The following is a 57,671-nucleotide window of genomic DNA, read 5'->3' on the forward strand; positions in this document are numbered from 1 at the left end:
GGCGGTGGGTCAGGCGACATCGCTGTTGCCTGTGCCGCCGCTTTCGCAGGCAAGCCAGCTCCCACAGTGGATCTTCGCCGCTGCACAAACCCCTGTGGGAGTTGTCGAGCTATAGCGAGGCTGCGAAGGCGGTGGGTCAGGCGACATCTCTATTGCCTGTGCCGCCGCTTTCGCAGGCAAGCCAGCTCCCACAGTGGATCTTCGTTGCGACACAGATCCCCTGTGGGAGTTGTCGAGCTTTAGCGAGGCTACGAAGGCGGTGGGTCACCCTTTATACTGCCGCCCTCACCTCCCCCTCAAGGAAGAACCATGCGCGTCATTGTCATTGGAGGCCTGGGCAATTTCGGGCTGCGGATCTGTCGACGCCTGGCGTCTGAATCGGGTATCGAGGTGGTCGCCGCCAGTCGCAGTTCGCGTGGAGGCCTGCATGCCTTGGATGACGGGCAGAGCGTGGCCACGCTGCCCCTGGATATCAGCGCCGCCGATTTTGAGCAGCGCCTGATTGAAGCCAAACCCGGCCTGGTCATTCATTGCGCGGGGCCCTTTCAAGGTCAGGATTACCGAGTAGCGAAGGCGGCATGTGCAGCCGGGGCGCATTACCTGGACCTGGCAGACGGCCGCGACTTTGTCGCGCAGTTCGCCGCGAACGTGGATGAGCAGGCAAAAGCGGCGGGTGTGCTGGCGATTTCCGGCGCCAGCAGCGTACCCGGCTTGTCCTCTGCCGTGGTCGATCACCTGGCCCACTCTTTCAGCCGCATTGACAGCCTCCAGACCGTCATCGCCCCCGGCCAGCAAGCCAGCCGTGGCGTCGCAACCATCCAGGCCGTGTTCGGTTATGCGGGCCTGGAATTCGAGCGCTGGAACGACGGTGCCTGGACCCGTCAGTTCGGCTGGCAGGACTTGCGCCGCTTCAGCTTTGCGAAGATCGGCCAGCGCTGGGGCGCCGCCTGCGATGTGCCAGACCTGGCGCTCTTTCCACAGCGCTACCCGGGCGTGCGCGATGTGGCCTTTCATGCCGCCCTTGAACTACCCATCCAACATGTGGCCCTGTGGCTCGCCGCCGCCTTGCGCCGACTCGGTCTGCCCCTGCCAATCAGCCGCTATGCCGCCAGGCTGGACGCTTTCTCCAGCCGTGTGCTCGACCGCTTCGGCAGCGAGACCGGCGCGATGCAAGTCAAGGTGCAAGGCTTGCGCAGCGATGGCCAACCTGGCTCGCTCACCTGGCACCTCACCGCACCGGGTGGCGACGGCCCGGAGATCCCCTGCATGGCTGCCTTGCTGCTCGCGCTGAAACTTGCAAAAAACCAGCTCCCACAAACCGGCGCGTTCCCTTGCCTGGGTTTTCTGCAGTTGGATGAATTCACCGCGGAGTTCCAGCGTTGGGGCTTTACCACAGCACTTGTCGACGACCACGCGTCAAACAGTCACGAGAATTCGCCAGACTTGTAGGCGGTTTCAAAAGTGATGCGGGCAAAATCCGCCGGCTAACCTTTCGATTCGATCCAAGTGCGGGCACAATGCGTGTCCTTTTTTGGCAGGCACCGCCGCAGGCTCTCAAAAATGATCAAAACGCCGTACTACCTCATCGATAAACAGAAGCTTCTGGTCAACATGCAGAAGATCGCTTACGTGCGCGAGCAGTCCGGCGCCAAGGCGTTGCTGGCGCTCAAGTGCTTTGCCACCTGGTCGGTGTTCGACCTGATGCAGCAGTACATGGACGGCACCACGTCGTCGTCGCTGTACGAGCTCAAGCTCGGTCGCCAGAAGTTCGAAGGCGAGGCGCACGCCTACAGCGTGGCCTGGGCCGACGATGAAATCGAAGAGATGCTGGATAACTGCGACAAGATCATCTTCAACTCCATCAGCCAGCTGCAGCGCTTTGCCGAACGTAGCGAAGGCAAGACCCGAGGCCTGCGTGTGAACCCGCAGGTGAGCAGCTCCGACTACCTGCTGGCCGACCCGGCGCGCCCGTTCAGCCGCCTGGGCGAATGGGACCCGGAAAAGATCGAAGGCGTGATCGACCAGATCTCCGGTTTCATGTTCCACAACAACTGCGAGAACGGCGACTTCAGCCTGTTCGACAAGATGCTCGGTGTGATCGAAGAACGCTTTGGCGCGCTGCTGCACAAGGTCGAGTGGGTCAGCCTCGGCGGCGGCATCCACTTCACCGGTGAAGACTATGCCGTGGACGCGTTCTGCGCCCGCCTCAAGGCGTTCTCCGAAAAGTACGGCGTGCAGGTCTACCTGGAACCCGGCGAAGCGGCGATCACCAACAGCGCTTCCCTGGAAGTCACCGTGCTCGACACCCTCTACAACGGCAAGAACCTGGCCGTGGTAGACAGCTCCATCGAAGCCCACCTGCTGGACCTGCTGATCTATCGCCTCAACGCCAAGCTGGCGCCAAGCGAAGGCGAACATACCTATATGGTGTGCGGCAAATCCTGCCTGGCCGGGGACATCTTCGGCGAGTATCAATTTGATCGTCCGCTGGCCATCGGCGATCGGCTGTCGTTCATCGACACCGCAGGCTACACCATGGTCAAGAAAAACTGGTTCAACGGCCTGAAAATGCCGTCCATCGTAGTGAAACAACTCGACGGTACTGTCGAGGTGGTTCGTGAATTTGGTTACGACGACTACCTGTTCAGCCTTTCGTAAGCTGGCGGATAAAGGAGAGATAAAGCAATTGAAAAAGAACGTTCTTATCATTGGTGCAGGAGGTGTCGCCAAGGTGGTGGCCCACAAGTGCGCGCAGCACAACGACGAACTCGGTCGTATTGCTATCGCGTCGCGCAACATCTCCAAATGCCAGGCCATCATCGACAGCGTCAAGGCCAAGGGTAGCCTCAAGGTTCCCGCCGACATCCAAGCCTTCGCGCTGAACGCCCTGGACGTGGAAGCGACCAAGGCCCTGATCCGCGAGACCGACTCGCAGATCATCATCAACGTGGGTTCCGCGTTCCTCAACATGTCGGTACTGCGTGCCTGCATCGACACGGGCGTTGCGTACCTCGACACCGCCATCCACGAAGAGCCGGGCAAGGTCTGCGAGACCCCGCCGTGGTACGGCAACTACGAATGGAACCACCTGGAAGAGTGCAAACAGAAGAACATCACGGCCATCCTTGGCGTGGGCTTCGACCCGGGTGTCGTCAACGCGTATGCCGCGCTGGCGCAGCAACAGCATTTCGACCGCATTGATTCGATCGACATCCTCGACGTCAATGCCGGCTCCCATGGCAAATACTTCGCCACCAACTTCGACCCGGAAATCAACTTCCGCGAGTTCACCGGACAGGTGTGGAGCTGGCAGAACAGCCAGTGGACCAGCAACACCATGTTCGAAGTCAAACGCACTGATGACCTGCCGGTTGTCGGTTCGCAGAACCTCTACCTCACCGGCCACGATGAAGTGCACTCGCTGTCGAAAAACCTCGACGTGCCCAACGTGCGTTTCTGGATGAGCTTCGGCGAACACTACATCAACGTGTTCACCGTGCTGAAGAACCTCGGCCTGCTCTCCGAAAAGCCGGTCACTACCGCCGAAGGCCTGGAAGTGGTGCCGCTGAAACTGGTCAAGGCCGTGCTGCCCGACCCGTCTTCGCTCGCCCCTGGCTACACCGGCAAGACCTGCATCGGCGACCTGGTCAAGGGCACCAAGGACGGCCAGCCGCATGAGATGTTCATCTACAACGTGGCATGTCACGAAGAAGCTTTCGCTGAAACTGACAGCCAGGGCATCTCCTACACCGCAGGCGTGCCACCGGTGGCCGCTGCGCTGCTGGTTGCCCGTGGCGAGTGGGATGTGAAACACATGGCCAACGTCGAGGAACTGCCGGCCGAGCCGTTCCTGAAGGCGCTGGACGTGATGGGGTTGCCGACCCGCATCAAGGACGAGCACGGTGATCGTGCGTGGGATGCGATTGCCTGATAGGCGATAGCTGACCAAAAAAATGCGCCCCACGGGGCGCATTTTTTGTTTGGGCTGCTGTAGGAGCCGGCTTGCCGGCGATGGTGGTGTGTCAGTTGATACCCTCAAGCCCAATGAGATCAACTGTGGGAGCTGGCTTGCCTGCGATAGCGGTCTTCCAGTGCCCTATGTGCTGACTGACACACCGCCATCGCCGGCAAGCCGGCTCCTACAGTGGATTGGCAGCGGATGTGAGGGTGGAGTTATTCCAGGTTACGGGCTGAGTTGCTCAGCGCTCGCGAACACTGCAACAACGCCGGCGCCAGCTGCTGCTCTGCATCCGCCCGAGTCCAGCGGCTGGTGGGTGCCACCACGTGCACCGCCGCCACCGGGCGGCCATTGGCGCCGAGCACGGGCGCGCCGATGGTCATGTCACCCAGGAACAGTTCCTGGCCATTCACTGCGTAGCCCTGCTCGCGCACCTGTTGCAACGATTGCAGAATCTGCTCGACGTCCGTCAGCGTCTGGCTGGTGTGGGCAATACGCTGGCTGTTCTCGATCAACACCAGCGCTTCTTCCTGCGGCAGCGCGCTCAAATAGGCGCGCCCCGACGCCGTGCAGTACATCGGCACCCGCGAGCCGATCGGCATGTGCACCGGCACAAACCCCGAGCTGACGAATCGTGCGATGTAGGTCATGTCGTAGCCCGCAGGCTCGGTCAGGCACGAGGTTTCGCCGGTCAGCCGGGTCAGTTCCGACAGAAACGGGTTGGCCACTTCGATCAACGAATGCGCATCCAGGTAGCTGAAGCCCAGCTCCAGCACCCGAGGTGTGAGTTGGTAATGGCGTGTGCGCGAGTGTTTCCGAAGGTAACCCAGGCTTTCGAGGGTAAACACCATGCGCTGGGCCGAACTTTTGGTCATGCCGGCCGCCTCGGCCACCTCTGCAAGGCTCATGCTGCGGCGCTGGGCGCTGAATGCCTTGAGCACCGACAGGCCTTTTTCCAGGGATTGGTTGTGCAAACTGTTGCGTTCTTCAGACATGGCGGACTCGCGGCGTAGGTGGCTCAGGCGTGGCGATATTTCTACCGTAAAACACAAAAATAGACCACTAAATATCGCATATCGATACGAATGGTTCATTTTGTCGATTTTCTATAGCGAAATACGATTTTTATCAATCGAAATGGCATAGAGCTTGCGTTTTCATCGGCAGCCGCTTGCGGTACTGACTTTCCGTTTTCCTTCTGGAGTAACCCGATGAACAGTCTTTCGCCCTTGTTTCGCCGCCTTGCCTTCGCCCTGTGCGCCACGCTCTGCGCCAGCGCCGTGCACGCAGAAAGTGCGTCCTCGTACAAAGTCGGTGCAACGGCCAGTGGTTCGCCGTTCACCTTCCTCGACATCAAGAGCAACAGCATTCAGGGGGTGATGGTCGACGTGGCCGAGGCCGTGGGCAAGGCTGGCGGCTTCACCAGCCAGATCGAACAGACCAACTTCGCCGCGCTGATTCCCTCCCTCACCTCCGGCAAGCTGGACTTCATCTCTGCCGGCATGCTCAAGACCGAGGAACGCACCAAGGTCGTCGACTTCAGCGCCCCGGTGTACGCCTACGGTGAAGGCCTGATCATCAACGCCGATGACAACGCCAGCTACCCCGACCTGACCCCCCTCAAAGACCAGGTGGTCGGCGTGCAGGCCGGCACCATCTTTTATGACCAACTGAACAAGCTCGGCATCTTCAAGGAAATCCGCACCTACGACTCCATCGGCGAGATGGTCCGCGACCTGTCCCTGGGCCGCATCAAGGCCGCCGTGGGCGACCAGCCGGTGGTGGCCTACCAGATCCGCCAGAAGCTGTTCAAAGGCGTGAAACTGGCCGCCGACTACAAACCCACCAACGTCGGCGAAGTGTGCCTGGTGGTGCGCAAGGGCGACACCCAGACCCTGGGACGCCTGAACAGCGCCATCGCCAGCATCAAGGCCGACGGCACCCTGGACAGCATCCTCAAGAAGTGGGGGCTTGATACCCAGGTGCGCCCATGAACCCGACCGAGTTCCTGCAAAACGCCCAGGATTTCCTGCCGATCCTGCTGCAAGGCGCCTGGGTGACGATCCAGATCACCGTGCTGTCGTTCCTGCTCAGCAGTGCCATCGGCCTGGTGCTGGCGCTGCTCAAGCTGTCGCCGATCCGTGCGCTGTCGTGGACCGCGAGCACCATCATCAACGTGATCCGTGGCCTGCCGATCATCGTGCAGCTGTTCTACATCTACTTCGTGCTGCCGGACATGGGCGTGCACCTCACCGCGTTCTATGCCGGTGTGATCGGCATGGGCATCGCCTACTCGGCGTACCAGGCCGAGAACTTCCGCACCGGCATCATCGCCGTGGAACAGGGCCAGCGTGAAGCCGCCGAAGCCTTGGGGATGCGCTCGGTGCTGATGATGCGCCGGGTGATCCTGCCCCAAGCGTTTCGCATCGCGCTGCCGCCCTATGGCAACACGCTGGTGATGATGCTCAAGGACTCGTCCCTGGTGTCCACCATCACCGTGGCGGAGATGACGCGCCAGGGTCAATTGATCGCCTCGTCGACCTTCCAGAACATGACCGTCTACACCCTGGTCGCCCTGCTCTACCTGCTGATGAGCCTGCCGCTGGTGTATGGCCTGCGCCGCATGGAACAGCACCTGGGCCGGAGGAAAAAAGCATGATCGAGATTCGCCAACTGCAAAAACACTACGGCAGCCACCGCGTGCTGCACGGCGTCGACCTGGACGTGGCCAAGGGCGAAGTGGTGTGCCTGATCGGGCCGTCGGGCTCGGGCAAGTCCACCCTGTTGCGCTGCATCAATGCGCTGGAAGCCTACGACGGCGGGCACATCAACGTGTTCGGCGAAACCGTGCAGCGCGGCAGCAAGACCGTGCACGCCCTGCGCAGCCGCATGGGCATGGTGTTCCAGCGCTTCAACCTGTTCCCCCACCGCACCGTGCTGGAGAACGTCATGGAAGGCCCGGTGTACGTCAAGGGTGAACCCGTACAGCAGGCCCGCGAAGAAGCCCTGGTGTTGCTGGAAAAAGTCGGCCTGAGCGCCAAGGCAGATGCCTACCCGGAACAACTCTCCGGCGGCCAGCAACAACGCGTGGCCATCGCCCGCGCACTGGCGATGAAACCCGAAGCCATGCTGTTCGATGAACCCACCTCAGCCCTCGACCCTGAGCTGGTGGGCGACGTGCTGGCGGTGATGCGCACCCTCGCCGACGAAGGCATGACCATGATCGTGGTCACCCACGAAATGGGCTTCGCCCGGGAAGTGGCCGACCGCGTGTGCTTCCTGCACGGCGGCTACATCGTTGAAAGCGGGCCAGCCGAGCAAGTGTTGGGCAACCCGCAGCAACCGCGCACCCAGGACTTCCTGCGCCGCGTGCTGCACCCCACCGGCGATACGCGGAGCCTGTCATGAAGTCATTGTGGTCAGCGACCGCACCGGCGGCCGTGCCAACCCCGGCGTTGGATGAGTCGGTGAAGGTGGATGTGGCAATTGTCGGCGCCGGCTATACCGGCCTGTCCACCGCCCTGCACTTGGCCGAACGTGGCGTGAGTGTGTGCGTGCTGGAAGCCAACGAGCCGGGCTGGGGCGCTTCCGGGCGCAATGGTGGGCAGGTCAACCCGACGCTTAAATACGACCCGGAACAGCTGGTGCAGATGTACGGGCCAGAGCGTGCCGAGCCGTTGATTTCCACCGTGTCGAATTCGGCCGACCTGGTGTTCAGGTTGATCGAAAAACACCGCATCGATTGCGCCCCGGTGCGCAAGGGCTGGATGCAGGTGTCATACACCGAAAAAGGCGTGGCCGGGTTGCACGCACGGGCCGAGCAATGGGCGCGACGCGCCGTGCCAGTGCAGGCGTTGGATGCGACAGCGGTAGCTTCGCGCATGGGCAGCGAGGCCTTTGCCGGTGGCTGGCTGGATGGTCGTGCCGGGGCGATCCAACCCTTGGCCTATGCGCGTGGTTTGGTGGGCGCGGCGTTGGCAGCGGGTGTACGGATTCATGGGCAAAGTGCGGTAACGGGTTTGCAACGCCAGGGTTCCGGCTGGCAGTTGCAGACGGCTGGCGGTGCCCAGGTCACGGCGGATCGTGTGGTGCTGGCCACCAATGGCTACAGCGGTAACCTGTGGCCGGGCATGGCCCAGAGCATCCTGGCGGCCAACAGTTTTATCGTCGCCACCAAGCCGTTGAGTGGGCGCGCGGCCGAGAGCATTTTGCCGGGGCAGGAAACGGTGTCCACTGCGCAGCGGCTCTTGCTGTACTTCCGCAAAGACAGCCATGGGCGCTTGCTGATGGGCGGACGCGGGTTGTTCAACGACCCCACTGACCCCACGGATTTCGCTCACCTTGAGCGCTCACTGGCGCTGCTGTTTCCGCAACTGGGCCCACTGGAATTCGAGTACCGCTGGGCGGGGCGGATCGCGATCACGCGGGACTTCATGCCCCACGTTCACGAACCGACACCGGGGCTCACGTTGGCGTTGGGCTGCAATGGCCGAGGCATCGCGTTGTGTACCAGTTTGGGTCAGCAATTGGCCGGGCGTTTGTGTGACAGCCAGGCGGAGTTTGCTTACCCGGTGACACCGTTGCAGCGCCTGCCAATGCATGGGTTGCAGCGGTTCTACATCGGCGCTGGAGTGGCGTGGTACAGCCTGCTGGATCGGCTCAATGTGAGCTGATCCTGCGCTCATCATTTCGTCACAAACCTGGCGTAGGCTCGCGGCCTTCAGATCTCAAGGATGAGACCCCCTTTTGTTGTGAGCGGACTGCGGCGTTGCCACCGCAGGTCAAGCAACTGATTTTTATCGTCGGGGTTGCCGTGGTGGAGGCCTGGGCGCTGTGGTGGTCGCTGTCTAACTGGAGCCAACCGCTGCGTAAAGTCCTGCCGCTGTACGCCATCGCCCTGGGCGGTATCGCCAACCTGATCGACCGCGTGTTCCGCGACGGTCATGTGGTCGACTACATGGTGTTGAAGGTTGGCCCGACGCATACCGGCGTGTTCAATCTTGCCGATATCGCCATCACCGCCGGGGCGTTGTGGCTGATGCTGGATTTGTTTGTTAAGCCGCGCAAAACCCGAGTCTGACCGGGCAGCACCGCCTAGTTATTAAACGCCCAGGGGCATCAACGCCGCTAATGCATCTGTGATCAACGCCTTAAGAATAGGCGTTGATTTAGCCTTCATGCGATCACTTACCTCTTGCTGCTTGGCAGTCACTTTGCTGGCGTATTTCGAGGCCTGCCCCTCGGCGGCGAGGGACGCCATCTCCTCATCGGTAAACGATTGCTGGTAAGCCTCAGCCAGGTTCAAATCCCACTGTGGCTGGTACTTGGGCAGCAATTGCGTGATTTGCTGATCGAGCGCCTTGTTGGCCTCGGCCGGCCCGATCTTTTCGGCAACCATCGCGTAGGTCACCGTCGTCTTCGCTGCTAATTGTGCAAACTGCTGCAGGTTCTTGCCCATGTGCTGTTTGGCGACGAAAGCACGGGCAGCGGGTGACGCCGGTATATCGGCAGATGCGATGCTGGCGAGCGCCAGCAGCAATAGAAAGGCGAAGGCAGTGAAAGTCCGTTTCATGGTGCATATCCTTGGGGGTAGCCATCAGCGTAGCGGTGCAAAGTGGCAGTTTGATGTCATGCGCAAAATAGCGCGTTCCCACGCTCTGCATGGGAACAGCCTCATCTCAAAACACCGACCACCCAATCCGCTCACTCAACAACTCCAACGCCTTCATCCCCGCCAGCGAGTTCCCCGCCGTGTTCAGCTCCGGCGACCACACGCACACCGTAAACTGCCCCGGTACCACCGCGACGATCCCGCCGCCTACCCCACTCTTGCCCGGCAACCCCACGCGATAGGCAAAGTTGCCCGCTTCGTCGTACAGCCCGCTGGTGGCCATGATCGAGTTGACTTGCTTGGTCTGGCGCGCGGTGAGGATCTGTTCACCGCTGTGGGCGCTCACGCCTTCGTTGGCCAGGAAGCTGAAGGCGCGGGCCAGGTCCAGGCAGCTCATCTGCAGGGCGCAGTAGTTGAAGTAACTGTGCAGCACGGCGTCCACGTCGTTGTGGAAGTTGCCGAAGGATTTCATCAGGTAGGCCATGGCGGCGTTGCGTGCGCCGTGTTGGGCTTCAGAGTCGGCGACCACGCTGTTGACCAGGATCTGCGGGTTGCCTGAAAGGCGTCGCACGAAATCGCGCATCGACAAGATCGGCACGGCAAAGCGTGATTGGTTGATGTCGCAGATCACCAACGCACCGGCGTTGATGAAGGGGTTGCGCGGCCGGCCGCGTTCGAACTCCAGCTGCACCAGGGAGTTGAACGGCTGCCCGGAAGGCTCATGGCCCAGGCGTTCCCAGATGGTTTCGCCGCCGTGGTCGATGGCCTGCACCAGGCTGAATACCTTGGAAATGCTCTGCACCGAGAACAAGGTGTCGGCATCGCCGGCGCAATAGGCCGAGCCGTCATTGCCGTACACGGCGATACCGAGCTGGTTGGCGGGCACGTCGGCGAGTGCGGGGATGTAGTCGGCGACTTTACCGAGGCCGATCAGGGGGCGCACTTCGTCGAGGATCGACGAAAGCATCGCCTGCATGTCTTGTCCTGTCATCTGTCTTTGAATCGGTGATATGCGGGGCGCGGAGGATACCTGAAGCGGGGGATTTGCGTGGACTGAACAACACCTCGGTAAAACGGTAGGAGCCGGCTTGCCGGCGATGGCGTCCCTGAGTGCGATGCAAAACCCGAGACCCTATCGCCGGCAAGCCGGCTCCTACAGGGCGGAGATAGCCGTTAGAAATGCGCCACATCCGACACCTGCTCATCCAGCACATCCCGCGCCAGCGCCCAGGCGCGGTCCTGGGACTCGACCACCAGCAGCGGATAGCCCCAGGCCTTGCCGAAGGTCACGGCAAACGGCTTGAGGGCCAGGCGCTTGGCCGCGCTGGGTTCAACCTGGATCATGCCTCTGACGTAGGCCCGCAGCGCCTGCTTGTTTTTCTTCATCCAGATCGACGCGTGCTTGCGCTCTTCGTGGGAGTGTTCGTGATTGCTTTCATCCACGGCTTTTTCATGCAGCAGCACAAAGGCTTGCCGCCGGGCCAGGAGGCCTTCGAAGACCAGGAAAGCGTCAGCCGGGCCGCCTTCGTTGGGAGCGTCGAAAACGATTTTCACCACCGGGAATGTTGTGCTGTCGAGTCGCATGGCAGAGCTCCTTGTTGAGAATGGATCTCACTGTATCGATCGGCCCGCTGGACGGCATTGCACAGAATAGCCAGACTGTTTCGCAATTCAGCCAACCTGTGAACCCCGCCATGAAACACCACCGCCTTGAAATGCATGACCGCTCGATGGTCAAGGATGCAGATCAATTCCCCCGCGCCGTGGTGGCCGTGGGCGCCACCAGCACGTCGGACACCTGGGAGCATGCGCAGCACGCCCACCGCAAGGGCCAGTTGCTGTACACCCTGCGCGGGGTCATCCATTGCGAGATCGAAGCGGGTATCTGGATCGTGCCGCCGCAGTGCGCGCTGTGGATCCCCGGCGGCGTCTCCCATGCGGCCCGCGGTTCTGGCGAAGCGGAAGTCTATTGCCTGCTGATCGACCCCAACGCCGCCTGCGCCCTGCCCCCGCAATGCTGCACCCTGGCGGTGTCAGCGTTGTTACATGAGTTGATCAGCAAGGCCGTGAGTTTTCCGCTGCTGTATGACGAGGGCGGTGCCCAGGGCCGTTTGATCAACACGCTGCTGGATGAATTGGCGGCCGCGCCCATCGAGGCCCTGCACCTGCCCATGCCCCAGGACCCGCGCTTGCGCCGCCTGGCCGACAGCCTGCTGGCCGAGCCCGCCGACAAAGCCACGCTCAGCCAGTGGGCGGTGCGCATCGGCATGAGCGAACGCAGCATGACGCGCCTGTTGCTGGAGGAACTGGGCCTGAGTTTTGGCCGCTGGCGCCGGCAGTTGCACGTGATCCTCTCGTTGCAACGCCTGGCCAAGGGCCAGAGCGTACAGACGGTGGCGCTGGACCTGGGCTATGAGAACGCCAGCGGCTTTATCACTATGTTCCGCAAAGCAGTCGGCCAACCGCCAGCGCGTTACCTGGCAGACCGTGCCGGGGCCCTGAACGCACCGTCTCCCGCGGCCATTGCGCTAAAGGAGGCAAAAGGCTAGCTACGTTGCACTGCAATCGGGTGATTTAAGACCCGAATCGGGTAGTGCGGAAAATGAGAACCCGTATCATTTGCGCCATTCTCCTTCAGGCGTGGACACCATGGAACGCACTTCCCTCTCCCAAGCCGTACGCTGTGCCTTATTTTTGTCTTGCACCCTGCCGCTGATACAATCGGCGATGGCCGCCGATGTGACCGTCGATGAGCTGGATGCCACCGTCATCACGGCCACCAAGCAGGACACGCCGCAGTTCAAGACCACCAACAGCGTCAGCGTGGTCAAGGGCGAAAAAATCGAGGACAGCCACCTCGACACCCTTGGCGAAGTCGCCCAGCGCCAACCCAACCTGTACTTCAGCACCTTCACCCAGCACACGCCATCGCTGACCATTCGTGGCCTGGGTTTTTCCGATGATGAAGGCGATAGCATCAGCAACAGCGTGTACATCGACGGCGTGCCCATGAACGGCCTGGTGCTCGGCCAGTTGTACGATATCGACCAAGTGGAAATCCTGCGCGGCCCGCAAAACACCCTGTACGGGCAAAACAGCATGGGCGGCCTGGTGGCCCTGCGCACCCGAGACCCGGAGTTCACGGCGGGTGGCAAGGTCAAGCTCGAATACGGCACCCACAACCAGCAGCGCGCCGAAGTCACCGGCAACCTGCCCCTCACTGAAAACACCGCCGTACGGGTGACCGTCGGCGGCGAAAAGAACGATGGCATGATCGCCAACGCCACCCTAGGCCGCCACGATACTGCCGGCTGGGACAGCGGTTTCGGCCGTATCAAGTTGCTGCACCTGGACGACGACGGCGGCGAGTGGCGCTTCGGCTTGCACCACATGAACACCCATGGCGACAACGACTATTTCGCCACCCGCGACTTGGCGAAAAAGTACCAGTCCAACGCCACCGACGCCGGCACCAACAACACCGAATACACCTTGTTCACCGGCGAATACCGCAAGCGCTTTGCCGATGACACGCAACTGGTGGTCAACGTCGGTGCCAACCAGACCGAGTGGGATTACTGGCTGCCCAAATCGATCTTTGGCGGCACTGCTGGCTACGACATGAAGACTCGCCAATACACCGGCGAAGCTCGGCTCAACGGCCAGAACGGCAACATCGATTGGCTGGTGGGCGGCTTCCTGTCCCATGTGCGCCGCGACGCGCCGTACACCTTCGACCTCAGCCCGTATTTTCTCAGCGCCACCAAGGCCAAGGTCGAGGGCGACACCGTGGCCACCTTCGGCGAGCTGGGCTGGCGCTTCCAGCCGCAATGGCGCGCCGCCGTGGGACTGCGGGTGGAACACAACCGCCGCACCATGGACTGGAGCAGCACCCAGGGCGGCATGTTCGACAGCGATGGCGACGGCGTGCCCGACACCAGCTTCGCCAGCCTGGAATCGTTCAACGACCGCAAGGTCAGTGAAACCGTGGCCCTGCCGCGTTTCAGCCTGGAGTTCAGCCCCAACGACCAGCACTTCACCTACCTGGTGCTGGCACGCGGTTACAAGGCGTCCGGCTTCAATACCTACTCCACCACCGCCAGCGCGGCTGGCGATGCCTACCACCCGGAATACGGCAGTTACGCCGAGTTGGGCTACCGCTACCGCGCGCCGAGCAAGGTGTGGGAAGTCGGCGCCGACGTGTTCTACACCCGCCTGCGCGACCAGCAGGTGATCGTCGAGGACGGCGGCGGCCAGACCTCCACCAGCAACGCCGGCAAGTCCCACAACAAAGGCCTGGAACTGACCGCCACGGTGCGTCCGGTGGAGTCGGTGCAGGTCAATGCCTACGCCGCGTTGCTTGAGGCGCAGTTCGACGACTACACCCGTGGCGCGGTGGACTATTCCGGCAAGCAATTCCCCAGCACACCCAAGCACAGCTACGGCGTGTCGATGGACTGGGCGGCCACCGACCACATCACCGTCGGCACCGGCCTGACGCGCCAGGGCCAATCCTATCTATACCCGAACGCCACGCTGTCCCAGGGCGCCTACACCCTGTGGGACGCCAACATCGATTATCGCCTCAAGCAGTGGACCATCGGCCTGTTCGGCAAGAACCTGGGCGACACCACCTACTTCACCCGCGCCATGGCCAACGGCATGGTCATCGCCGGCCAGCCGCGTACCCTGGGCGTGCGGGTGGGCATGGAGTTCTGAGACTCACGTTACAACCTTGCAAATGAGAACGATTAGTAATAGCCTGCGATCCATCTTGAAAGCTCGCAGGGATTTCCGGGCAATGCGCTGGCCTCTCCGTAACAGGGGTCCGCGCAGGAACAAGGACACTTGCGAGCCGTCTGCCCCCTGCCCAGGTCTCCTGGGCGGTTGCCTGCGAGGACGACCATGTACCAGCTTCGCGCTTCCACCTTCTTTGACGAAACCGCGCCCCAGGCCGGCCCGCCCGGCTGTCACGTGCGAACCCAGGTGGTCCAACCCGGCCTGGAAGTCTCCCTGGTGACCTTCAACGCCACGGACGCGGTGCGCATCAGCACCATTGACGACAACCCTCACCTGCACTTCAGCTGCATGCTCAACGGCGATATCGACGTGCGCGTCGGCCGCAAAGACCTGCACCTGGGCAAAGACCAACTGATGACCAGCTTCGCCCCTGCCGAACGCTTCGAGCTGGCGTTCGCTCCCGCCCACCGCAACCTCGAACTGCGCATCACGCCCCAGCGCCTCAGCGAACTGGCCGGCGAGGATTATCAGCGGCTGGGCGACAGCATTGAGGGCAACTTCTGCCTGCACACCACCCACGGCAACCAGCGCATCAAGGACGCCGCCCTGCGCCTGGAACGCCTGCTGGGGGATGATTCAGCCTCGCCGCTGCTGGTGCATTCGGCCAGCCTGGAATTCCTCGCCTGGCATCTCAAGGCCTTCAACCCCAAGGACCAGAGCGAGCAGATTTCCCGGCGTGAACAGAAGCAACTGCTGGCCGCCCGCGAACGCCTGCTGATGGACCTCAGCGCCGCGCCCACCATCGAGCAACTGGCCCGCGAGACCGGGCTCAACCAGCTCAAGCTCAAGCGTGGGTTCAAGGCCATGTTCGATGTGAGCATCTACGCGCTGTTCCAGCGCGAACGCATGGGCAAGGCGCGCCAACTGCTGCAGCACCATGGGGTGACCGACACCGCCTCGATGCTCGGCTACAGCAACATCAGCCACTTCAGCGTGGCGTTTCGCAAACAGTACGGCGTACTGCCGCGCGATGCCCGGCGCGGCGCGCTGGAATAACCCTTACCCCGCCTGCTGTTGCCACAACTCGGCATACAGCCCGCCACGTGCCAGTAACGGCGCGTGGCGGCCGCGCTCGACGATACGCCCCTGGTCCAGCACCAGAATCACATCGGCATGGCGCACCGTGCGCAAACGGTGCGCCACCATAATCAGCGTGCGGCCCTGGGCCAGGCGTGACAGCGCGCGCTGGATCTCATGCTGCGCCAGCGGGTCGACCGACGCCGTGGCTTCGTCCAGCAACAGAATCGGCGCGTCCTTGAGCAACGCCCGGGCGATCGACAAACGCTGACGTTCGCCCCCCGACAACCGCTGGCCGTTCTCGCCGATGGGCGTGTCATACCCCTGGGGCAAACGCTGGATAAACTCATCACAACCGGCCTGGGCACAGGCGTGCCTCACCTGCGCCAGGCTGGCGTCGGGTTGGCCCAGGCGCACGTTGTCGAGCACGCTGGCATCAAACAGTTGCACGTCCTGGAACACGAAACTGCACGCGGCGTACAGCTGGTCCAGGCGCATGTCGCGCACGTCCACGCCTCCCAGTTCAATACGCCCCTGCTGCGGGTCATAAAAGCGCGCCAGCAAATGCAGCACGCTGCTTTTACCGGCACCGGAAGGCCCGACAATCGCCAGCATCTGCCCTGGCTCCACGGCAAAATCCAACCCCTGCAACGCCCACTCCGGCTGTTCGGGATAACGCAGGCCCACGTCGCAAAAACGCACGCCATGGCCCTGTGGCGCCACCGGCTGCGAGGGCTCGGCAACCGCAGGCATCTCCAGCAAGGCCTGCAACCGCGCTTGCGCCTGGGCCAGGCCGCGCAGTTCGCTCAGGTACGCCGCCACATCCAGCAAGGGGTCGAGCAAACGCGGCGCCACCAGCGCGAACAACATCCAGGTCAGCGCCGGCAGTTGCTCGGCATTCGCCAGCAGGCCCGCCACGAGCAACAGCAGCACCAGGCTCAAGTCCACGCACAACCGGTACAACTGGATGGCGCTGCCGCCCCACACTTCCACCCCCAGGCTGTGACGTTCAATCTCGCCGAACTGCTGGTCCAACCGTTCGCGCCACGCCCCGGCGCGATTGAACAGACGCAAGGTGCGCAGCCCGCCGATAAACTCCACCAGCAGCCCCGCCGCCTGCATAAAGCTGTGCTGCTTGCGCCGGCCCGCCGCCAGGAAAAACCCGCTCAAGCGGTTCAACAACACAAACGCCAAGGGCAACGTCACCAGCAGCGCCAGGGCCAGGCGCCAGTCCACCCACACCAGCACGCCGACGAACAGCAACGGCACCGCCAGCGACGCCAGCAGTTCCCCAAGCACGTGAGTGAATATCGTCTCGATACGCTTGACGTCTTCCGTCAGGCGCTCACCCAGTTGCCCGATCCTCTCTTGGCGAAGCGCGCCCAACGGCAGACGCGCCACATGGTCGAGCAAGTGGCGCCGGTAACCGTGCATCAACTCATAACCGCCAAGAAAACTGTTGAGCTGGCCGAAGTGCGAACACACCAACTGCGCCACCAACAGCGCCGCCAAGCCCACACTCAGCCACACCAGTGACGGCATCACGGGTTCAAGCAGCCACACAAACCCGAGAAAGAACGGCGCAATCGCACACGCCCGCTCCAACACGCGAAAACCCAAGCCCCACCACAGGCGCGGCGAGCGCGTATCGGCAATGCTCACCACTTGGCGCAGCCCTTCAATCAACCCGTGCATGCTGCGTACTCCCTTCTCGGATGGTCCAGTCTTCGCTGTCGAACTGGTGCTGCCATTGCGTGGCATAAGTGCCGCTGCGCGCGAGCAACTGGCCGTGAGTGCCCGATGCCTGGATTACCCCGCGCTCCAGCAACACGATCTGTTCGGCGTCGCAAATGCTGGTCAGGCGGTGGGCAATCACCAGCAAGGTCTTGTCCGGCCAGGTGGCGCGCAGCGCCTGGTAAAAGCGCTGCTCCGTACGACTGTCGGCAAAGGCCGTGGCCTCGTCCAGCACCAGGATCGGCGTCTGCGCCAGCAGCGCCCGGGCCAGGCCGATACGCTGGCGTTCGCCCCCGGACAAACGTACGCCACGCTCATCCATCGGCGTGTTCAGCCCCATTGGCAAGGCCCGTACAAAGTCCTCGGCCTGGGCCACGCGCAGGGCGCTGTCGATCTGTTCGAGGGTCGCGTCGGGACTGCCGATGCGCAGGTTATCCAGCAACGTGCCCTGGAAGATGAACGCGTCCTGGGACACCACGCCCACCGTGGCCGCACGGGCCGCTTCACTGAGTGTCGACAGCAACTCACCGTTCACCCGCACCTGCCCGCTTTCAGCGTCCAGCAACCCACCCAACAACCAGGCCAGGGTACTTTTGCCGCTGCCTGAAGGCCCCACCAACGCGGTCATTTGCCCGGCAGGCAAGTGCAGGTCAACGCTCTGCAGCACGGGTTGTCGGTCATAGCTGAACGACACCCCTTCAAACATCACTTCCAGCGGCGGGTTCAAGGCGTGATCACGCGCGCCCGACGGCTGCGGCCACACCAGCAACGGCGCGAACCGACGCACGCCGCCCATGATTTCCTGCACCTGGGAATTGAGCCGCGCCACCCGTAACAACGGCCGCAGCATGCCGGTGCCCAGGATCAGCACCAGCACCAGCTCGGCCTGGGTCAACTGCCCCGCGCCGTACAACCACAACCCCACGGGGAACAGCACCACGACGTTGGCCCCCAGCAACACCACAAACACCGACCAGCCGGGCACCGTCATGCCGATCATGCGGCCGATCAATTGCCGGTAATGGGCCAAGGCCTCGCGCATGCGCTTGAACGAACGGGCGTCCTGGCGGAAGGCTTTCATCAACGGTGCACTGCGCAAGAACTCCAGGGTCGCGCCGTCCAGGTCATCCACCGCCCCGGCGTACTGCGCCAGCCGCTCACCCAGGCCGCGCATCATCCAGGCCTGGGCCAGCAGCGCCAACGGCACCGGCAATAAGGCACACAGTGCCAGGCGCCAATCGAGCAAGCACAGGGCGATGAATACCCAGATCGGGCTCAACAACGCCGCCACACACTCGACGCTGTGGTGGGCGATAAATTGCTCCATGCGCTCCACATCCTGAATCACCCGCTGCTTGAGTTCGCCGCTGCTCAAGCGGCTCAACCACGGCAACGGCGCCCACGACAAATGCCGCACCAACGCACGCCGAGTGTTGAGCAACACGCGATACGCCGCCACATGGCTCAGGTAATACGCCAGGGTGTACAGCAGGTATTTGCCCAGCAGGGCCGCCGCCATCCAGCCGGCCAGGGTGAACAGGTCAGCCCCCACGCCAGGCCCGCCCTGCACCACGCGGTTCACCGCTTGGGCCAGCAGGAAAAACGGCAGCAACTCCACCGCCGCTGCCAGCACCGCCATGGCCACCGCCAGGCCCAATCGTCGCCCCTGGCCCCTTAGCAGCCAACGCCAGCTCGGCGTTGGCGCGTCGGCCTGCTCAGTTTTCATCGCCATCCCCAGCCTGATTCGAGTGTCCCGGGATGATTGATCAAGCGGCCGGTCGACGGCTCCCCTGATCGGTTCGCACAGGCCCCGGATGGGAATTATTGCTGGGCCGACGCTGCGCACTTTTGGGCATAAGGTTGTAACCAAAAAATTCGGATCAGGGCCATGACGTTCGGTTTCGGGCAGTCCATTCGTTGAATAAGGAGAATGATTCTCAACAAACCAGCTTTCCAGCGACCCTCACAAGGAGCCCGAACCATGCACCCTCTTCATTGGCGCGACACTCAAGCCCAGCACCTGACCGGAGGCGGCCTGTGGCAACCCCAAAGCCTGAATGAGCACCTGCAAGGCTGGGCACGCGCCTTCGGACCACGCATCGCCCTGATCGAAGGCGAGCAACAACTGAGCTACCGCGACTTCGAACATCAAGTGTGTTGCCTCGCCGGTGGGCTGGCCGACCTCGGCATCCACAGCGGCGACCGCGTACTGGTGCAACTGCCCAACGGCATCGATTTCGCCCGCACCCTGTTCGCCCTGCTGCGGGTGGGCGCATGGCCGATCCTGGCCATGCCGGCGCACCGCGAACGGGAAATCCAGGCCCTGTGCGAGCTGGCCGAACCCAGTGCCTACATCGTCGCCGAGCGCTTCCTGGGGTTTGATTACCGGCCCATGGCCGAACGCCAATTGGCGCTGTGCCCGTCCCTGAAACAGTTGATCATCGCCGGTGCCGTGGCCGCTCAAGGCGTGACCCTGGCCAGCGTCAACGGCGCGCTGCGCGAACCGGCGAAGGTCGACCCGCACAGCACCGCGTTGCTGTTGCTGTCCGGCGGTACCACCGGCACCCCCAAACTGATCCCGCGCAGCCATGCCGATTACGCCTACAACGCCATGGCGTCTGCGCAACTCTGCGGGTTCGACCAGGACTCGGTGTACCTCGCCGCCCTGCCCATCGCGCATAACTTTCCACTGGCCTGCCCGGGGCTGATCGGTGCGTTGTCCAGCGGCGGTCGCGTGGTGTTCTCGCGCACGGCCGGGGCCGATGAAGCCTTCGACCTGATCGCCCGCCACCGCGTGACCCACACCGCCCTGGTGCCGCCCCTGGTGAAGCTGTGGCTGCAGGCGCGCGAGTGGGACCACAGTGACCTGTCGAGCCTGCGCCTGTTGCAGGTCGGCGGCGCGCGGCTGTCCAGCGACGTTGCCGCCCGTGTCGCGCCCGCCCTGGGCTGCGCCCTGCAACAAGTGTTCGGCATGGCCGAGGGCTTGCTCTGCTACACCCGCCTGGATGACCCGCAATCGGTGGTGCTCAATACCCAAGGCCGGCCCCTGTGCAGCGCCGACGACGTGCGCCTGGTGGACGCGAATGGCACCCCCGTCGCCCCCGGCGAAGTCGGCGAGCTGATCGTGCGCGGCCCCTACACCATCGCCGGCTATTACTGTGCCGACGCCCACAACCGCCAGGTGTTCGACGCCGAAGGCTTCTTCCATTCCGGCGACCTGGCGCGCTGGACCGCCGACGGCAACCTGGTGGTCGAGGGGCGGATCAAGGAACAGATCAACCGCGCTGGCGAAAAAATTGCCGCCGCCGAAATCGAACAACTGCTGCGCGAACACCCGCTGGTGCAAGACGCCGCCGTGGTCGCCCTCACCGACGAACGCCTGGGCGAACGGGTGTGCGCCTGCGTGATCCTGCACACACCGCAACCCTTTGCCTTGAGCACCCTGCACCAGCATTTCCAGGGCCTCGGCCTGCCGCGCCACAAGTGGCCGGACCAACTGGAAATCCTGCACAGCTGGCCCCTGACCAGCGTCGGCAAACTCGACAAACGCCAATTGCAGCAACGCTTCCAATGCAATGCCGAACCGCGCCAGCGCTACCTGGAATGCCGCGTGCCGATCAGTGCCGAACCGCAGGAACTGGCGGCCGCCCTGGCCGGTGTCTACCTGCCGGAGGACCTGACCCTTTACGAGCACCAAGGCGAATGGTCCCTCGGCGTGGGCAGCATCGCCCAGGTGCGCCTCAGCGGCAGCACCGTGCAGCTGAGCGTGGCCGGCCAGCGCTGGAGCTGGCCCGCCGACGACATCCCGCTGGCCCTGGAAAAAGCCGCCCAGGCCCTACCCTTCGAACAATGGCGCGCTTACGGCACCGCTACCTTTGAACTGGCGCGGCGCTTTTACCAACTGGCAGACCTGCCCAGCTCCCGCCCGCTGCTGCACCTGGACATCCCCACCCTGGAGATCCGCTTGCGCGAGGGCTGCGCGCTGATTCGCGCCCTGCAACCGGCCGCTCTCGCCGCTGCGCAAAGCCGCGTGCAGGCCCTGGACGCCGAGTGCGCCCTGGAGCAACCATTGCCCCGCGCCGCCTTAGTGGACGTCGCCGGGCATGACGCCGCGCGGTATAGCAGCCAGGTCGAAAGCGCCGTGGCGCAGATCGTCCGTGGCGATTACCAGAAGATCATCCTGTCGCGCAAAGTGCCCCTCGACGGTCGCGTCGACCTGGTGGCCAGCTACCGCGCCGGGCGGCGCGCCAACACGCCGGCGCGCTCGTTCATCCATCATCAGGGCGGGTTCTCCTGCGTAGGCTTCAGCCCGGAAACCGTGGTGGAAGTCAGTGCCGGCGGCTCCGTGAGCACCCAGCCGCTGGCCGGCACGCGCGCGCTGGGCCGTGACGTGGAAGAGGAAGCGCGCCTGCGCCAATCGCTGTACCAGGACCCCAAGGAAATCGCCGAGCACGCGGTGTCGGTCAAGCTGGCATTTGAAGAGCTGCAACCGATCTGCGAGCCACAAGGCCTGGGGGTCAGCGAGTTCATGGGCATCTCGCGGCGAGGCAGCGTGCAGCACCTGAGTTCGCGCCTCAAAGGCCGGCTCAAGCCCGACTGCAATGCCTGGCACGCTTTCGCCGCGCTGTTCCCCGCCGTGACTGCCTCCGGCATTCCCAAGCGTGAAGCCATCGCCGCGATTGCCGAGCACGAGGGCCGCAGCCGCGACCTCTACAGCGGTTGCGTGCTGATCGCCGACAGCGACGGCAGCCTCGACGCCGCCTTGGTGCTGCGCAGTGTGTTCGAAGACCAGGGCCAGGCCTGGGTGCAGGCCGGCGCGGGGATTGTCTCGTTGTCGCTGCCTGAACGGGAGCTGGAAGAAACCCGCGAAAAACTCGCCAGCATCGCGCCCCATGTGCGCGTGCTGGCCGTTGAAACCCAGCGCGCCGCCGAGGTGCAGCCATGAGCGCGCTGACGGTCGAACACCTGCGCGAACAGATCGGCGCGCTGCTGCACGGTGGCCCGGCGCTGGACGATCAAGCCAACCTGATCGAGCTGGGCCTGGACTCCCTGCACCTGATGCGCCTGGTCAACCAATGGCGCCAGGCCGGCGCCCCCGTGACCTTCGCCGACCTGATCGAACAACCGACCCTCGCCCACTGGCTGCCCCGCCTCACGGCCACCCCGCGTAAAGCGGCCAACGCGGCTGTCGTCATCGACCCTGCTGCACCCTTCGCCCTCACCGACGTGCAGCACGCCTACTGGATTGGCCGAGGCGCCGAGCAGGTGCTGGGCGGCGTGGGTTGTCACGCCTACCTGGAGCTGGACGGCAACGCCCTCGACCCGCAGCAACTGGCCCTTGCCTGGCAAGGGTTGCAGCAATGGCACGGCATGCTGCGCGCGCGGTTTGATGACGAAGGCCGCCAGCAGATCCTCGACGATGGCATGTCCGCGTTGCAGGTTCACGACCTGCGCACCCTGGCACCGGCTGCCCGTGAACAGGCCTTGCAGGCGACGCGTGACAGCCTGTCTCATCGGCAATTGGCGGTCGAGCACGGCGAAGTCGCCGGGCTGCAATTGAGCCTGCTGCCCGAGGGCCGTACGCGCCTGCATTTCGACCTCGACCTGCTGGTGGCGGACGTGCACAGCCTGCACCTGATCCTGCGCGACCTGGCCGCGCTGTACCGGGGCGAACGCCTGCCCGAGACCGGGCGCGATTGGCATTTCGCGCGCTACCTGGCCCAACGCCCGGCCCCTAAAGCCAGCGCCGCGCAGTACTGGCAGGCGCGACTGGACCACCTGCCCGCCGGCCCCGCCCTGCCCCTGGCCTGCGAACCCCAGGCCATCGAGCAGGTGCGCTTTACCCGTCGCCAGCAACGCCTCACGCCAGAGGTATGGCAACGCCTGCGGGAGGCCGCCGCCAAGCGCCAACTCACCCCGGCCATGCTGCTCGCCGGGGCCTTCGCCCAGGTGTTGGGTCGCTGGAGCGAGGTGCCGCACTTCCTGCTCAACCTGCCGCTGTTCGATCGCCAGGGCGACACGCCGGGGCTGGATCAAGTCGTCGCGGACTTCACCAACCTGCTGTTGCTCGAAGTCGACCTGCGCCAGCCCGGCAGCCTCGCCCAGCAGTTGACGCAGGTGCAGGCGCAGTTCCATCGCGACATGGCCCATGCCGACTATTCCGGGGTGCAGGTGCAACGCGACCTCGCCCAGCGTGGTGCGGGCCAGCGCAGTTTTTCGCCGGTGGTGTTTGCCTGCAACCTCGGCACACCGCTGTTGGGCCAAAGGGACGCGCAAACCCTCGGCGCCCTCACCCAGATGATTTCCCAGACGCCGCAGGTGTGGCTCGACCACCAGGTCTACGAAGAGGACGGCGCCCTGCTACTGGCGTGGGATGCCCAGGACGCGCTGTTTCCCGAGGGCCTGCTGGACGCCATGTTCAGCGCCTACCTGGACCTGCTCCATAACCTGCAACACGACACTGCTTGGGATGCGCCCGCCCTCGCACACCTGCCGGCGCACCAGCACCAGGTGCGCCAACAGATCAACGCCACCGCCACATCGATTACTCCACGCACGCTGCATCAAGCGCCGTTTGCCATCAGCGGTGAGCGCCTGGCCCTGATCGATAGCGACCAGCGCATCACCTACGCACAGCTGCAACAGGGCGCCCTGCGAATTGCCGCGGCGCTGCTGGAACAGGGTGTGCAGCCAGGTGAAGCGGTGGGCGTGTGCCTGCCCCGTGGCCATCGCGCAGTGCTGGCGTTGTATGGCGTACTCGCGGCGGGGGCGTGTTATGTGCCCATCAGCCCGAGCCAGCCCCAGGCCCGCCTTGAACGCATCTGCCAACGTGCCGCCATCGACACGCTGATCGACCCTATCTGGCTGGATCACGCCCTGGCCTTCGCGCCGCTGCCGGCACCTGTGGCGGTGAGCCCCGACAGCCCGGCCTACGTCATCTTCACCTCCGGCTCCACCGGCGAACCCAAGGGCGTGCAGATCAGCCATCGCGCTGCCTGCAACACCCTGGATGACCTGAATCAACGCTTCTGCATCAATGAGAACGACCGATTACTCGCCGTGTCAGCACTGGATTTCGACCTCTCGGTGTACGACCTGTTTGGCGTGCTGGCCGTGGGCGGCAGCGTGGTGCTGCTGGATGAAGCGCAACGCCGCGACGCCTCGGTGTGGAACCGCCTGATCCAGCAACACCAGGTCACCCTATGGAACTCGGTGCCGCTGTTGCTGGACATGCTGCTGACCGTGGCCGACACGCTGCCGCTGCGCATGGCGTGGCTGTCCGGCGACTGGATCGGCCTCGACCTGCCTGCACGCCTGCACGCTGCCAGCAATGGCGGTTGCCGCTTGATCGCCATGGGCGGCGCCACCGAAGCGGCGATCTGGTCCAACTACCAGCCGGTCGACCTGCCCTTGCCGACGCACTGGCGCTCGATCCCTTACGGCACGCCGTTGGGCAACCAGCAGTATCGCGTGGTCGACACCCTGGGCCGCGACTGCCCGGATTGGCTGGCGGGCGAGCTATGGATCGGCGGTGCGGGCGTCGCCGACGGTTACCGAGGTGCGCCGGACCTGAGCGCCGAGCGCTTCGTTGAACACCAGGGCGCACGCTGGTACCGCACCGGTGACCTGGGCCGCTATTGGCCCGATGGCCGCCTGGAATTCCTCGGCCGCCGTGACCACCAGGTGAAAGTGCGCGGCCACCGTATCGAGCTGGGTGAAATCGAAAACGCCCTGCTCGTGCAACCGCGCATCCGCCAGGCGGTGGCCCTGGCGGTGGGTACGCCGTTGCACCTGCTGGCGGCAGTGGTCCCGACCGAAGGGGCGCTGTGCACCGAGGAACTGCGCCAGGCCCTCGGCACGCAACTGCCCGACTACATGTTGCCCAGCCAATGGCTGTTGCTGGACACGCTGCCCCTGAGTGCCAACGGCAAACTCGACCGCCACGCACTGGTGACACTGGCCGAGCAGGCTCACCCGCAACATGCCACCGCCAACGAAGCGCCGTGCGGTGAACGCGAGCAACAGGTTGCCGCGATCTGGGCCGAGCTGCTGCCCGGTGCCCAGGTGTATCGCCAGAGTGATTTCTTCCGTTTGGGCGGCGACAGCCTGCTCGCCACCCAATGCAGCGCACGCCTGCGCCGCGCTGGCCTGGCCAATGCGCAGAGCCTGCGGCAGCTGTTTGCCACGCCGCGCCTGGCGGAGTTCGTGGCGCAGTTGCAAACCCCCGGTGTACAGGCCGAGCAACGCCTGGTGGCCAACCTCGGCCAACGCCATCAAACCTTCCCGCTCACCGAAGTGCAACAAGCTTATTGGCGCGGACAAAGCCAGGGCCTGCCGCTGTCGTGCGGCACCACCTACCTGATCGAACTGGACGGCGCAGCGCTGGACATTCCACGCTTCGAACAGGCCTGGGACCGCCTCATTCAGCGCCATGAAATGCTGCGTGCTCAGTTGGTGGGCGATGACCAGCAGGTGATCCTGCCCGAGGTGCCGCCGATGCAGGTGCATCGGCACCAGGCGCCTGACGCGGCCGCCGCCCGTCAGCGCCTGGCAGACTGCTGGGCCTCGCGCCCACGCCAACGCCATCAGTGGCCGATGTTCGAGGTGCATGCCGTCAGCTATGGCGAGCACGGCTGGCGCGTCGGGTTGTTCTTCGATTACCTGACCCTCGACGGCCTGAGCATCAAGCGCCTGCTGGCTGAACTGGCGCTGCTCTACACCCAGCCGCACACGCAACTGCCTGCGCTGGACCTGTCGTTTCGCGATTACGTGCTGCAGGTCCAACCCGACCCGGCGAGCCTTGCACTCGCCCAGGCCTATTGGCAGGCACGCCTGGACGACCTGCCCGGCCCGCCCGCGCTGCCGTTGCACACCGCGCCGCAGCAGTTGGGCGAGGTGCACTTCAGCCGCCGCGAATTCCGCCTGGCCGCGCCGCAGTGGCAAGCCTTGCGCCAACGGGCGCGCGAGTCTGGTATCACCGCCTCGGTGCTGTTGCTGAGTGTGTATGCCCAGACCCTGGCGCGCTGGAGCGACGGCCAGCCGCACACCCTCAACCTGACGCTGTTCGACCGCCAGGACCTGCACCCGCAGATTGGCCAGGTGCTCGGGGACTTCACGTCCTTGGCGCCGGTGAGTGTCTACCCGCACGCCCACGCCAGCTTCCTCAGCGAAGCCCAGGCGGTGCAGGCGCAAGTCGCCGATGTGCTGCAACACGCAGCGTGCTCATCCATCTGGGTGCAACGCGAACGCGCCCGCCGTGTCGGGCCGCAGGCCGCCGCGTTGCCGGTGGTGTTCACCAGCACGCTGGGGCTGGCCGATGACCTGCTGCAAGACCTGCCCGAAGGCTTCCCGGACATCGTCGCCGGCGGCCTGTCGGAAACCCCGCAGGTGTGGCTCGACCACCAGCTCTATGAACATCGCGGCGCCCTGGTGCTGTGCTGGGATGCGGTGGATGCGCTGTTTCCCGAGGGCCTGCTGGACGCCGCCTTTGCCAGCTACACCCAGGCTTTGCTCGGGCTGATCGACGCCGACTGGCAGGCGCCACTGGTCTTGCCTCTGCCAGGCAACCAAGCGCAAATACGCGCCCAGGCCAACGCCACTGCCGTCGAGATTGCCCCCCGGACCCTGCTCGACGCGCCCTTCGCCATCGCCTCCCGACGCCTGGCCCTGATCGACGGCGAGCGCCGCGTCAGCTACGGGCAATTGCGTGAAGGCGCCCTGCGAGTGGCCGCCTGGCTGCAGGCCCAGGGCGTGCAACCCGCAGATGCCATCGGCGTGCACCTGCCCCGGGGGGCTGACGCGGTGATCGCCCTGTTCGGCGTATTGGCCGCCGGCGCCTGCTACGTGCCGATGGGCATGCGCCAACCGCTGGAGCGCCGCCAACGCATCGAACAGCGCGCAGCCATTCGCCTGACCCTGGATGCCGAACAATTGGCCCTGGCCCTGCACAGCGAAGCATTGCCCGCGCCCGTCGCCGTCAGTGTCGACAGCCCGGCCTACGTGATCTTCACCTCCGGCTCCACCGGTGAACCCAAGGGGGTGCAGATCAGCCATCGCGCCGCCTGCAATACCCTCGACGACCTCAATCAGCGCTTCGTCATCGGTGCCGAAGACCGGTTGCTGGCCGTGTCCGCGCTGGATTTCGACCTGTCGGTGTACGACCTCTTCGGCGTGCTGGCGGTGGGCGGCAGCGTGGTGCTGCTGGATGAAGAGCAGCGCCGCGATGCCTCGGCCTGGCAGCGCCTGATCCAGCAACACCAGGTCACCCTGTGGAACTCGGTGCCGATGCTGCTGGACATGTTGCTGACCGTCGCCGACACCTTGCCGCTGCGCCAGGCCTGGTTGTCCGGTGACTGGATCGGCCTCGACCTGCCGGCGCGCCTGCACACGGCCAGCCATGGTCGCTGCCAGTTGATCGCCATGGGCGGTGCCACCGAAGCGGCGATCTGGTCCAACTACCAGCCCGTTTGCCTGCCGTTGCCCCGCCACTGGCAATCGATCCCGTACGGCCGCCCGCTGGGCAACCAGTGCTATCGCGTGGTGGACAGCCAAGGGCGCGATTGCCCGGACTGGGTCACCGGCGAGCTGTGGATTGGTGGGCGCGGCGTGGCCATGGGGTATCGCGGCGCAGCCGAGCTGACGGCCGAGCGCTTTGTCGAGCACGACGGCCAGCGCTGGTACCGCACCGGCGACATGGGCCGCTACTGGCCGGACGGCAGCCTGGAGTTTCTCGGCCGCCGTGACCAGCAGGTGAAAGTGCGCGGCCATCGCATCGAACTGGGGGAAATCGACAACGCCCTGCTCGCCTGCCCGCAGGTACGCCAGGCGCTCACGGTAACCCTGGGCAACCCGCCAAGCCTGGCCGCGGCCGTGGTGGTCGACGGCGAGGTGTCGCTGGAAGTGCTGCGCCAACAGCTGCGCCAGCGCCTGCCGGACTACATGCTGCCCGCCAGCCTGCACCTGCTCAACGAGCTGCCCTTGAGCGCCAACGGCAAGGCCGACCGCAATGCGCTGCGCCAATGCCTGGCGGACATCGCCATTGAACACAGCGATGCCCCGCAAGGTGCGCAGGAACGGGAAATGGCCGAGGTCTGGAGCGAGGTGCTGCAACGCCCGATCCCTGGGCGCCACAGTGATTTTTTCCTGCTGGGGGGCGACAGCCTGAGCGCCACGCGCCTGGTGGAAACCCTCAAGCGCCGTCGCGTGTGCCAGGCCCCGCTGAGCCTGCGCGAACTCTTCGCTCATCCGAGCATCGCCGCCCTGTGCGACTACCTGGGCAGCCCTACCGAACAACACGCCGAGTATTTCGAGGAAGGCACCTTATGAATTCCCCATTGAACCTGTCGCACTTTCTCGCTGAATGCGAAGCCCTGGGTATCCGCCTGTGGGCCGAAGACGGCCAGCTGCGGTTTCGCGCACCGGCCGGTGCCTTGGACGACGCCCTCAAACAACGCCTGCGCGAGCACAAGGAGCTGCTGTTGCAGTGGTTCAGCCCGCAGCAGGCAGAGGTGGTTGCCGACCCGGCCAACCAGTTCCAACCCTTTGCCCTCACCGATGTGCAAGCCGCCTACCTGGTGGGCCGCAGCGATGCCTACGACTACGGCGGTGTCGGTTGCCACGGCTATGTGGAACTCGATGGCCCGGCCCTCGACCCCAAGCGCCTGGAGCGCGCCTGGCACCAACTGATCCTGCGTCACCCGATGCTGCGTGCAGTGATTGCCCAGGCCGGCCACCAGCAGGTACTGCCCGAGGTGGAGTTGCCGGCACTGCACAGCCAGGACCTGCGCGCACTGCCTGCCGATGCCGAACAACAGGCGTTGCTGGCCACCCGCGAAGACCTGGCCCACCGCGTGTACGCCGCCGACGCCTGGCCGCTGTACGAACTGCGCCTGAGCCAACGCAACAACGGCAGTCGCCTGCACTTGTCGATTGATTTGCTGGTGGCCGACTTTGTCAGCATCCAGTGCCTGCTGGGGGAATTGGATCAGCTTTATCACGCCCCCGAGCAGCCACTGCCAGCACTGGAACTGACCTTTCGCGATGCCCTGTTGGCCGAGCGCGCGGCCCTCGACACCCCCGCCGCGCAAGCCCGCCACAGCCGTGACCGCGACTACTGGCTGGCACGCCTGGAGCAATTGCCGCCGGCACCCGAATTGCCCACCCTGGAGCCGGTACAGGGCCAGACGCCGCGTTTCGAACGCCATGCCACCGGCCTCTCCCCTGCGCAGTGGCAACGCTTCTGCGCCCACGCCGCGCAACAACGCCTGACGCCCTCGGCCGCCGTGCTCGCCGCCTTCGCCGAGACACTGGGGCGCTGGTCACGCCGACCGGCGTTCAGCCTGAGTGTCACCGTGCTCAAGCGCCCGCCGCTGCACCCCGACATCGACAAGGTGCTGGGCGACTTCACCGCGGTGAACGTGCTGGCGGTTCAGCCGCCCTCCGATAGTGATTTCCACCAACGCGCCAGCTCCTTGCAGGAACAGCTGTGGCGAGACCTGGAGCATGGCGCCTTCTCCGGCATCGAGGTGCTGCGTGAGCGCGCCCGGGTCCACGGCCGCAGCCTGATGCCGGTGGTGTTCACCAGCACCCTGGGCGTGGGCGAAGCGCGCCCGTTCATGCGCGGTGCCACCCTGGGCTATGGCATCACCCAGACGCCCCAGGTGTGGCTGGACTGCCAGGTCAGCGAAGGCCCGCAAGGCTTGCAAGTAAACTGGGACGTGCGCAGCGGCGTGTTCCCCGAGGGCTTGGTGGAGGCTGCGTTTGCCAGCTTCGAACAGTTACTGCGCGAGTTGGCCGAACAGCCAGCCCCTTGGCAGGCCGCGAGCCCCTCGAAGTTGCCCGCGGCCATGGCCGAACGCCGTTTGCACAGCAATGCCACCAAGGTCGACTGGCCCCAAGGCTGCCTGCACGACGGGTTTGTCGACAGCCTGCAACGCACGCCGCAGGCACCGGCACTGATCACCCATGAAGGCACGTTCAGCTACCGCGCCCTGGCCGAACGGGCCAACGCCGTGGCGCAAGCATTGCACCGCGAAGGCTGCCAGGCGGGTGCCAAGGTCGCCATCGTGCTCGACAAAGGGGTGAACCAAGTGGCCGCCGTACTCGGCACGCTGTTGCGCGGCGCAGTGTATGTGCCCATCGACAGCGGCCAGCCAGAGGCACGCCGTGACGCGATTCTTGACGACGCGGGCATCCGCTACGTGCTCACCGACACCGCCCAGGCGGAACACCGTATCTGGCCAGAGCATGCCACATTAATCGCCGTCGAACGCCTGGCGCCATTGCCCTTCGAGCAGTTGCCCCAAGTGAAAACCGACCCGGCCAGCCTCGCCTATGTGATCTACACCTCGGGCACCACCGGGCGGCCCAAGGGCGTGATGATGAGCCACCGCGCCACCTTCAACACCTTGCTCGACATCAACCAGCGGGTGGCGTTGAGCGCACAGGACCGGGTGCTCGGCCTGGCCAATCTCGGCTTCGATCTGTCGGTGTACGACCTGTTCGGCAGCTTCCTCGCGGGCGCCACGCTGGTGCTGCCCGACCCGGCCCAACGCAGCGACCCGGCGCACTGGGCCGGCCTGATCAACCTGCATCAGGTCAGCCTGTGGAACTCGGTGCCGGCGCAGCTGCAGATGCTCTGCAGCTACCTGGAGGCCGAACCCTATGCCGCACCCAAATGCCTGCGCGTGGCGCTGCTCTCTGGCGACTGGATCGCCGTCAGCCTGCCGGGTGCGATCAAGGCCCATTGCCCTGGGTTGCGCTTGATCAGCCTGGGCGGCGCCACCGAGGCGGCGATCTGGTCGATTGGCCATGAGATCGACAGCGTCCCCGCCAACGCCCGCAGCATTCCCTACGGAACCCCCTTGGCCAACCAGCAGTTCCATGTGCTGGACGAACAGTTCCAGGACCGCCCGGACGGCGTGGCCGGCGAGTTGTACATCGGCGGCGTGGGCCTGGCAGACGGTTACCTCAACGACCCCGAGCGCACCGACCAGCGTTTTATCCGCCACCCCCACAGTGGCGCGCGGCTGTACCGTACTGGCGACTTCGGCCGCTACCGTGCCGACGGGCAGATCGAGTTCCTCGGCCGCGAAGACACCCAGGTCAAGTTGCGCGGGCACCGCATCGAACTCAGCGAAATCGAAAGCCTGCTCAACGAACACCCGGACGTGGCCCACGGCGTGGTGCTGCTCAGCGGTGACAACCCGATGGAGCGCCGCCTGGCCGCGTTTGTCGAGGCGCGCCACCTGAACACCGACAGCAGCGCCGCGCCCCTGGCCGACTGTGCCCTGGCATGTGGCGCCCAAGCCACCGAACAGCTGGACCGCAGCCTGTTCGCCGAATGGGTGGCGATGGCCAACCGTATCGCCCTGCTCGATATCCTCAAGACTCTGCGCGACGCCGGGCTGTTCACCGACGCCAAGGCTCGCCACAGCCTGGCCCAGGTGCAGCAGCAATGCCGTGTTGCGCCGGCCCATCAACGCCTGATGCGCCGCTGGCTCAAGGCGCTGGTCAACGAAGGCTGGCTGTTGCAAGACGCCGACGGCTACCGCCTGGGCGAAGCCCCCGGGGCCGACCAGCGCGCCGTGTGCTGGCAGGCCATGAATGCCCTGGAGCAACGCCTGAACTATGGCGCCGAACTGCTGCGTTATTTGCACGAGTCCAGCGAGCGCCTGCCGCAGTTGCTCAGTGGCGAGGTCGACCCGCTGGCGCTGCTGTTCCCCCAGGGCAGCATGGACACCGCGCTGGCGGCCTATCACGAAAACCTGTTGATGCGCTGCATGAACCAGGTGATCTGCGCCAGCGCCCAGCACATTGCCCGTGAGCGCGCCGCCCTCGGCCTGCCGCTGCGGGTGCTGGAAATCGGCGCCGGGGTGGGCGGCACCAGCCGCGACTTGATCCCGGCCCTGGATGGGTTTGCCGTGGATTACCTGTTCACCGACGTCTCGACGTTTTTTATCAACGAAGCACGTGAGCATTTTGCCGACCGACCGTGGGTGCGCTTCGGCCTGTTCGACATCAACAGCGACGCCCTGACCCAGGGGCTGAACGCTGGAAGCTGGGACCTGATCGTCTGCGCCAACGTGCTGCACAACGCCCGCCATGCGCCCACGGTGTTGAACAACCTGCGTGAATTGGCAGCGCCCGGTGGGCACTTGCTGGTGATGGAGGCCACCCGCGAGATCCTTTCGTTGCTGACTTCCATGGAGTTCAAGGAAGGCCTGGACGGCTTCACCGACTTGCGCGCCGGCAGTGACCAGACCTTTATCAGCCGCACCCAATGGCAGGCGTTGTTCAGCGACGCCGGCGCCGAGCTGGTGGCGGCGTGGCCCCAGGCCCAGGACGTGCTCGATTGCGCGGGCCAGACCACATTTGTCACGCGCTTCCCGGCGCGGCGCGTGGCGCTGGGTGGCGAACAACTGCAGGACTACCTGCACCAGCGCCTGCCCGGCTACATGGTGCCGAGCCAGCTGCAAGTGCTCGAAAACCTGCCGTTGTCGGCCAATGGCAAGGTCGATCGCGCGCGCCTGGCCCAGCGCCTGCATGCTCAAGGCAGCAGCGTGATGGACAGCGGTGAAGCGCCGCAAACCGATCTGGAACAACGTATCGCCAAGCTGTGGAGCCAAGCGTTGGGTTGCACCGAGTTGGCCCGGGACCAGGACTTTTTCGCAGCCGGTGGCGACTCGCTGCTGGTGGCGCAGATCGTCGCCAAGATGCGCGAGCAACTGCCGGAAACCTCGGGCTGGGAATGGGATCGCCTGCTGCGCGAAGTGCTGCGTGAACCCACGGTCAAGGCCATCGCCGCACGCTTGCAGGATGCGCCGGCGCAAGCGCCCACCGGCCACGCCACCGACGCATCGTGCTTGAGCGTACTGGCGCCGGCTCGCGACCCGGCGTGCAGCACCGTGCATGTGTTGCTGCACGACGGCAGCGGCACCCTCGCCCCTTACCGCAGCCTGCTCGCCGCCCTGCGCACGGCGCCACAACGCCAAGGTGCGATCCTGGGCCTGAGCCTGCTGGATGAAGCGGCTTACCTGAAGGTGGACGCCGAACAATTGATCGAACAGTTGGGCGCACGGTATGCCAGTGAACTGCTGGCCCACGGCAACCTGCGCTTCGAGTTGGTGGGCTATTGCATGGGCGGCCTGCTGGCCACTGAGGTCGCCCGTTGCCTACTGGAAGCCGGCGCGCAGGTGGGCACCGTGAGCATCATCAGCAGCGACCGCTTCCGCTATGAAATCGCCGATGAGCTGTTGCTGGAACGCGCCTTCGGCCGCTTGCTCGGGGCCGATATCCAGGCGGCCGGGCATGCGGTCGACGACGCCGGTTTACACAGTGCCCTGGCGCACTTGATCGAGCGCCATGGCCAGCAACTCCCGGCCGATTGCCTGCAACAGCTGGATGGTGAATGGGCGCCCATCGCGGCCAGCTACCGCCAGCTCGCCGAGCAACCCAGCGACAGGCGTCTGCAAGCCCTCGCCGCTCAGGTACAGACCCAAGCCGAGCCGATGCCAGCCGAACAAGTGCAGGCGCTGTTCCGCGTGTTCCGCCACAGCCTCAATGCCGTGGCGCGTTACCAACCGGCGCCGTTTACCGGTGACCTGCGCATCCTGCTCGACGACGAGACCCTGCATTTCCTGCCGGGCCTGCAAGGCGATATGCGCGGTTTCTGGAATGATTTGGCGCTGGGCGACATCAGCTTGCAGACCATCAGCGGCGACCATGTGTCGTGCATGCAGGCGCCCCATGTCAACCAACTGTTGCCCGTGCTGCTGGGCGCGCAGGTGCCCGCATGAGCCGGCGTTTGGTTGGACTGGTCGGCGCCGGAGGGGCCGTGGGCAGCGCAGCGCTGGCTCAGTTGCGGCGGCAGGCGGACGTGCACGTGCGTGCCGGCCAGCGCCGGGCTCACACCTGGCCTGACAATGTCGAGGGATGGGTGTTGGATGTGTTCGACCCACAGACACTGGCGGCGTTTTGCAGCGGCTGCCAGGTGGTCCTCAACTGCGCGGGGCCGTCGTGGCAGGTGGGTGATCGCGTGGCCCAGGCCGCCCAGGCGGCGGGTGCGGCGTATGTGGATGCCTTTGGCAATGCGGCGTTGCTGACGGCGTTACAGGGTGCCCGTCAGCCGTCGATCATCGGCGCCGGGGTGTTTCCGGGCCTTACTGCGTTGCTGCCGCGGTGGATGGCGAATCGGGGTTTCGACCGGGTCAGTAGCCTGCACATTCACGCCGGTGGCCGCGAGCATTGCAGCCAGGCCGGCGGTGCCGATGTGTTGCTCAGCGCCCTGGGCGGCTTTGGTACGCCGAACGCCCAGTGGGTGGAAGGCCGTGTGCAAGCATCGCCAATCGAGCAGCAGGCACGGCGCCTGGCGGGCTTTCCCGAAGCGGTGTTTTGCAGTGCCTACCTCACCGATGAACTGCAACGCCTGGCCCGCACCCTTGGTATGCCCCGGGCGAGCTTTCATAACGTATTCGACCAGGCCGAGATCCCGGCGCTGATCGCTGCGTCATGCCAACGCCTGAGCCAGGACCCGAGCGCCCTGCTCGCTGCGGTGGCGCAACTGGTGCACGCCGCTGAACTGCAATTGCTCGGCCGTCGCCCGTACTACCGGCTGAGCGTGGAACTCAGCGGATGGCGTGGTGGGCAAGCCGTGCGCCAACGCGCAGTGCTCAGCAGCCAGGACAGCTACGGGCTGAGCGCCAGTGTCGCGGTGTGTGCGGCGTTGCAACTGCTGCGCGATCCGTCCTGGCGTGGCGCGCACTGGGCCGGTGACTGCCTGATGCCCGACGACGTGATCACGGCCGTGCAAGCCGACGCCGCGTGCCAGGCACTGAGCATCGTCAACCTGGCGGCGCAGACGACCACGGCCGAAGAGGAAGGCGTGTTATGAGCACGGTATTAAGGGTGATTGTATGCGGCACCACCTTCGGCAATGTCTACCTGCAAGGCCTTGCGCGATTGCCGGCGCACTACCACGTGGTGGGCATCCTGGGACGCGGCAGCGCAGCGTCCGAGGCGTGTGCCCGGCGCTGGCAGGTGCCGCTTTACCGCAATGTCGAGGAGCTGCCCGAGGTGGATCTGGCCTGCGTGGCCGTACGTTCGGCGGTGGTCGGCGGCCATGGCACCGAGCTGGCCAAGGCATTGCTGGCCCGAGGCATCAACGTGGTCCAGGAGCACCCGGTGCATCACGACGAAGTGGTCGACTGCCTGCGCCTGGCCCGGCAGCACGGCGTGCTGTACCGGCTCAATCCGTTCTACAGCGACCTGGCGCCCGTGCGGTGTTTTATCGACGCGGCGCGCCATGTGCTGAGCCTGCGTGAAGCCGAGTACATCGACGCCGCCTGCAGCGTGCACGTGCTGTTCCCGCTGGTGGAGATGCTCGGCCAGGCCCTCGGCGGCCTGCGTCCCTGGGCCTTCAACCTGCACGCCGAGGCCGTGGGGCCGTTCATGAGCATCAGCGGCGAACTGGCCGGAATCCCCCTGCATTTGCGGGTGCAGAACCAGATGCACCCGGGCGACCCGGACAACCACACCCAGTTGCTGCACCGTATTGTGCTGGGCACCCGTGGCGGCACGTTGAGCCTGACCGACACCCACGCCAGCGTGCTGTGGAGCCCCCGCGCCCACGTGCACCGCAATGCCCAGGGCGTGCTGGAAATGGACGGCGACGCCCCCGCCCTGGACCTGGCCGTGAGCAGCCTGATCGGTTATCCGCAGCCACCGACCTTACGCGAGGTGTTCAGCGACCTGTGGCCCGACAGCATCGCCCACGCCTTGCTGCGGGTACACGCCGCAATCGGCCAGCCCAACGACTCGGCCCTGGCACAGTTCCACCTCAGTTGCTGCAAGGCCTGGCAGCAACTGGGCACTGTGCTGGGCCCCGCCCAAGCCATCCACCCCGAGCCCCCGGTGCCCCTGGCCATGCAGGCTTGGGTTGCCCCAACGAGGAACCTGCCCCGTGCTCAATGAAATCCTGCACCTGCAACAGCATCAACAACGCTGGGTGCGCCGTTTCGAACCGCGCCCCCTGGCCCGCCAGCGCCTGTTCTGCCTGGCCCATGCCGGCGGCGGCGCCCGTTTTTTTGCCGATTGGGCGCGCCTGCTGCCGCCGAGTATTGAAGTGATCGCCGTGCAATTGCCCGGGCGCGAAGAGCGCATCAATGAGCCGTTGATCCCGCACATGCATGCGCTGGTGAATGCCCTGATGGCGGCCTTGCCAACATGGCTCGATCGCCCTTACGCGCTGTTCGGCCACAGCATGGGCGCGGCGGTGGCCCATGAGCTGTGCCTGGCCTTGCAACGCCAGGCGCTGAGGCTGCCGACCTGCTTGATGGTGTCAGGCCGCGAAGGCCCTGAACGTCATCACGGCGGCTGCCTGCACCTGGCGGACGATGCGCGGTTGCTGGCAGATATTGCCGCGTTGGGTGGCAGCCCCCAGGCCTTGCAAACCTCACCCGAACTGCGGGCCATGGCCTTGCCGATCTTGCGCAATGACTACCAGTTGATCGAGACGTACCAGCCCGCCCCCGAGCGCGCGCGCTTGAACGTGCCCATCGAGGTGCTGGTGGGGCGTGATGATCGAGAGCTGAACCCCGGGGATGCCGAGGCCTGGGCGCAGGAAACCCGTGAAGGCCTGCAGGTGCACCGCTTTGAAGGCGGGCATTTTTACCTGGTGCCCCAGCGTGAGGCGGTGTTGCGCTGTGTCAGCCGGTGCCTGGGGGTGAGTCACTCCCAGGCCCTTGAAATGCCTTAGGCGTCGTCCAACCCCAGCCCACGGGTGCTGCGCCGCACATGCCAGAGCATGCCGAGCGCAGCACCCAGGGCCAGCAAGCCGACGCCCAGGCCACTGGCGTAACCCCAGCTGGCCGCCACGCCGATGGCCACCGACGACACCAGGATATCGCCGAGGGTCTGCAAGCCCTGGAACACCGAACAGTCCGTGCCCGGCTGTTCGCCCAACTGCGCAAAGCGCATCGCCAAGGTGTAGGACGCCACGCTGGTGACACTAATGCCCAGCCCGCCCAGTACTGTCGCCACGCTCACATACCCCATGCCCGACAGACCCGGTTGCAGCACCAAACCCAGCCACAGCACTCCGGCCGAACCGACCATCGCCAGGCCCGTCAGCAAGGTGCTCCAGCGCGAGTAATGGCGCAGCAACAACCCGGCCACGCCACAGCCAACGATGATGGTGAGCAACTGCCCGACACCGGCCAGCACCCCCACATCACTCACCGACCAGCCATCATCGAGCAGGATCAATTTGGCCAGGCCGAAGAACGTCGAGCCGCCAAGAGTCACCAGCATCACCAGGGCCGTCAGGCGCCCGGAAAACCGACGTTTGAAGAAGCGCCGCAGGCTGGCTTTGTCTGCCGCCGGCAATGCAGCGGGCTCCCGCCAGAACAGCACCGGCAGGCTGCACAGCAGCACCACAGCCGCCAACAAGGTAAAGACCAGCGGCGCACTGAAGTGATCGAACAGCAGCATCGTGCCCGGCCCGCCGAGCAGCATGCCAACCATGAAACCCGCCACCTGGAAGGTGTTGACGCGCCCCAGGCTGGCGCTCGACAAACGCTCAGCGGCCAGGCCGTCGACGGCGATATCCTGGGTGGCACTGAACAGCGAGAGCAAGGCAATCAGGCCCAGCAACAGGCCCATGTTCGGCACATCAAAGGGCACCAGCGCCATGGCCGCCAGGGTCAGCACCGAGCCTGCCTGCAACGGCAGAATCCAGCTGCGACGCCGCCCCAGGCGCGGGCTCCAGCGGTTTTCCACGGCAGCGGCCCAGAACAGCTTGGCCACCCAAGGCAGGCTCGCCAACGGGGTCAACGCCACCAGGTCGAGGGAGGCGCCCATGTTGCGCAACAGCGTAGGGTACGCCTGGAACGCCAGTCCCACCGGCAAGCCCTGGGCCAGGTACAGACCGGCCACCACCAGCACAATTCGCCAATCCCGCGTCACCGCCGCGCGCGGGCTGGCGGGGGAAGTCTCGACAACCGATTGCATGTGTTCACCCTGCCCCAAATGCTGAAAAAGCCCATCTAACGGGATCCGCCAAAGGGGCGCCGCCCGTAACCTGCAACGGCCCCCCGAATCGGGATTAACTGCGCTTGCGCAAGACTGCGGCGGGGATCAGCGCATCGCCCAAAGGCTCAAGCACAAACCCTGCGGCGCCGGCCTCTTCGGCGACCTGTTCGAGGCCGAAGGTGTGCCAGTGATGGTCGGCCTGGAACTGGCGCAGCACCTGCTCGCCGGCACGCACCTGATAGTCGAGGGTCCAGTGCATCAGGTCGCCGCCGGCGGGCTCGCCCTGCAGGGCGACGTGGTAGGTGTGTTCGCCGATGGCCGCGTTGGCGACCTGCATCAGCGGCACCGTTTGCGGGGCCTTGAGCATCATCACGTCGACGATGACGAGGCCGCGCTCACCCAGGCGCTCGGCCAGTTGCTGCCAGAGTTGCTGGCGCTGTGCTGTATCGAGGTAACCAATGGTGCCGCAGATGACCGCCGCGGACAGGCGTGGCGGCAAGGTGACCTGCTCGAGGGTGCCGGCCAACACGGTGACGCGTTGGCGCAAATCGCTGCTGCGCATGATCCGCCCCACCAGCGCCGCGCGCATGGCGGCCGAAGGTTCCACCGCAAGAATGCGCGCGTTGGGCAAGGCCTCGGCGATCACCTGAACACACGGCCCGGTGCCGGCGCCGACATCCAGAATCACCCCGTTGGGGTCCACTTCCTGCAACGCCCGGGCGATGGGCCCGCCGCGTTGCAACCACTGCTGCTCGCACAGCACATCGTAGAATTCGGCAGATAACGCATACGGATCGGCGGTGGTCATGAAGGCATTCCCAATGGCTGATGAACGAGGCGTGATGATAACCACTCTCAACACCAATTCAACCGCGGGAATGCAAAGGGCATTTTTTATGCAGCCACAAAATGCAGATTACTGATACACATTAAAAATCATCATTCTGGATTTTAATAATTAGGTTAGAACCAATCGGCATTTTACAGGCCCTGCCGCTGCCCCTACTTTGAAGGCGAATAACCGACCCCTTGCCCGGTGGAGGTGACCCCCACGCACTGAACAAGGACAGACCATGAGCATCGAATTCATCGGCTACATCGGCGGCCACCACGCTTCCGAAATTCACCCGCGCAGCGGCCCGACCCTGCAACCGGACTACGTCGAAACCGTGGCCCGCGCCCACGAGGAAGCCGGCTTCGACCGCGCCCTGGTGGCGTTCCATTCCAACAGCCCCGACAGCACGCTGATCGCCTCCCACGCGGCGAGCGTGACGCGCAAACTCAAGTTCCTGATCGCCCACCGCCCGGGTTTTGCCCAGCCCACCCTCGCCGCCCGCCAGTTCAACACGCTGGATGTGTTCATCGGTGGGCGCACTGCCGTGCACATCATCACCGGCGGCGACGACCGTGAATTGCGTGCCGATGGCAGCCATATCGGCAAGGACGAACGCTATGCGCGCACCGACGAATACCTGAGCGTGGTGCGCCAGGAATGGACCAGCGAGCAACCGTTCGATTTCGACGGCACTTACTACCAGGTCGAAGGCGCGCACTCCACGGTGAAGTCGCCGCAACAGCCGCATATCCCGCTGTACTTCGGTGGGTCTTCGGCGGCCGCGATTGCGGTGGCGGGCAAGCATGCTGACGTGTATGCGCTGTGGGGTGAAACCTATGAGCAAGTGCGCGAAATCGTGACCCAGGTGCGTGCTGAGGCGGCCAAGCATGGGCGTACGATCCGCTTCAGTCTGTCACTGCGGCCGATCCTGGCGGACACCGAAGAACTGGCGTGGGCGCGTGCCGACAGCATCCTGCAACAGGCCACTGCGTTGGCTGAGAAAAATGGATTTGTGCGGCGCGAACCACCGAATGAAGGATCGCGTCGACTGCTCGCGGCAGCGGCGCAAGGTACGCGGTTGGACAAACGCCTGTGGACCGGAATTGCCGGGTTGCTCGGGGCGCAGGGTAACTCCACCGCTCTGGTGGGCACCGCCGAACAGGTGGCTGAAGCACTGGTGGATTACTACGACCTGGGGATCACCACGTTCCTGATCCGCGGCTTCGACCCACTCAATGACGCGATCGACTACGGCAAGCGCCTGATCCCCCTCACCCGCCAGCTGATTGCTGAGCGCGAACAGGCCAAACAGGTCGCTTAATCAAGATCACCACAAAACCAAATGTGGGAGCTGGCTTGCCTGCGATGCAGACACCTCGGTTGTTCAGATGAACCGAGTTGATGCTATCGCAGGCAAGCCAGCTCCCACATTTTTGGATCTGCTGTGTACCGTGGATCAGTTTTTGTAGTCCGTATCGGTACGCTCCAACTGCCGGATCAGCGCGTTCCAATGCCGCGCCACGCCCGGTCCATCGCCGGCCTTGAACACTTCGGCCTGCTTCTCGACCTTGGCCACCACTTCGGCTGGGGGGAAGATCAGCTCCACATTCCCCGCCGCCTGCGCCGCGATCTGAATGTTGCACGCGCGCTCCAGCCCTTGCAGCTGCTGAAAGGCATGCTCGACGCTGACACCCGCGGTCAACAGGCCGTGGTTGCGCAAGATCATCACGCTCTTGTCACCCAGGTCCGCGACCAGCCGCTCACGTTCATCCAGGTCCAGCGCTACGCCTTCGTAGCCGTGATAGGCCACACGCCCGGAGAAGCCGATGGAATGCTGGGAGATGGGCAGCAACCCGTCCTTCTGTGCCGACACCGCAATGCCGTCACGGGTATGGGTGTGCAACACCGCCTGCAGGTCATGCCGCGCGCCGTGGATGGCGCTGTGGATCACGTAGCCGGCGTAGTTGATGCCCAGGCCAGTGGGATCGTCGACGATCGTGCCGTCGAGGTCGACCTTGACCAGGTTGGAGGCGCTGATTTCATCGAACAGCAAGCCGAAGGCGTTGATCAGGAAATGCTCCTCCGGGCCCGGCACGCGGGCAGAGAAGTGGGTGTAGATGTGGTCGGTCCATTTGTACAAGGCCGCCAGGCGATAGGCGGCGGCCAGTTTGACGCGCACTTCCCATTCTTCCGGGGTGACGCGTTGGCGAACGGAGTTGGAAACGCTGGAAATCGAGGTGACGCTGCTCATGGCAAAACTTCCTGGATGGCCTTAAGGACTTCCAGGCAAGCCTACGGGGTGCAAAAAAATAATAAAAAGCACATTTTAATCTAAGCTAATTATTATTTTTTTTCATAACCATAACAGCGTCAAACACCCTGTAGGAGCCCGGCTTGCCGGCGATGGCGGCCTCGAGATGCGTGCAAAATCCAAGGGCCTCATCGCCGGCAAGCCGGCTCCTACAAGGGTTGCGGGTATCGATATTCTTGTTCACGACACAAACCCGTAGGAGCCCGGCTTGCCGGCGATGGCGTCCGTGAGGCCACCGAAAATTCAGGGGCCGCATCGCCCGAGGGGTCAGGCGGCGTTGCGGACCTTGTGCAGTGAAACCGCCACCAGCTTGCCGAAGGCGTCCACCGGCCCTTGCAGGTTGCCGAGGAAATGCGGGTAGATCAGCCACAGGTCCATCACCGGTTTGAAATCCTTGAGGGGCATCACCGCCAGTTGCTCGCGGTGGGCGCTGCGTTCCAGCAGCGGGCGCGGTACCAGGCCAAGGCCCAGGCCGTCGGCCACCAGCCCCAGTTGCAGCTCGGTGCCGAAGGTTTCCAGGTTGACCCGCAACGCCAGGCCCTGGTCCGACAAGGTGCGCTGCAAACCGGCACGGAAACCACAGCCGTCGGGGTTGAGGATCCAGCCGTTCTGGTACACGTCTGCCAGCTTGCAGGGTTTTTTCGGCAGTTGGGATTTGGCGCAGACCACCACCAGCTCCATCTTGCCGATGGATTCACCGACGATATTGTCCGGAAAGATCTTGCCTGCCGGGAACAACGCCGCCGCCGCGTCCAGCTCGCCGCGTTCGATCTTGCCCACCAACTGGCTGCCCCAGCCGGTAGCAACCTGGGCGCGCAGGTCGGGGTATTCGGTGCGCAGGTGCTTGAGCGCATCGAGCAGCACCACATCGCCAATGGTTTGCGGCACGCCCAGGCGCAGCAGGCCGGTGGGCGGCGCGTCGGTGGCGACCAGCTCACGCAGGGCATCCATTTCGCGCAGGATCAGCCGGCATTGTTCATACACCCGGGTGCCGATCAGCGTAGGCTTGAGGGGCTTGGTGTTGCGGTCGAACAGCTCCACCCCCAGCGCCTGCTCGAAGTTCTGCACGCGGCGGGTGATGGCCGGCTGGGTCAGTTGCAGCGACTCGGCGGCGTGGCTGATGGACTGGCAACGAATCACTTCGACAAAGGCATCGATATCGTCAATTTTCATTTGGGCCGCACATAGAGAACAGTCATTAAGATGTGTGCGAAGCATAGTTGTCGGAACACGGTCTGGATAGCCCACCGACCTATCGATAACGTCTAACACTATTCAGACCGGTTCTAAATTACCTACAGCTATAAGCTAATCATTAAAAAATAGCATATTAACTATAAACATTATGCTTAAATAAACCCATCACCACCGACCACACGATGGAGTTGTCATGACCCAGGCCAAGCACCCCGAGAGACTGAGAGCCTTCATAGGCGCCCTGGCGGAATTGATTGACGGCAACCCACGCGAAGGCGACCTGTTGCACCGTGGCGGCAAGCTCCTGGCGCAGCTGGTCAGCCATGACGACTGGCTCCCCGACGAATTCGCCAGACCCGACCCCGAGCGCTACCAGCAATTTCTGTTGCATGCCGATTCGCGCCAGCGCTTCAGCATCGTCAGCTTTGTGTGGGGGCCCGGGCAAAGCACGCCGATTCATGATCACCGGGTGTGGGGGCTGATCGGCATGTTGCGCGGCGCTGAATTCTCCCAGGGTTTTGAACGCGCCCCCGACGGCAGCCTGGTTGCCGAAGGCAAGCCGATCCAGTTGGTGCCGGGCCAGGTGGAAGCGGTGTCGCCCAAGGTCGGCGACATCCACCAGGTGAGCAATGCCCACAGCGACCAGGTGTCCATCAGCATCCATGTCTACGGCGCCAATATCGGTGCCGTGCGCCGCGCGGTGTACCAGCCCGATGGCAGCGAGAAACTGTTTATCTCCGGTTATTCCAACGCCTTCCTCCCGAACATCTGGGATTTGTCCAAAGAAAAGAGCCCTGCCCTATGACCACCGTATCGACCCGCAGCTTCGCGCAGATTCGCCAGGCCCTATTGGACCATGAAGAAGTCGCCCTGGTGGACGTGCGCGAAGAAGCGCCGTTTGCCGAAGCCCACCCGTTGTTTGCCGCGAATATCCCGCTGTCCAAGCTGGAACTGGAGGTGTACTCGCGCATTCCACGGCGTGATACCCAGGTCACCGTCTACGACAACGGCGAAGGCTTGGCTGCACGCGCCGCCGAGCGTCTGGTTGCGCTGGGCTACACCCGGGTCAGCCTGTTGGAAGGCGGCCTGGAGGGTTGGCGCAACGCCGGTGGCGAACTGTTCATCGACGTGAACGTGCCGAGCAAAGCCTTCGGTGAATTGGTCGAGAGCGAACGCCACACGCCCTCCCTCGCCGCCGAAGAAGTGCAGGCACTGCTCGACAGCCAGGCCGACGTGGTGGTGCTCGACGCCCGCCGCTTCGACGAATACCAAACCATGAGCATCCCCACCGGCATCAGCGTGCCCGGTGCCGAACTGGTACTGCGCGCCCGTGAACTGGCGCCCGACCCGGCCACCCGCATCATCGTCAACTGCGCCGGGCGCACCCGCAGCATTATCGGCACCCAGTCGCTGATCAACGCCGGCGTGGCCAACCCGGTGTCAGCCCTGCGCAACGGCACCATCGGCTGGACGCTCGCCGGGCAGAAACTCGCCCATGGCCAGTCGCGCCGCTTTGCGCCGACCTCGGAAGAACACCGCCAGATCGCCGCCAAGGAGGCACGCCGGGTTGCCGACAAGGCCCGTGTCGGGCGTGCCACCCTGGCCGACCTGCAACGCTGGCAGCAGGAAGCGACCCGCACCACCTACCTGTTCGATGTGCGCACCCCGGAAGAATTCGAAGCCGGCCACCTGCCGGGTTCACGCTCGACACCGGGCGGCCAGCTGGTGCAGGAAACCGACCATGTGGCCAGCGTACGCGGCGCACGCCTGGTGCTGGCGGATGACGACGGCGTACGCGCCAATATGTCGGCCTCGTGGCTCGCTCAGCTGGGCTGGGAAGTGCATGTGCTGGATGACCTGCAGCCGGAGCATTTCAGCGAACACGGCGCCTGGGTCGCGCCAGTGCCCGCGCCGGCCCAGGCTGAAGTGATCAGCCCCCATACCCTGGTGGACTGGCTGGCCCATGGCGATACGGCGGTGCTGGACTTCACCCCCAGCGTCAATTACGTCAAGCGCCATATCCCCGGGGCCTACTGGGCCTTGCGTGCGCAGTTGCCGCAAGCCCTGGCAAAGGTGCCGCCCGCCGAACGTTATGTGTTGACCTGCGGTAGCAGCCAACTGGCGCGCCTGGCCGTGGCAGACGTCGAAGCCCTCACCGGCAAGCCGGTGTTTCTGCTGCAAGGCGGCACCACCCAGTGGATCGCTGAAAAGCTGCCGCTGGAAGAAGGCGAAACCCGCCTGGCCTCACCGCGCATCGACCGTTACCGCCGCCCGTACGAAGGTACCGACAACCCCAAGGAAGCCATGCAGGCGTACCTGGATTGGGAGTTCGGCCTGGTCGCGCAACTGGCCCGCGACGGCACCCACGGTTTCTACGTGATCTGACCCTCAACTTGTAGTGAGCGGGCTTGCCCCGCGCGGCGGTGTGTCAGGTGTGTATCAGGTGCCTGGGAGACCGCGGCGCGGGGCGAGCCCGCTCACTACAGGCCGCATTAACATGCAATACAGGAATAATCAGATAAATAATGATCAGGTATTTTAATGATTAACTTATAACCAAAAAGAACTTCACAGGGAGTTTTTATGGGAATAACGTTAAGTCCTCACCGACCCCTTCTCCAGGCGGAGGTAGCTAAACCCTTTTTCGAGCTACCTGGAGCCTGCATCCCATGGTCTTTACCACCCCCTTCAAACGCCTGCTCCTGGGCACCGCCCTGGCCCTCGGCCTGATCACCACCGCACACGCCGCCGACCTGCAACCGCTGCGGGTGGCCAACCAGAAATCCACCATCAAGGCGCTGCTGGAAGTCTCCGGCGAAACGAAGAATGTGCCTTATGACATCCAATGGTCGGAATTCCCTTCCGCCTCGCCCTTGGGTGAAGCCCTGAATGCCGGCGCGGTGGATGTCGGCGCCCTGGGCGACGCGCCTTATGTGTTCGCACTCGGCGCGGGTGCCTCGCTCAAGGTGGTCAGCATCATTCACGCCGAAGGGCGCAACACCACGGCCCTGCTGGTGCCAGAGAACTCACCGATCAAGACCGTGGCCGACCTCAAGGGCAAAAAGATCGTCACCGGGCGCGGCTCCATCGGCCATTACCTGGCGATCAAGGCCCTGGCCAGCGCCGGCCTGAGCACAAAGGACGTGCAATTCATCTTCCTGCTGCCCAGCGAATCACGCCTGGTGCTGGACAACGGTACCGTCGACGCCTGGGCCACCTGGGACCCCTACACCACCGTCGTCACCTCCCAAAGCCACGCACGTGTGCTGATCAGCGGCAACAAGCTGTTGAGCAACCATCTGTACTTCGCGGCCACCAGCCAGGCGATCGCCGACAAGCGCGTGCAACTGGATGACTTTGTGGCGCGGGTCGACCGGGCCTATGCCTGGGCCAACGTGCACCCCGACGAATACGCCGCCGCTCAAGCCAAGATCACCGGCCTGCCCCTGGCCGTACACCTGGAGGTGGCCAAGGACACCCACCTGAGCCCGGTGGCGATTGACGACAGCGTGATCAGCGGCCTGCAAGCCACGGCTGACACCTACCAACAGGAAGGCCTTCTGCCCAAGCACATCGATGTGTCACAGGGTTTCGACAAGAGCTTTAACGCCAAGCGTGTCCCACTTTCCCAAGCCTCGCGCTGAAACAAGGAGCAGAACATGAGCAAGCCACGTCAACTCAAACTCGGAGCCATGGTCCACGGCGTTGGCCACGGCTGGGGCGAATGGCGCCACCCGCAGGCGCAACCGAATGCCAGCACTAACTTTGGTTTCTACAAGCAGCAGACCGAACTGGCCGAAAGCGCCAAGTTCGACTTCGTGTTCATCGCCGACAGCCTGCACATCCACGCCAAATCCAGCCCGCACTACCTCAACCGTTTCGAGCCGCTGACCATCCTGTCGGCCCTGGCCGCGCTGACCACCAATATCGGCCTGGTCGCCACCGTGACCGTCAGCTACACCGAGCCCTACCAGGTGGCGCGCCAGTTTGCGTCCCTGGATCACATCAGCGGCGGCCGGGCCGGGTGGAACGTGGTCACCTCCTGGCTCAGCGGCACCGCCGACAACTTCGGCAAAGCCGAGCACCCGCCGCACGCGGTGCGCTACCGCATCGCCAAGGAACACCTGAACGTGGTCAAGGGCCTGTGGGATTCCTGGGAAGATGATGCCTTCTCCTACAACAAACACAGCGGCGAATTCTTCGCCCCCGCCAAACTGCACGCACTCAAACACAAGGGCGAGTTTTTCTCGGTCAAGGGCCCGCTGAACATCGCGCGTTCTCGCCAGGGCCAGCCGGTGATCTTCCAGGCGGGCACTTCCGAAGACGGGCGCAACTTTGCCGCCGAACACTCCGACGCGATCTTTGTGCACGTGGAGAGCATTGAAGAAGGCCTGGCCTACACCCAGGACCTCAAGCGCCGCGCCAAAGGCTTTGGGCGTGACGCCGACAGCCTGTCGATCCTGCCGGGCATTCGCCCGATTGTCGGACGCGATGAAGCCGAGGTGGAAAGCCGCTACCAGCAAGCCGTGGACCTGGTGACCGTAGAGGATGCGATCGTCGCCCTGGGCCGCCCGTTCAATGACCACGACTTCAGCCAGTACCCGCTCGACGCCCCCTTCCCGGAACTCGGTGACCTGGGCGCCAACAGCCAGAAAGGCGGGTCCGACCGCATCAAGCAACTGGCCAGGGACGAAGGCCTGACCCTGCGCGAAGTGGCCTTGCGGTTCTCGCGGCCCAAACGTGATTTTGTCGGCACCCCGGAGCAAGTCGCCGATGCGATCCAGACTTGGTTCGAGACCGGCGCCAGCGACGGCTTCATCATCAACTCGGTACTGCCCGATGGCTTGCAGTACTTCACCGAATTGGTGGTGCCGGTGTTGCAACAGCGTGGCCTGTTCCGCACCGAGTACAGCGGCCAGACCCTGCGCGACAACCTGGGCCTGGACGTGCCGGCCAACCGCTACAGCGTTGCCAACGAAGTGGAGACAGAACAGGAGGCACTGGCATGAGCGAGTCTCTCAACCGTCAGTTGGCCGACCTGCATGCCGAACGCCTGGCCACCTGGGCGCCGGCCGCCTTGCAGGTCAACATCGACCAGCGCCAGCGCCTGGTGGACGAAGCGCAGCCTGACGACTACGTGCAGGTCGGTGACGAGCTGGACCCTTTTACTCTACTGAACGTGGAAGGTGGCGAACTGAACCGTGAGCTGCTGCTGGCCGACGGCCCGGCGGTGCTGATCTTTTTCCGCTTTGCCGGCTGCCCCGCGTGCAACCTCGCCCTGCCCTATTACGAGCGCCAACTCTATCCACGTCTGCGTGAGCTGGGCGTGCCATTGGTCGCGGTCAGCCCGCAGGTGCCGGAACGCCTGGTGGAGATCAAGACCCGGCACACCCTGCGACTGCTGGTGGCCAGCGACCCGGACAACAACCTCGGGCGGCGGCTGGGCATTCTCTACAGCTTTGACGACGCCTCGCGAAACGCGGCGTTGGCCAAGGGCAATCACATCGGCGACACCACCGGCACCGGGACATGGGAATTGCCGCAACCGACCGTGGTGGTGATCGCCCGGGACGGCAACGTGGCGTTCGTGGAGGTCAGCCCGGACTGGCTGGTGCGCACGGAAGCCGAGCCGGTGTTACAGGCGGTGGAACGCTTGCTGGGCCAGCAACCCGTGCGCCTCGCCATCTGACCCACACCGCCCCCCCCTGTAGGAGCCCGGCTTGCCGGCGATTGGCCCCCAAGCCATGCGCAAAGCCTTCTGCCGCCATCGCCGGCAAGCCGGCTCCTACATTTTTTGATCGAGTACATGTTTATGACTCAGCCATCCCTACGCTCCGTGGAAGTCGCCCACTTCGACGCCCTGCTCGAACGCCTCAGCGCCGAACTGGCGAGCACCGCGCACCTGTATGACGAGAGCGGCGCCTTCCCCCACGCCAACTTCAAGTTGCTGCACGAACACGGCCTGGTCGCCCTCACCGTGCCCAAGGCCCTCGGCGGTGGCGGTGCCAGCCTGCCCCAGGCGCGCAAGGCGATCAGCGCTATTGCCAAGGGCGAACCCTCCACGGCACTGATCCTGGTGATGCAGTACCTGCAACACACCCGCCTGCAAGACAGCAAGACCTGGCCTGCGCACCTGCGCCAGCAAGTGGCCGCGGACGCGGTGCGCAACGGCGCGTTGATCAACGCCCTGCGCGTCGAGCCCGACCTCGGCACCCCGGCCCGTGGCGGCCTGCCGGCAACCACGGCGGTGCGCACGGCCGAAGGCTGGCGCATCAGCGGGCGCAAGATCTACTCCACCGGCAGCCACGGCCTGAGCTGGTTCAGCGTGTGGGCGCGCAGCGATGACCCGGACCCGCTGGTCGGCGCCTGGCTGGTGCCCAAGGACAGCCCCGGCGTGAGCATCATCGACACCTGGGACCATTTGGGCATGCGCGCCACCTGCAGCCATGAAGTGGTACTCGACAACGTATTGGTGCCGCTGGACCACGCCGTCGGCGTCAGCCCCTGGAGCGCACCATCGCCGGAGCTGGATGGCGAGGGTTTCCTGTGGATGTCGGTGCTGCTGTCGTCGGTGTATGACGCCGTGGCCCAGGCCGCACGCGACTGGCTGGTGAACTGGCTGGAAGCACGCAAGCCGTCCAACCTCGGTGCAGCGTTGTCGACCCTGCCGCGCTTCCAGGAGACCGTCGGCCATATCGACACCCTGCTGTTTGCCAACCGCAGCCTGCTCGACGCCGCTGCCGAAGGCCACACCCCGGCCGCCAACGCGGCGCAGGTGAAGTACCTGGTGACCAATAACGCTATCCGTGCCGTGGAACTGGCCATCGAGGCCTCGGGCAACCCCGGCCTGTCGCGCCACAGTCCGCTGCAACGGCATTACCGCGACGTGCTGTGCAGTCGCGTACACACCCCGCAGAACGACGCCGTGTTGCAAGGCGTCGGCAAAGCGGTGTTCGCCCAACGTGAGAAGGAACGCCCATGACCCAGGTGATTATTGCCAGCCAGTTGGACGAGGATTACAACGACGTGATCCGCCAGCGCCTCGCCGCGCACCACCCGCAGGCCCAGGTGATCGGCGTGCCGGTGGGCGTGCCCAGCGACCTGCCGCCCCAGGCCACTATCCTGTTGCTGCGCCCGATCAACGTGCGCGGCTACACCGCCCCGGACACCCCGCCACCGGGCTGGCCGTACGGCGCGCAATGGGTGCACCTGGTGTCGTCGGGTATCGACTTCTACCCGCAGTGGCTGTTCAACGGCCCGCCGGTGACCACCTCACGCGGCAGCGCCGCCGACAACCTCGCCGAGTTCGCCCTGGCGGCGATCTTTGCAGCGTCCAAGCATTTGCCGGACATCTGGGTGAAGGATGCACAGTGGAGTTTCACCCCGCTGCGTCCGCTCAAAGGCACCACGCTGGGCATCCTCGGTTTTGGTGCGATTGGCGAACGCCTGGCGCACAAGGCACTGGCTCTGGGTATCCACGTCGTGGCGTTGCGTCAGAGCACAGCGCCGTTTGGCGTCGACGGTGTGCAGGCGGCCAAGGACATCCACGACCTGTTCGCCCGTGCCGATCACCTGGTGCTGGCGGCGCCGCTGACCGAGGCGACGCGGCAAATCGTCGACCGCGATGTGCTGGGCAGCGCGAAGCCAGGGCTGCACCTGATCAACATCGCACGCGGTGGTCTGGTGGATCAGGAAGCGTTGCTGCAAGCGCTGGACAGCGGGCAGGTCGGCCTGGCGTCGCTGGACGTGACCGAACCGGAACCCTTGCCGGACGGGCATCCGTTGTACACGCACCCGAGGGTACGGTTGTCGCCCCACACATCAGCGATTTCGACCCACAGCCGCCATGAGATTGCCGATGCGTTTTTGGCGAATCTGGAGCGGTATGTCGCGGGTCTCGAATTGGCGAACCTCGCCAACGGCTGACCGCAGCCACGTCAGCAGCCCTGCGCCAGTTGCTCGCGCAGGAACTCTACCAGCGCCTGCACCGGCCGTGAACTCTGCCGGTGCTGGGGGTACACCGCCGACAGGGTCAGGGCTTCGGGGGCGAAGTCGTCCAGGACCGTGACCAGGCGGCCGTCCTTCAACGCGTCGCCAACGATGAACGTCGGTAAATACGTCACGCCCAGGCCGGCGATAGCGGTGTCGCGCAGCAAATCGCCGTTGTTCACGCGCATACGCCCACTCACGTTCAACGCCTGCACCTTGCCCTTGAAGCGCCATTGCACCTGACGGCCATGGCCGTAAGGCAGGCAGTCGTGCTCATTGAGGTCTTCGGGTTTTTGCGGCGTGCCACGCAGGGCCAGGTACGCGGGGCTGGCGCAGTACACCCGCGGGATGCTGGCGATGCGGCGGGCGATCAGGGTGGAGTCTTCCAGGGTGCCGATGCGCAGCACCAGGTCATAGCCTTCGCCAATCAGGTCGACGGGGCGGTCACTGAGGTCGACTTCTACCGACACCTGGGGATGGCGCTGCAGGAACAGCGGCAACAGGCAGCCCAAATGGGCCATGGCAAACGACAACGGCGCACTCAGGCGCAGGGTGCCGCGCGGCTCGCTGTTCTGGCCGGCGATGCCCTGCTCGACTTGCTCGACTTCTCCGAGCAGGCGCAAGGCGGATTCGTAGTAACTCTGGCCGAGTGGTGTAACGTCCAGGCGGCGGGTGGAACGGTTGAGCAGGCGCACGCCCAGGCGATCTTCCAGCTGGATCAGGCGGCGGCTGACAAATTGCTTGGACAGGCCCAGTTGCTCGGCGGCGGCGGTGAAACTGCCGGATTCCATGACCTGGCAGAACAGGCGCATGTCTTCGAAGGGGTTCATTGTCGCTTCTCGGTGGACATTTAGCGGTGTTATAGCGCGCCAGTAGCCACACCACAAAACAAAATGTGGGAGCTGGCTTGCCTGCGATGGCGGTGTATCAGCAGACGTTACTGTCGACTGACACTCCGCCATCGCGGGCAAGCCCGGCTCCCACAGGGTTCAGCGGTGTTCTCTAGCGATAATTACTTGGTAAACGCTGTGTAGCTGTTCATCAGGTTACGGTAGTTCGGGATGCGCTGGGACAGCAGGTTGGCCAGGCCTTCCATGTCATTGCGCCAGTCGATCTGCAGCTCGCAGGCCACCGAGAACCAGTTCACCAGTTGCGCACCGGCTGCACTCATGCGTGCCCAGGCGGCTTGTTGCACGGTTTCGTTGAAGGTGCCGGACGCGTCGGTGACCACGAACACCTCAAAGCCTTCGGCCAGTGCGCACAGGGTCGGGAACGCTACGCAGACATCTGTCACCACGCCCGCGATGATGATCTGCTTGCGCCCGGTCGCCTTGACGGCCTTGACGAAGTCTTCGTTGTCCCACGCGTTGATCTGGCCAGGACGTGGAATGTACGGCGCGTCCGGGAACATTTCCTTGAGTTCCGGCACCAGCGGGCCGTTGGGGCCGCTTTCAAAGCTGGTGGTGAGGATGGTCGGCAAGTTGAAGAACTTGGCCAGGTCCGCCAGGGCCAGCACGTTGTTCTTGAACTCGTTGGGCGAGAAGTCCTGCACCAGGGAGATCAGGCCAGTCTGGTGGTCGACCAGCAGTACGACGGCGTCATCTTTGTTCAAACGGTTGTAAGCCATGGGGTTATCTCCTAACGGGGGTTGGGTAATCAGAAGGCAAAACACGAGCAGCCGAACGCACCCCAGAAGCCCTGGAAGTCGCTGACCGGAACGCTGGAAAGACGCGCTTTTTCATGGCTGTGCACATGCACGCCACACGGGCCGCTGCATTGGTGCACCTGGGCCTGCAATGGCGAGCTTGGACGCCAGTGCCCGGGCACCTTGACCACCGGCGACCAGTCCGGCAGCACCGGCACGTGTGGCGGTGCGTACTCTTCGAAGTCGCCGGCGCCGTAGACCACCTTGCCGCCGACCACGGTGAGCACCGACTCGATCCACTTGATGGCCTCTTCCTCGACGCTGAAGAAGTCCGCCGACAGCGCAGCAACGTCCGCCAATTGGCCGACCTTGATCTGGCCTTTCTTGCCTTGCTCGGACGAGAACCAGGCGCTGCCGTGGGTAAACAGTTCCAGCGCGGTGAGGCGCGGCAAGCCCTCGGCGTGCAGCGCCAGGCCGCCTACCGTGCGGCCGCTGACCATCCAGTACAGCGAGGTCCACGGGTTATAGCTGGACACCCGCGTGGCATCGGTGCCCGCCCCCACCGGCACGCCTTCGGCGAGCATGCGCTGGATCGGTGGCGTGGCTTCGGCGGCCTTGGCGCCGTAGCGCTCGACGAAGTATTCACCCTGGAACGCCATGCGGTCCTGGATCGCAATCCCGCCGCCGAGGGCACGCACGCGCTCGATGTTTTTCGGGGTGATGGTTTCGGCGTGGTCGAAGAACCACGGCAGGCCATTGAACGGGATATCGCGGTTGACCTTCTCGAACACGTCGAGCATGCGCGAGATGGACTCGTCATAGGTGGCGTGCAGGCGGAACGGCCAACGCTGCTCCACCAGGTGGCGCACCACCGGCTCCAGTTCCTGCTCCATGGTCAACGGCAGGTCCGGGCGGGGTTCGAGGAAGTCTTCGAAGTCGGCGGCCGAGAACACCAGCATCTCGCCGGCGCCGTTGTGACGCAGGTAGTCATCGCCCTGGTGCAGGGTGACGCTGCCGGTCCAGTTCTTGAAGTCGCTGAGTTCTTCCTTGGGCTTCTGGGTGAACAGGTTGTAGGCGATGCGCACCGTCAACTGTTCGTCCTTGGCCAACTGTTCGATCACCGCGTAGTCGTCGGGGTAGTTCTGGAAACCGCCACCGGCGTCGATCGCACTGGTGAGGCCCAGGCGGTTGAGTTCACGCATGAACTGGCGGGTCGAATTGACCTGGTATTCCAGCGGCAATTTCGGGCCTTTGGCCAGGGTCGCATACAGGATCATCGCGTTGGGCCGCGCCACCAGCATGCCGGTGGGGTTGCCGTTGCTGTCGCGCACGATCTCGCCGCCCGGTGGGTTGGGCGTGTCCTTGGTGTAGCCGGCCACGCGCAGGGCCGCGCGGTTGAGCAAGGCGCGGTCGTAAAGGTGCAGCACGAACACCGGGGTGTCGGGCGCGGCCTGGTTCAGTTCGTCGAGGGTGGGCATGCGTTTTTCGGCGAACTGGAATTCGTTCCAGCCGCCCACCACGCGCACCCATTGCGGGGTCGGTGTGCGGTCGGCCTGGTCCTTGAGCATGCGCAGCGCATCGGCCAGGGACGGCACGCCTTCCCAGCGCAGTTCGAGGTTGTAGTTCAACCCGCCGCGGATCAGATGCAGGTGGGAGTCGTTGAGGCCGGGGATCACGGTGCGGCCCTTGAGGTCGATGACCTGGGTGCCGCTGCCGCGCAGGGCCATTGCCTCGCCATCGGTGCCCACGGCGACGAAACGCCCACCGCTGATGGCGACAGCAGTAGCGCGCGGGTTTTCACGGTCCACGGTGTGGAACTGGCCATTGAACAGAATCAGATCGGCGTTCATAGGGTTTCCTTTACAGAGGCTTCAAGCCAGGGAGCGAACAGGCGGGTGGCCGCCGGCATCAGCAGGTAGACCACCAGCAACACGATGGTCAGGGTCACCAGGAAGGTGGCGACCACGTAGTTGGAGAGAAAGGGATGCAGGCGCAGGACCGGTCCCCACACCAGCGGCACCAGCAGGGTCAGCGGCAGGATCACGAACAGGGTGACCACCGCCTGCTTCCAGCGTGGCGGCTTGGCGGCGCTGTCGGCCAGGGGCGAGAACCAGAACTCGTTGACGCCGCCGACTTCGGTCTTGTCGCCGTCGGCCAGCATGGGCGCAGCTTCGGCGATCAGGTCGTTGCGTTCGGGGGAGTCGAGCCAGCGCTCCAGGGCGTCGGTGGAGCGGTAGCGCAATACGCAGGTGAACAGCGCCAGGCCGTTCTGTTGACTGCGCACCACGTCCACGCCGAGGTGGCCGGGGCGCTCACCGGCGATGCGCACAATGCGCCGCAGCCAGGCTTCATAGTCGGCCTCAAGGCCTTTCTTGATCAGGTGTTTGACGACCAGGGTGACGACTTCGTCGGGCCCTGTCTCTGGTGCTGGGTCCATGGTGCTCCCCTCTGCCTTGAAAGATCAGCGATGAGGGGAGTGTGCCGTGGGCGGGGGTGATGAAAATTGGATGTACGTGCTGTTTGATCGCCGCTTGTCAGCGCCGGGATTTGGCCAGGATGGCCTGCAACAGCACATCGGCGCCGGCTGTCGACCACTCGGGAGAGATGGCCTCGGCTTCGTTATGGCTCAACCCGTCCACACACGGCACAAAGATCATCGCAGTGGGCGCGACCTGGTTGAGGTAGCAGGCGTCGTGCCCGGCACCGGAGATCATTGGCCGGTGGCTGTGGCCGAGCTTTTCAGCCGAGGCACGTACCACTTCTACACAGTCGCTGTCGAAGGCAATTGGCGCGTACTGGAAGATCTGCTTCACGCTGTGCTGCAAGCCGATGCCCTCGGCGATACGGGCCACGGCGTCGCGCAGTTGCTGATCCTGGCGCGCCAGGACTGCTTCGTCCGGGTGACGGAATTCCACGCTGAAAAACACCCGGCCCGGCACCACGTTGCGTGAGTTGGGGAAGATGTTTGCCATACCCACCGTGGCGCGCCCTTCGGCACCTTGTTCCAGCCCCAGACCGTTCACTGCCTCGACGACGCGGGCAAAACCGAGCAAGGCATCCAGGCGGTGGTCCATGGGCGTGGTGCCGGCGTGGGCGCTGCGCCCGCTCAGTTCCACTTCATACCAGCGTTGGCCCTGGGCGCCGGTGACGACGCCGATGGTGATGCCTTGGGCTTCGAGGATCGGGCCTTGTTCGATGTGCAGTTCGAACGCGGCATGTATCGCTTGGCCGCCCACCGGATGTGCGCCGGCATAGCCGATTTCTTTCAGCGCCTCGCCAATGGTTACCCCCGCTTTATCCTCGCGGGACAAACCGTATTCCAAGTCAAAGACACCGGCGTAGACGCCCGACGAAATCATCGCCGGGGCGAAGCGTGAGCCTTCTTCGTTGGTCCAGTTGACCACTTCGATGGGCCGGTCGGTTTCAATGCCCAGATCGTTCAAGGTGCGCAGCACTTCCAGCCCGGCGAGCACGCCGTAGATGCCGTCGTACTTGCCGCCGAAGGGCTGAGAGTCGCCATGGGAGCCAGTCAGCACCGGAGCCAGGTGGTCGTGGCGACCGGCGCGGCGGGCGAAGATGTTGCCCATCGCGTCCACACGAATGCTGCACCCGGCCGCCGTGCACCACTGCACAAACAGGTCGCGGCCACGGCGGTCCTCATCGGTGAGGGCCAGGCGCGAGACGCCGCCCTTTTCGGTGGCGCCGATCGTTGCCATGTCCATCAGCGAGTCCCACAGGCGCTCGCCGTTTACCCGTGCGTGATCATTCATGAGGCTTGGCCCGGTAGCGGAAGTCACAGTGATGGGCACCGCCCATGATGGTCTGGGTGCGGGTCAGTTCGATGTCGGGGTTGTAGCCGACGATAAACAGCTCGTCGCGGTTGCACGACAGCAGGTGGCCGATCTCGCCCAGGCCCATCTCGTGGTACATCTCGGCGTAGCGGCAACGCTTGACGTCATAGTCGTAGTACTCGGCATCGCTGGCGATGATCTCGACCTTGAGGGCGTCGTCCTTCTCCCACAACACTTGCAGTTCGATAAAGCTCTTGAGGTCGGCGCCCTGCTCTTCCAGCGCGGCAAAATGTTTGCCGGCCTGGATCGCCGCGTTGCCCACGGCCTCGCCGATCACGGCCGCAGCAAACGCCTGGCCCTGCTCGCGCTTGAGAATCTCGTAGATCGGCTTGATGATTTCGGCCTCGATCCGCCGACGGGCCAGAATGCCCAGTTCACCTTCCAGCTTGCTCATTTCATCTCTCCTCCAAACCGATGTGGGAGCTGGCTTGCCTGCGATAGCGGAGTGTCAGCCTGTGCATCCTTAGCTGATAGACCGCCATCGCCGGCAAGCCGGCTCCTACAGTCGACCTGTTTATTGACCGCCGGCCACGCTTACGGGCTGCCATTGGTTGGCCTTGACCTGGTAAACGGTGAACGACGGCTTCTTCAAGTTGCCTTCGGCATCGAACGCGATAGTGCCGGTCACGCCCGGGTAGCTGATGGCGCGCAAGACCGGCAGGTACTTCTGCGGGTCCACCGAGTCGGCCTTTTCAATCGCCGCCACCAACACGCCGACGCCGTCGTAGGCGAACGGTGCATGCAGCTCGATGTTGGCCTTGTAGCGCTCCTTGTAAGCCTGCTCGAACGCCTTGCCGCCAGGCATCTGCGCGACCGCCAAACCCGGTTCCAGGGCAATCACGCCCTCGCCTTCGTTCTGCGCCAGTTGCAGGAAGGTCTGGCTGACAAACCCGCCCGCGCCCATCAACGGTGCCTTGATGCCCAGTTGCTTGATGCGTCGGGCCAGCGGTGCGGCCTGGGAGTCGACGCCGCCGAAGAAGATCAGGTCCGGGTTCTGGCTGCGGATGTTGGTGAGCACGGCACTGAAGTCGATGGTCTTGTCGTCCACGTATTCGCGGCCCACCACGGTTGCACCGCCCGCCTCGATGGATTTGACGAACTGGTCGGCCAGGCCCTGGCCGAACGCGGTACGGTCATCGATCACGGCGATGCGCTTGGCTTTCAGGGTATTCAACGCATAGTCGCCGGCCACGCGACCGCCATCGTCGTCATGGCCCATGATCCGAAAGCTGGTGTCGAAGCCTTGCTGCGTATAGGCGTGGCCGGTGGCAACCGGGGCGACCTGGGCAATACCGGCGTCGTGGTACACCCGCGCCGCCGGGATGCTGGTGCCGGTGTTCCAGTGGCCGACCACGCCGACCACGCCTTCGTCCACCAGGCGTTGGGCCACGGTCACCGCGGTGCGCGGGTCGGACTGGTCGTCTTCGGAGACCAGCTTGAACGTCACGGCTTCACCGTTGATTTTCGGGTGCTTGGCGTTGGCCTGGTCGATGGCCAGTTGCGCGCCGTTTTCCAGGTCCTTGCCGATCCGTGCGGACGGGCCAGTGAGTGGGCCAGCCAAGCCGATCAGCACGGTCTGGTCGGCCTGGGCCACGGCGCTGGCGAGGCTGCTGAGGGCCAGGCCGATCAGTGCGGTTTTCTTCAATGTGTTCATCTGGGGTTCCTGCTGGTTTTCAGGCGGGTCGGAACACGCCGG

Annotated in this window: 41 protein-coding genes and 2 pseudogenes; 26 read left to right on the top strand and 17 right to left on the bottom strand. The window is 64.4% G+C overall.

Features of this window, described 5'->3' with window-relative positions:
- Nucleotides 1-309 precede the first annotated feature (309 nt).
- The 3 genes from AC07OV_RS05650 (at nt 310) to AC07OV_RS05660 (ending at nt 3,931) form a co-directional block, all read left to right on the top strand.
- Entirely contained in the window at nt 310-1,449 is a 1,140-nt protein-coding gene (locus tag AC07OV_RS05650; protein WP_495091755.1) for a saccharopine dehydrogenase family protein, read from the top strand.
- A gap of 111 nt (nt 1,450-1,560) precedes the next feature.
- Nucleotides 1,561-2,658 carry a carboxynorspermidine decarboxylase gene (gene nspC / locus AC07OV_RS05655; protein ID WP_495091756.1) on the top strand — a complete coding sequence of 366 codons (1,098 nt, stop codon included), beginning with the start codon at nt 1,561-1,563 and terminating at the stop codon, nt 2,656-2,658.
- Between the two features lie 28 nt (nt 2,659-2,686).
- Nucleotides 2,687-3,931: a saccharopine dehydrogenase family protein gene (locus tag AC07OV_RS05660; RefSeq protein ID WP_495091757.1), complete on the top strand. Its 1,245-nt coding sequence runs from the start codon at nt 2,687-2,689 to the stop codon at nt 3,929-3,931.
- Nucleotides 3,932-4,173: 242 nt separating this feature from the next.
- Here the strand turns inward: AC07OV_RS05660 and AC07OV_RS05665 are convergent, their stop codons facing one another.
- Nucleotides 4,174-4,953 carry an IclR family transcriptional regulator gene (locus AC07OV_RS05665; protein WP_176995638.1) on the bottom strand — a complete coding sequence of 260 codons (780 nt, stop codon included), beginning with the start codon at nt 4,951-4,953 and terminating at the stop codon, nt 4,174-4,176.
- A gap of 216 nt (nt 4,954-5,169) precedes the next feature.
- Here AC07OV_RS05665 and AC07OV_RS05670 point away from each other — a divergent pair, with 216 nt between their 5' ends.
- From AC07OV_RS05670 to AC07OV_RS05690, 5 genes are all read left to right on the top strand, one after another.
- Nucleotides 5,170-5,952: an ABC transporter substrate-binding protein gene (locus tag AC07OV_RS05670; protein ID WP_495091758.1), complete on the top strand. Its 783-nt coding sequence runs from the start codon at nt 5,170-5,172 to the stop codon at nt 5,950-5,952.
- Nucleotides 5,949-6,617: an amino acid ABC transporter permease gene (locus AC07OV_RS05675; RefSeq protein WP_176995636.1), complete on the top strand. Its 669-nt coding sequence runs from the start codon at nt 5,949-5,951 to the stop codon at nt 6,615-6,617. Before AC07OV_RS05670 ends, AC07OV_RS05675 begins: the two co-directional genes overlap by 4 nt.
- The gene (locus AC07OV_RS05680; RefSeq protein ID WP_176995635.1) at nt 6,614-7,366 is read left to right on the top strand and encodes an amino acid ABC transporter ATP-binding protein; all 753 of its coding nucleotides are present in this window, start codon (nt 6,614-6,616) and stop codon (nt 7,364-7,366) included. Before AC07OV_RS05675 ends, AC07OV_RS05680 begins: the two co-directional genes overlap by 4 nt.
- Nucleotides 7,363-8,631: an NAD(P)/FAD-dependent oxidoreductase gene (locus AC07OV_RS05685; RefSeq protein ID WP_495091759.1), complete on the top strand. Its 1,269-nt coding sequence runs from the start codon at nt 7,363-7,365 to the stop codon at nt 8,629-8,631. The genes AC07OV_RS05680 and AC07OV_RS05685 overlap by 4 nt, the downstream gene beginning before the upstream one ends.
- A gap of 95 nt (nt 8,632-8,726) precedes the next feature.
- A complete protein-coding gene (locus AC07OV_RS05690; RefSeq protein ID WP_494996929.1) occupies nt 8,727-9,038 on the top strand; it encodes a signal peptidase II in 312 nt (103 codons plus the stop codon).
- 21 nt (nt 9,039-9,059) lie between these two features.
- Here AC07OV_RS05690 and AC07OV_RS05695 read toward each other — a convergent pair whose 3' ends face one another.
- From AC07OV_RS05695 to AC07OV_RS05705, 3 genes are all read right to left on the bottom strand, one after another.
- On the bottom strand, nt 9,060-9,530 hold the full coding sequence (locus AC07OV_RS05695; protein ID WP_494996928.1) for a hypothetical protein: 471 nt from the start codon (nt 9,528-9,530) through the stop codon (nt 9,060-9,062).
- A gap of 106 nt (nt 9,531-9,636) precedes the next feature.
- Nucleotides 9,637-10,545 (bottom strand): glutaminase B, encoded by a 909-nt coding sequence (gene glsB / locus AC07OV_RS05700; protein ID WP_176995631.1) that lies wholly within the window; start codon nt 10,543-10,545, stop codon nt 9,637-9,639.
- A gap of 197 nt (nt 10,546-10,742) precedes the next feature.
- Nucleotides 10,743-11,153, bottom strand: a complete 411-nt coding sequence (locus tag AC07OV_RS05705; RefSeq protein ID WP_495091760.1) for a hypothetical protein — start codon at nt 11,151-11,153, stop codon at nt 10,743-10,745.
- Nucleotides 11,154-11,263: 110 nt separating this feature from the next.
- Here AC07OV_RS05705 and AC07OV_RS05710 point away from each other — a divergent pair, with 110 nt between their 5' ends.
- The 3 genes from AC07OV_RS05710 to AC07OV_RS05720 all read left to right on the top strand — a co-directional run bounded on the left by AC07OV_RS05710 (nt 11,264) and on the right by AC07OV_RS05720 (nt 15,365).
- On the top strand, nt 11,264-12,118 hold the full coding sequence (locus AC07OV_RS05710; protein WP_495091852.1) for an AraC family transcriptional regulator: 855 nt from the start codon (nt 11,264-11,266) through the stop codon (nt 12,116-12,118).
- Nucleotides 12,119-12,218: 100 nt separating this feature from the next.
- Nucleotides 12,219-14,288: a TonB-dependent receptor gene (locus AC07OV_RS05715; protein ID WP_495091761.1), complete on the top strand. Its 2,070-nt coding sequence runs from the start codon at nt 12,219-12,221 to the stop codon at nt 14,286-14,288.
- 186 nt (nt 14,289-14,474) lie between these two features.
- Nucleotides 14,475-15,365: a helix-turn-helix transcriptional regulator gene (locus AC07OV_RS05720; RefSeq protein WP_176995628.1), complete on the top strand. Its 891-nt coding sequence runs from the start codon at nt 14,475-14,477 to the stop codon at nt 15,363-15,365.
- 3 nt (nt 15,366-15,368) lie between these two features.
- Here the strand turns inward: AC07OV_RS05720 and AC07OV_RS05725 are convergent, their stop codons facing one another.
- Both AC07OV_RS05725 and AC07OV_RS05730 read right to left on the bottom strand, forming a co-directional pair.
- Nucleotides 15,369-17,081, bottom strand: coding sequence for an ABC transporter ATP-binding protein (locus AC07OV_RS05725; protein WP_495091762.1), 1,713 nt, complete (start codon nt 17,079-17,081; stop codon nt 15,369-15,371).
- Entirely contained in the window at nt 17,065-18,846 is a 1,782-nt protein-coding gene (locus AC07OV_RS05730) for an ABC transporter ATP-binding protein (protein WP_495091763.1), read from the bottom strand. Before AC07OV_RS05730 ends, AC07OV_RS05725 begins: the two co-directional genes overlap by 17 nt.
- A 255-nt stretch (nt 18,847-19,101) precedes the next feature.
- Between AC07OV_RS05730 and AC07OV_RS05735 the strand changes: the two are divergent.
- From AC07OV_RS05735 to AC07OV_RS05765, 7 genes and pseudogenes are all read left to right on the top strand, one after another.
- Nucleotides 19,102-20,676 (top strand): annotated as a pseudogene (locus tag AC07OV_RS05735) ((2,3-dihydroxybenzoyl)adenylate synthase); the annotation flags it as partial.
- Between the two features lie 84 nt (nt 20,677-20,760).
- A pseudogene (locus AC07OV_RS05740) lies at nt 20,761-22,065 on the top strand (salicylate synthase); the annotation flags it as partial.
- Nucleotides 22,062-28,445: an amino acid adenylation domain-containing protein gene (locus AC07OV_RS05745; RefSeq protein ID WP_495091764.1), complete on the top strand. Its 6,384-nt coding sequence runs from the start codon at nt 22,062-22,064 to the stop codon at nt 28,443-28,445. The pseudogene AC07OV_RS05740 and the gene AC07OV_RS05745, both read left to right, overlap by 4 nt.
- Nucleotides 28,442-33,916 (top strand): non-ribosomal peptide synthetase, encoded by a 5,475-nt coding sequence (locus tag AC07OV_RS05750; RefSeq protein ID WP_495091765.1) that lies wholly within the window; start codon nt 28,442-28,444, stop codon nt 33,914-33,916. Before AC07OV_RS05745 ends, AC07OV_RS05750 begins: the two co-directional genes overlap by 4 nt.
- Nucleotides 33,913-35,010: an NAD(P)H-binding protein gene (locus AC07OV_RS05755; protein WP_495091766.1), complete on the top strand. Its 1,098-nt coding sequence runs from the start codon at nt 33,913-33,915 to the stop codon at nt 35,008-35,010. Before AC07OV_RS05750 ends, AC07OV_RS05755 begins: the two co-directional genes overlap by 4 nt.
- Nucleotides 35,007-36,089, top strand: coding sequence for a Gfo/Idh/MocA family oxidoreductase (locus AC07OV_RS05760; protein WP_494996921.1), 1,083 nt, complete (start codon nt 35,007-35,009; stop codon nt 36,087-36,089). The genes AC07OV_RS05755 and AC07OV_RS05760 overlap by 4 nt, the downstream gene beginning before the upstream one ends.
- Nucleotides 36,079-36,873 carry a thioesterase II family protein gene (locus tag AC07OV_RS05765; protein ID WP_494996920.1) on the top strand — a complete coding sequence of 265 codons (795 nt, stop codon included), beginning with the start codon at nt 36,079-36,081 and terminating at the stop codon, nt 36,871-36,873. The genes AC07OV_RS05760 and AC07OV_RS05765 overlap by 11 nt, the downstream gene beginning before the upstream one ends.
- Here AC07OV_RS05765 and AC07OV_RS05770 read toward each other — a convergent pair.
- Together AC07OV_RS05770 and AC07OV_RS05775 are read right to left on the bottom strand one after the other, a co-directional pair.
- Nucleotides 36,870-38,126, bottom strand: a complete 1,257-nt coding sequence (locus tag AC07OV_RS05770) for an MFS transporter (RefSeq protein WP_495091767.1) — start codon at nt 38,124-38,126, stop codon at nt 36,870-36,872. The two genes, AC07OV_RS05765 and AC07OV_RS05770, sit on opposite strands and share 4 nt — an antisense overlap.
- Before the next feature lie 94 nt (nt 38,127-38,220).
- Entirely contained in the window at nt 38,221-38,955 is a 735-nt protein-coding gene (locus AC07OV_RS05775; protein ID WP_495091768.1) for a class I SAM-dependent methyltransferase, read from the bottom strand.
- A 265-nt stretch (nt 38,956-39,220) separates the two neighbouring features.
- On the opposite strand from AC07OV_RS05775, the gene AC07OV_RS05780 reads away from it, so the two are divergent.
- Complete coding sequence (locus AC07OV_RS05780; protein WP_495091769.1) at nt 39,221-40,303, top strand: LLM class flavin-dependent oxidoreductase; 1,083 nt, start codon at nt 39,221-39,223, stop codon at nt 40,301-40,303.
- Between the two features lie 135 nt (nt 40,304-40,438).
- Here AC07OV_RS05780 and AC07OV_RS05785 read toward each other — a convergent pair whose 3' ends face one another.
- Nucleotides 40,439-41,233: a class II aldolase/adducin family protein gene (locus AC07OV_RS05785; protein ID WP_495091770.1), complete on the bottom strand. Its 795-nt coding sequence runs from the start codon at nt 41,231-41,233 to the stop codon at nt 40,439-40,441.
- A gap of 327 nt (nt 41,234-41,560) precedes the next feature.
- Complete coding sequence (locus AC07OV_RS05790) at nt 41,561-42,466, bottom strand: LysR family transcriptional regulator (protein WP_495091771.1); 906 nt, start codon at nt 42,464-42,466, stop codon at nt 41,561-41,563.
- A gap of 217 nt (nt 42,467-42,683) precedes the next feature.
- Here AC07OV_RS05790 and AC07OV_RS05795 point away from each other — a divergent pair, with 217 nt between their 5' ends.
- The 7 genes from AC07OV_RS05795 (at nt 42,684) to AC07OV_RS05825 (ending at nt 50,416) form a co-directional block, all read left to right on the top strand.
- Complete coding sequence (locus AC07OV_RS05795; RefSeq protein ID WP_176995613.1) at nt 42,684-43,295, top strand: cysteine dioxygenase family protein; 612 nt, start codon at nt 42,684-42,686, stop codon at nt 43,293-43,295.
- Nucleotides 43,292-44,875 (top strand): rhodanese-related sulfurtransferase, encoded by a 1,584-nt coding sequence (locus AC07OV_RS05800; protein ID WP_495091772.1) that lies wholly within the window; start codon nt 43,292-43,294, stop codon nt 44,873-44,875. The genes AC07OV_RS05795 and AC07OV_RS05800 overlap by 4 nt, the downstream gene beginning before the upstream one ends.
- 284 nt (nt 44,876-45,159) lie before the next feature.
- Nucleotides 45,160-46,134, top strand: a complete 975-nt coding sequence (locus AC07OV_RS05805) for an ABC transporter substrate-binding protein (RefSeq protein WP_495091773.1) — start codon at nt 45,160-45,162, stop codon at nt 46,132-46,134.
- Nucleotides 46,135-46,149: 15 nt separating this feature from the next.
- Nucleotides 46,150-47,499: an LLM class flavin-dependent oxidoreductase gene (locus AC07OV_RS05810; RefSeq protein WP_494996912.1), complete on the top strand. Its 1,350-nt coding sequence runs from the start codon at nt 46,150-46,152 to the stop codon at nt 47,497-47,499.
- Entirely contained in the window at nt 47,496-48,179 is a 684-nt protein-coding gene (locus tag AC07OV_RS05815) for a peroxiredoxin-like family protein (protein ID WP_495091774.1), read from the top strand. The genes AC07OV_RS05810 and AC07OV_RS05815 overlap by 4 nt, the downstream gene beginning before the upstream one ends.
- A 123-nt stretch (nt 48,180-48,302) precedes the next feature.
- Complete coding sequence (locus tag AC07OV_RS05820; RefSeq protein WP_495091775.1) at nt 48,303-49,472, top strand: acyl-CoA dehydrogenase family protein; 1,170 nt, start codon at nt 48,303-48,305, stop codon at nt 49,470-49,472.
- Nucleotides 49,469-50,416: a D-isomer specific 2-hydroxyacid dehydrogenase family protein gene (locus AC07OV_RS05825; RefSeq protein WP_494996909.1), complete on the top strand. Its 948-nt coding sequence runs from the start codon at nt 49,469-49,471 to the stop codon at nt 50,414-50,416. Before AC07OV_RS05820 ends, AC07OV_RS05825 begins: the two co-directional genes overlap by 4 nt.
- A gap of 11 nt (nt 50,417-50,427) precedes the next feature.
- Here AC07OV_RS05825 and AC07OV_RS05830 read toward each other — a convergent pair whose 3' ends face one another.
- The 7 genes from AC07OV_RS05830 to AC07OV_RS05860 all read right to left on the bottom strand — a co-directional run bounded on the left by AC07OV_RS05830 (nt 50,428) and on the right by AC07OV_RS05860 (nt 57,629).
- Complete coding sequence (locus AC07OV_RS05830) at nt 50,428-51,309, bottom strand: LysR family transcriptional regulator (protein WP_176995606.1); 882 nt, start codon at nt 51,307-51,309, stop codon at nt 50,428-50,430.
- A 182-nt stretch (nt 51,310-51,491) separates the two neighbouring features.
- A complete protein-coding gene (gene ycaC / locus AC07OV_RS05835; RefSeq protein WP_176995605.1) occupies nt 51,492-52,106 on the bottom strand; it encodes an isochorismate family cysteine hydrolase YcaC in 615 nt (204 codons plus the stop codon).
- Nucleotides 52,107-52,135: 29 nt separating this feature from the next.
- Entirely contained in the window at nt 52,136-53,974 is a 1,839-nt protein-coding gene (locus tag AC07OV_RS05840) for an amidohydrolase (RefSeq protein ID WP_495091776.1), read from the bottom strand.
- Nucleotides 53,971-54,561 (bottom strand): antibiotic biosynthesis monooxygenase, encoded by a 591-nt coding sequence (locus AC07OV_RS05845; protein WP_494996907.1) that lies wholly within the window; start codon nt 54,559-54,561, stop codon nt 53,971-53,973. The genes AC07OV_RS05840 and AC07OV_RS05845 overlap by 4 nt, the downstream gene beginning before the upstream one ends.
- A 97-nt stretch (nt 54,562-54,658) precedes the next feature.
- Nucleotides 54,659-55,894: a Zn-dependent hydrolase gene (locus AC07OV_RS05850; RefSeq protein ID WP_495091777.1), complete on the bottom strand. Its 1,236-nt coding sequence runs from the start codon at nt 55,892-55,894 to the stop codon at nt 54,659-54,661.
- Nucleotides 55,887-56,369: an L-2-amino-thiazoline-4-carboxylic acid hydrolase gene (locus AC07OV_RS05855; RefSeq protein WP_495091778.1), complete on the bottom strand. Its 483-nt coding sequence runs from the start codon at nt 56,367-56,369 to the stop codon at nt 55,887-55,889. The genes AC07OV_RS05850 and AC07OV_RS05855 overlap by 8 nt, the downstream gene beginning before the upstream one ends.
- Before the next feature lie 120 nt (nt 56,370-56,489).
- A complete protein-coding gene (locus tag AC07OV_RS05860) occupies nt 56,490-57,629 on the bottom strand; it encodes a branched-chain amino acid ABC transporter substrate-binding protein (RefSeq protein ID WP_495091779.1) in 1,140 nt (379 codons plus the stop codon).
- Nucleotides 57,630-57,671 lie beyond the last annotated feature (42 nt).

The sequence above is a fragment of the Pseudomonas sp. GW821-FHT09A09 genome, from assembly GCF_059418405.1.

Excerpts from the sequence above, each read along its gene's own strand:
- AC07OV_RS05650 (WP_495091755.1), top strand. The coding sequence starts at position 310 with ATGCGCGTCATTGTCATTGGAGGCCTGGGCAATTTCGGGCTGCGGATC.
- nspC (WP_495091756.1), top strand. The coding sequence starts at position 1,561 with ATGATCAAAACGCCGTACTACCTCATCGATAAACAGAAGCTTCTGGTC.
- AC07OV_RS05665 (WP_176995638.1), bottom strand. The coding sequence starts at position 4,953 with ATGTCTGAAGAACGCAACAGTTTGCACAACCAATCCCTGGAAAAAGGC.
- AC07OV_RS05670 (WP_495091758.1), top strand. The coding sequence starts at position 5,170 with ATGAACAGTCTTTCGCCCTTGTTTCGCCGCCTTGCCTTCGCCCTGTGC.
- AC07OV_RS05675 (WP_176995636.1), top strand. The coding sequence starts at position 5,949 with ATGAACCCGACCGAGTTCCTGCAAAACGCCCAGGATTTCCTGCCGATC.
- AC07OV_RS05680 (WP_176995635.1), top strand. The coding sequence starts at position 6,614 with ATGATCGAGATTCGCCAACTGCAAAAACACTACGGCAGCCACCGCGTG.
- AC07OV_RS05685 (WP_495091759.1), top strand. The coding sequence starts at position 7,363 with ATGAAGTCATTGTGGTCAGCGACCGCACCGGCGGCCGTGCCAACCCCG.
- AC07OV_RS05695 (WP_494996928.1), bottom strand. The coding sequence starts at position 9,530 with ATGAAACGGACTTTCACTGCCTTCGCCTTTCTATTGCTGCTGGCGCTC.
- glsB (WP_176995631.1), bottom strand. The coding sequence starts at position 10,545 with ATGCAGGCGATGCTTTCGTCGATCCTCGACGAAGTGCGCCCCCTGATC.
- AC07OV_RS05705 (WP_495091760.1), bottom strand. The coding sequence starts at position 11,153 with ATGCGACTCGACAGCACAACATTCCCGGTGGTGAAAATCGTTTTCGAC.
- AC07OV_RS05710 (WP_495091852.1), top strand. The coding sequence starts at position 11,264 with ATGAAACACCACCGCCTTGAAATGCATGACCGCTCGATGGTCAAGGAT.
- AC07OV_RS05715 (WP_495091761.1), top strand. The coding sequence starts at position 12,219 with ATGGAACGCACTTCCCTCTCCCAAGCCGTACGCTGTGCCTTATTTTTG.
- AC07OV_RS05720 (WP_176995628.1), top strand. The coding sequence starts at position 14,475 with ATGTACCAGCTTCGCGCTTCCACCTTCTTTGACGAAACCGCGCCCCAG.
- AC07OV_RS05725 (WP_495091762.1), bottom strand. The coding sequence starts at position 17,081 with ATGCACGGGTTGATTGAAGGGCTGCGCCAAGTGGTGAGCATTGCCGAT.
- AC07OV_RS05730 (WP_495091763.1), bottom strand. The coding sequence starts at position 18,846 with ATGAAAACTGAGCAGGCCGACGCGCCAACGCCGAGCTGGCGTTGGCTG.
- AC07OV_RS05745 (WP_495091764.1), top strand. The coding sequence starts at position 22,062 with ATGAGCGCGCTGACGGTCGAACACCTGCGCGAACAGATCGGCGCGCTG.
- AC07OV_RS05750 (WP_495091765.1), top strand. The coding sequence starts at position 28,442 with ATGAATTCCCCATTGAACCTGTCGCACTTTCTCGCTGAATGCGAAGCC.
- AC07OV_RS05755 (WP_495091766.1), top strand. The coding sequence starts at position 33,913 with ATGAGCCGGCGTTTGGTTGGACTGGTCGGCGCCGGAGGGGCCGTGGGC.
- AC07OV_RS05760 (WP_494996921.1), top strand. The coding sequence starts at position 35,007 with ATGAGCACGGTATTAAGGGTGATTGTATGCGGCACCACCTTCGGCAAT.
- AC07OV_RS05770 (WP_495091767.1), bottom strand. The coding sequence starts at position 38,126 with ATGCAATCGGTTGTCGAGACTTCCCCCGCCAGCCCGCGCGCGGCGGTG.
- AC07OV_RS05775 (WP_495091768.1), bottom strand. The coding sequence starts at position 38,955 with ATGACCACCGCCGATCCGTATGCGTTATCTGCCGAATTCTACGATGTG.
- AC07OV_RS05780 (WP_495091769.1), top strand. The coding sequence starts at position 39,221 with ATGAGCATCGAATTCATCGGCTACATCGGCGGCCACCACGCTTCCGAA.
- AC07OV_RS05785 (WP_495091770.1), bottom strand. The coding sequence starts at position 41,233 with ATGAGCAGCGTCACCTCGATTTCCAGCGTTTCCAACTCCGTTCGCCAA.
- AC07OV_RS05790 (WP_495091771.1), bottom strand. The coding sequence starts at position 42,466 with ATGAAAATTGACGATATCGATGCCTTTGTCGAAGTGATTCGTTGCCAG.
- AC07OV_RS05795 (WP_176995613.1), top strand. The coding sequence starts at position 42,684 with ATGACCCAGGCCAAGCACCCCGAGAGACTGAGAGCCTTCATAGGCGCC.
- AC07OV_RS05800 (WP_495091772.1), top strand. The coding sequence starts at position 43,292 with ATGACCACCGTATCGACCCGCAGCTTCGCGCAGATTCGCCAGGCCCTA.
- AC07OV_RS05805 (WP_495091773.1), top strand. The coding sequence starts at position 45,160 with ATGGTCTTTACCACCCCCTTCAAACGCCTGCTCCTGGGCACCGCCCTG.
- AC07OV_RS05810 (WP_494996912.1), top strand. The coding sequence starts at position 46,150 with ATGAGCAAGCCACGTCAACTCAAACTCGGAGCCATGGTCCACGGCGTT.
- AC07OV_RS05815 (WP_495091774.1), top strand. The coding sequence starts at position 47,496 with ATGAGCGAGTCTCTCAACCGTCAGTTGGCCGACCTGCATGCCGAACGC.
- AC07OV_RS05820 (WP_495091775.1), top strand. The coding sequence starts at position 48,303 with ATGACTCAGCCATCCCTACGCTCCGTGGAAGTCGCCCACTTCGACGCC.
- AC07OV_RS05825 (WP_494996909.1), top strand. The coding sequence starts at position 49,469 with ATGACCCAGGTGATTATTGCCAGCCAGTTGGACGAGGATTACAACGAC.
- AC07OV_RS05830 (WP_176995606.1), bottom strand. The coding sequence starts at position 51,309 with ATGAACCCCTTCGAAGACATGCGCCTGTTCTGCCAGGTCATGGAATCC.
- ycaC (WP_176995605.1), bottom strand. The coding sequence starts at position 52,106 with ATGGCTTACAACCGTTTGAACAAAGATGACGCCGTCGTACTGCTGGTC.
- AC07OV_RS05840 (WP_495091776.1), bottom strand. The coding sequence starts at position 53,974 with ATGAACGCCGATCTGATTCTGTTCAATGGCCAGTTCCACACCGTGGAC.
- AC07OV_RS05845 (WP_494996907.1), bottom strand. The coding sequence starts at position 54,561 with ATGGACCCAGCACCAGAGACAGGGCCCGACGAAGTCGTCACCCTGGTC.
- AC07OV_RS05850 (WP_495091777.1), bottom strand. The coding sequence starts at position 55,894 with ATGAATGATCACGCACGGGTAAACGGCGAGCGCCTGTGGGACTCGCTG.
- AC07OV_RS05855 (WP_495091778.1), bottom strand. The coding sequence starts at position 56,369 with ATGAGCAAGCTGGAAGGTGAACTGGGCATTCTGGCCCGTCGGCGGATC.
- AC07OV_RS05860 (WP_495091779.1), bottom strand. The coding sequence starts at position 57,629 with ATGAACACATTGAAGAAAACCGCACTGATCGGCCTGGCCCTCAGCAGC.